This is a genomic window from Azohydromonas caseinilytica (assembly GCF_012927045.1).
GTDB classification, from domain to species: Bacteria; Pseudomonadota; Gammaproteobacteria; order Burkholderiales; family Burkholderiaceae_C; genus Azohydromonas; species Azohydromonas caseinilytica.
Window position 1 is genome coordinate 56854 of record NZ_JABBFW010000017.1, and the last position, 56966, is coordinate 113819.

Below are 56966 nucleotides of genomic sequence, written 5' to 3' on the forward strand. Positions count from 1 at the left end.
GTCGTCGAGGACGAAGGGCTGGGCTTCGACGTCCTCGGCGCGCGCCTGCAGCCCGAAGCTCACGGCCGTGTCGAGGGTGTCCCTGATGTGCAGGTAGTGCGCCCAGGTTTCGGCCCAGTCCTCCCAAGGGTGCGTGCTGGCGTAGCTGCTCACGAAGCGCCGGCGCCAGTCCGGCGGCGGGCCCTGCTCGTAGTTCATCTTCAGGGCCTGGGCATAGTTCAGCCGCTCGTCGCCGAACAGGGCGCGGCAGGGTGCATGCCAGGCGGTGCCGGCCACCAGCCGGTCCCAGTAGTAATGCCCGACCTCGTGGCGAAAGTGGCCGAGCAGCGTGCGGTAGGACTCCCCCATTTCTTCGCGGATTCGCTCCCGCACGGGGTCGTCGGCCTCTTCGAGGTTGATGGTGATGATGCCGCCGGCGTGCCCGGTCATGACGCGCGGCCTGCCGGGCACGGATCGCGGGAAGCTGTACGCCAGCCCGTGCTCCGGGTCCTCGTCGAGCCTGGAGGCCACCGGCAGCCCGAGCCCGATGAGCTGGGACACCAGGCGGCGCTTGGCCTTTTCCATGCGCCGCCACAGCACCTGGTTGTCGGCCTGCTCCAGGTCCGGAATGGCGAGGTTGAGCGCGCAGGCCTCGCACAGCCGCGCACGGCCCCGCGCGCCGTCGGCGTTGACGAGCCAGTTGCAGCCGGCCGCCGACGCGAAGTTGGCGCAGCGCCGGTACACGGCGGCGTGCGGGTCCGGGGTCCCGTGGCGCTGCCACGTGTCCTTCGCCGGACCCCGCTGCAGGGGAAGCAGCGTGCCGCTGGCGGCGACATAGCCCAGCGGCGTCTTGCAGCCCAGGCATTGGCTGTTGCGAAAGTAGAGCTGGCGGCCGCATTGGCAGCGATAGGCGCGAGGGGTCGCCGCAGCCTCAAGGGCCAGCGACCGTTCGGCCGGGATAGGAGCGGACACTGGCGGCTCCAGCGGGAAAGGTATGCAAGGGAGGCAAGCGGCACGCCCGCTGCCGCCGCACCGCCTGCGGCCGATGCGCCAGGCCCGCCCCGGGGCCACGCCAGCCCTGCGCAGCGCCCCGGATTCAGCGCGCGGCATAGCGCCGCATCAGGGGTTGCGCGGTCAACCCGTGGGCGACGATCGAGGCCGCCACGGTCCACAACGTCAGCGACACCAGCACCTGCGCGGTGGCGTCCTCGACGCCCTGGCGCAAGGCCCACACGAGATAGAACACCGACCCGATCCCGCGGATGCCGAACCAGCCCATCATCGCGCGCTGCCAGGTGCTCACGCCTTCGCCCACGGTGGCCACGAGTACCGACAGGGGACGCAGCACCAGCAGCAGCAGCGGCACGAACCACCAGAGCGCTGGCAACGGGGCGGCATACGGCAGCATGGCCCCCACCACCAGCACGACGATCATCTCCGCGATCCTCTCGACCTGTTCGTTGAAGTCCTCCACGGAGTGCCGCATGGTGGCGCTGGCATGGTGGGAGTGGGTCGCCAGCGTGCGATAGCCGTGGCCCTTGGCGTCGCTGGCGGCATCGAGTGCGCGGGTGTCGGCCCGTGGCCGCTCGCGCACGCGCTGCAGGGCCAGGCCGGCGGCGAACACGGCCAGGAAGCCGGAGGCGTCGCACCACTGGGCCACCCCATAGGAAGCGCCGATGAGGCCCAGCCCGAGAAAGACGTCCAGGCCGATGGCCTGCCCGTGGCGGCTGCGCAGGTAGACGACCAGGCGCCCGACGGCGGCACCCCATGCGGCACCGATGGCCGCGCCGCCCAGCGTGGCCCACAAGACCTCGACGGCCAGCCAGTGCACCAGATCGATCCCGCGCCCGCCGACGCCCATCAGGCCCAGGCCCAGGCCCAGCACCGCGAACGGGAAGGCGGCGCCGTCGTTCAACCCGCCTTCTCCGGCGAGGCTGAAGCCCAGGCGGTCCGGGTCCTCGCCGGGCTGCGATTGCACGCCCGAGGCCAGCACCGGGTCGGTCGGCGCCAGGATCGCGCCCAACAGGATGGCGGCCCCCGGCGACAGGCCCAGCGCCAGGATGCCCAGCGCCGCCACCAGCGCCACCATGGCCGTCATCGACAGGAACGCCAGTCGCATCGGCAGCCGCCAGCGGCGGTCGCGCAGCGGCACCCCGAGGCGCAGGCCGACCGCGAACAGCGAGATCAGCAACGCCGCTTCGCTCACCCGCTCCAGCGTGCCGGCGTAGCGCATCGGGTCGGGACGCAGCACGTCCAGGGCCGCGGGCCCCAGCAGCCAACCCAACGCCAGGTACACCATGGCGCCGGTCAGCGGCAAGCGCTCCAGCAGCGTGCCGACAAACACCATCGTCAGCAGCAGCACGCCGAGGAGCAGCAACCACTTGTCAAACGACATGCCCGGCCTTCCCGCAGCGATCGCCTGCTCGTGAGCGGGTCAGGACGCCTTGGCGCCAAGTGGGCGCGGCGGACAAGCCCGTGGCCACTCCGCACGGCGACACGCGCAGCCGCTCATGCAGCTTGCAGCCTCGCCAGGAATGGCCTTTCTCTGGCAGGAAAATAGCCGGAACGCATTCAACCAGTCTGCGCGAAGCATGGTTTCTTGCGACACGGAAAATTTCTGCGCAAAAGCCGCCGAATCGGTGCAGGGAAATTTGTCTGAGCCTGCCACTTCTTAAACTCTCGCCGGACTTCTACAAAAACCGATCATTGCGCCGGGACCCGCTCAAGCCTTCGTGAGATGTCCTTGCGAAAACGATTGAGCTCCTGCACGTTGGCAAAATCCTGTTCCATGAGCAAACTGAGGTTGTGCAGGATGCGCTTGACCACCTTGTCCTCCCAGACCGCATCGAACTGGATTTGCTGGTCGAGCCAGCGTTCCAGCCATTCCGGATCGGGCACCCGGCTCTGGACCGTGTCACGAGGGAACAGCTTTTCATTGACATGCAGATTGGTCGGGTGCAGCGCCTGCGCCGTGCGCCTTGCCGAAGCCATGAGCACACCGACCTTCGAGAAGGCGAGCCTGGCCGTGTCGCCGTGCTTCAGCAGCGCACGCTTCATGTAGCGCAGGTAGGCGCCGCCGTGGCGCGCCTCGTCCCTGGCCAGGGTTTCGTAGATCTTCTTGATGACCGGTTCGGTATGCCATTCGGCGGCACGCCGGTACCAGTGGTTGAGCCGGATCTCGCCGCAGAAATGCAGCATCAGCGTTTCGAGGGGCGGCGCCGGGTCGAATTCGAAGCGCACCTCATGCAATTCGGTCTCGCTGGGAACCAGGTCCGGCCGGAAGCGGCGCAAATACTCGATCAGCACCAGGGAATGCTTCTGCTCCTCGAAGAACCAGACGCTGATGAAGGCTGAAAAGTCGCTGTCCATGCGATTGTCACGCAGGAACATTTCGGTGGCCGGCAATGCCGCCCACTCGGTGACCGCATTCATCTTGATGGTCTGGGCCTGTTCATCGTCCAGCAGCGCAGCGTCAAAGCTTTCCCAGGGAATATCCGTTTCCATATCCCAGCGAACCGCTTCGAGTTGTTTGAAAAGCTCGGGATAAAGCATGGAGTTACTCCTTTCGATGGAATTCCATTCGGACCAACTCCAGCAATCCGGGCTCCCGCGGCAGAGCGCCCTTTACGTGCACGGCGCGCTCGTGCTCAAAATGGAAAACCCGCCTGCGGATTGCGCCGAAGGCAGGTTTCCAGCCATTTTCAAACGGGATATTTCAGAGGCCCACAAGGGGTCGTGCCCAAGCCCAAGACATTCATTCGCCTGCACGGCCGTAGGGCGGGAGGACCGTCAATCGCGAGTCGTCCACGGCGGCCCCGATCGCGAAGTGATAGAGCGACTGGAACGTCAAGTCGCCAAGACCCAGGACCTGGTGTACCGGGTCGTCAAAGAAGCAGCCGATGCCCGTCGCGCGCAGCCCGGCGGCTTCCGCCTCCAGGTAGAGCAGCTGGCCGATCAGCCCCGTCTCCCAGAAGAGCCGTCGATAGAACCACGCTCCGCAACGTCGCAGGCTGGGCTCGAAGCGCGTGACCATTCCGAGCGAGAACACGCCGTCGGCGGCGATCCGCTGGCCGCAGCAGAGCTGGGCCGCCAGGTCGCGCACGTCGGCCTGCTGCAGCAGGAACAGCGGCAGATCGTCCGTGCGGCCGGGCGGCACGCTCCAGGCGTATTCCTTGTAGGTCGCCCGCCGCAGCGGCTCCACGCCGGCGGGATCCCGCGCGAGCATGTAGAGCCCGGGCGCCAGGCCGTCCACCCGATGGACGAACAGGGCCAGGTCGATCGTCGGCGCCCAGGGCAGCGCATCCCAAGGCACCGGTCGGTGGCCCAGGTCGTGCTCGACCCGCGGCAGCGTGCGCGTGAGCATGGCGAAGAAACGGTCCGCCGGGATCGAGGTGGTGCCGTCGAAGGCGGTGGCGCTGCGGCGCTGGCGGATCACCTGCGCGGCGCTGGGAAGGCCTGGGCCGTTGCCCGCGTCAGCCGCCGCCTGCACCGTGCCGGTGTCGTGGCGCAGCTCGACGACGCTGCGTTCCTGCTGCGACTTCCAGCAGGCGGCTTCCACCTCTTCGATGCCCGCCCATCTCACCGGTTCGTCCTGGCTCAACCGGTTGGCTTTGCCGTGCCAGACACGCGGCGGCACGTCACGCGTGACCACACCGTCCAGGCACAGCGGCAACGAAATCGGCTCGGGCAGTGCCAGGCCCGTGCCGGCATCGGGCCAGATCACGACAAGGGCGTCGGGATGCTCGTGCTCTGCGCCTGCGAAATCCTCGTCCCGGTCGATGCCCAGCAGCGAGGCCACCGTGTCGTCGTCCTGCCCATTGAGCAGCAGCGTGCGCCAGCCCAGCATCCGGGCCGCGAACCGGAGGCTGCCGAGCGCATGCCCCACGTCGTGCTGGCAGTAGCGGAACGCCCGCTCGCCGTACTTCCACGCCTCGCGCCAGTGCACCGAGGACAGGCCGACAAGGAACGCACCGGGCGGAAAGCCCTGCAGCAGCGCCTTGACGCCGGCGCGCGGCCACTCGGCGCGCAGCTCCAGCGCATGCTCCCTGGGCGCGTAGTGGTAGAGGCCCGGCGCCCGCAAGACGCCTTCGATCCGGTCGATGAGCAGGTACGCCTCGGTCGGGTGCAGGTTGCCGCTCGACGGGTTGATACGCAGCGCCCAGCGCACCGTTCCGGCCTGCTTCCACGCCGAAATCGCGAGTGAACATTCGAGGAAGCGCGAAAGGCTGGCGGCAGTCGGCGCCGTGCGCGCGACGCCACCGCCCCGGAACAGGTCCTCGTAGGGCGGCGAGGCCGGGGCGTCGCCGGCCCGCAGGCGCGGCAACGCGACGAGCGCGGCGCCCTCGTAGCGCCGGAACGGATCGGGCTGGTTCGCCCAGTCGAGGCTGCCGGGCCCCGGCGCATAGCGGAAGAAGCGATGCTTGGTCTGCTGGTGGTAGCGCAGCACCCTGTCCAGGCTCCCGGGGGCCTGGGCCGTACCTGTACCTGTACCTGTACCCGTCTTCATTCCATCGCGCCTTCGACGGCGGCGGCCCGGCGGGAACGGGCGGTACGCACTCGCACCTGGTGCGTCAGGCCGTCGTCGAGCAGGGCCAGGGCCGACGTGTGCAGAACCTGTCCATCCAGCTCGATGGACGCCGGCTCGGTGTCGTCGTCCAGCAGGCCGATCTCGATCCGGTAGGTCGTCTCGCGATAGCGATAGTCCACGCCGAAGCCGGTCCAGTGCGCAGGCAGGCAGGGCTCGATGCCCAGCCGCGCGCCGTCCTCGTCCACGTGCAGCCGCAAGCCCAGCAGCGATTCGACGAGCAGCCGGTACATCCAGCCCGCCGACCCGGTGTACCAGGTCCAGCCGCCCCGCCCGGTGTGCGGCGCCACGCTGTAGACGTCGGCGGCGGCCACGTAGGGCTCAACCTTGTAGACGGCCACTTCCTCGGCCGTGCGGCCATGGTGCGGCGGCAGGATGAGCTCCGTCACCTGCCACGCCCGCGCCGGGTCGCCGAGCGCCGCGAAGGCCATCGCGGTCCACACGGCGGCGTGCGTGTACTGCCCGCCGTTCTCGCGCACACCCGGCACGTAGCCGGCGATGTAGCCCGGGTTCGGCCCCTGTCGGTCGAAGGGCGGATCGAGCAGCTGCACCAGCCGCGCCGCGGGCCGCACCAGCCGCGCCGCGACGGCGTCCATCGCCTGCCGCGTGCGCTCCGGGCTACCGATGCCCGAGAGCACCGCCCAGCTCTGCGCGATCGAGTCGATGCTGCACTCCACGTTGTCCTGCGAGCCCAGCGGCGTGCCGTCGTCAAACCAGGCGCGGCGGTACCACTGCCCGTCCCACGCCGACGCTTCCAGCCGCTCGCCGAGCCGGCGGCGCTCGTCCTCGCAACGTTGCGCCAAGGCCTCGTCGCCATGGCGGCGCGCGAGCGGCGCGAACTCGCGCAGCACCTCGCACAGGAAGAAGCCCAGCCACACGCTCTCGCCCCGCCCCTGGTGGCCGACCCGGTTCATGCCGTCGTTCCAGTCGCCGGCGCCCATCAGCGGCAGCCCGTGCGCACCGAAGCGCAGGCCGTGCACCAGCGCACGCGCCGCATGCTCGTACAGGGTGGCCGACTGGCTGGAGCGCGCGGGCAGGTCGTAGTAGGACTCGTCCTCGGCCGGCAGGGGCCGGCCCTCCAGGAAGGGCGCGCTCTCGCCCAGCACGTCCAGGTCGCCGGTGGCCTGCACGTAGCGGCACAGCGCCAGCGGCAGCCAGAGGTAGTCGTCGGAGATGTGCGTGCGCACGCCGTGGCCCGAGGGCGGGTGCCACCAGTGCTGCACGTCGCCTTCGACGAACTGCCGGCTCGCGCAGGTGAGCAGGTGCGCGCGCAGGACTCGCGGGCGCGCATGCACGAGCGCCATCGCGTCCTGCAGCTGGTCGCGGAACCCGAACGCGCCGCCCGACTGGTAGTAGCCGCTGCGCGCCAGGATGCGGCAGCCCAGCGTCTGGTAGACGAGCCAGCCGTTGGCCATCAGGTTCAGCGCCGGGTCGGGCGTGCGCACCTGCACCGCGCCGAGCAGCTGCCGCCAATAGGCCCGCACCTCGTCCAGCGCCTGGTGGACCGCGACGCTGCCGCGGAACCGGCGCACCAGCTGCGCGGCCTCGTCGGTGCTGCGGCCCATGCCGAGGCGGAAGGTGATCTCGCGCGACTCGCCCGGCGCCAGCTGTACGGGCACCTGGATCGCGGCGCAGGGGTCGAGCGCGACACCGGTGCGCCCGGACAGGTGGGCGTTGCGCAGGGCGGCGGGCCGGCGCAGCGAGCCGTTGCGGCCGATGAACTCGGTCCGGTCGCAGGTGACGGTGCCGGCCAGCCGGTCGCCCTCGTCCACGTCGAGGAATCCGACCCAGTCGCCGAAGTGATTGCTGTAGCGGTTGCGCGCACAGAGCGCGCCCGTGTCGGCGGCCACCTCGGTGTGGATGTGCGCACCCGTCCTGGCACGGCGGTCGCCCAGTACCCACTCGACGTAGGCGGTAGCCGACAGCAAGCGCACCCGGTCGCCGTCGTTGCGCAGCACCAGGCGCGAGAGCTTCACCGCCGCATCGACGGCGACGAACACCGTGAGCTCGCTGTGGATGCCCGCCTCGTCGTGCTCGAACACGCTGTAGCCGAAGCCGTGCCGCGCCAAGTGGGGCGGCACCGTGCCGTCCGGGGCGCCATCGCCCGGGAAGGGCAGCGCGGCCGGCTGCCACACCTGGCCGCTTTCCTCGTCGCGCAGGTACAGGGCCTCGCCGCCGTCGTCGGTGACGGGGTCGTTGTGCCAGGGCGTCAGGCGCAGCTCGTGCGCGTTCTCGCACCAGGTGTAGCTGCTGCCGGACTCGGAGACGACGGTGCCGAAGCGCGGGTTCGCGATCACGTTCACCCACGGCGCGGGCGGACGCTGGCCGGGCGGCGGGGCGATGACGTACTCGCGGCCGTCCGCCGAGAAGCCGCCGATGCCGTTGTCCAGCAGCAGGGCCGGCCGGGCCGGCCCGGCCCCCGGCACGGCCGGCGCCACCGGCCGCGTCGGCTGCAGCGCCTCGACGCGCCGCTCGGACACCCGCTTGCGGCCAACCTGGTCGGCCAACGAGCCCAGGCGGTCGGAGATGACGGCGCGGGCCACGGACTGCAGCAGCACCCGGTCCTCCAGTGCGATCTGGTCGGGATGGCGCACGAAGATGCCGCCGGGCCGGTCCACCACGTGCGACTCCACGCTGCCGGCGATGAGCGCCAGGATCTGCTCCTGTAGGCGCTGCCGGTAGACGTCGCGCTCCTCGTTCCAGATCACCAGGTCGACCGCCAGGCCCTTGAGCCGCCACCACGCGTGCGCCTGCACCAGCTGGCGCACGAGCTCGATGTTCGACGCCTCGCCCACCTGCAGCAGCACGATCGGCAGGTCCCCGGAGATCGCGTAGCCCCACAGGCCTGACTGCGCGCGCCGGTTGCGCAGCAGGACGGCCGTGGGCGCGCGCAGCGTGGGTTGCGCATAGACGATGGTGTTGGCCAGCCGCGCATAGAGCTGCGCGTCGGCCTCGCTGGCGTTGAGCTGCCGCAGGCTCACCTGGCTGTGGGTCCACGCCATGTCGAACACGCGGTCCGCCAGGCGCCGGTCCGCGTACTTGTGCACCAGCGCCAGGCAGGCGGCGCGGTCCTGCGCGGCGCCGTGAACCAGGTCGATGAGGGCCGTCTGCTCGGGCTCCAGCGAGACGACGCGGCGGGTGGCCATCACCGGGTCGAGCACCGCGCCGGCCGTGCCCGACAAGGGGCCGGCGCCGAGCAGCGCCGCCGGGGCATCGAGGTGCCGGCCGCGCCCGATGAAGCGCGCGCGGTCGGTCTCGTGCGACGGCGGCCCGGCCACCGCGCCATGCACGGCCACCAGGTGGCACGCCCACGGCGCAGGCTCCTCGGCGGCGCGCGGCCGGCGCGTGCAGATGATCGCCGCCGGGTCGTCCACGATCTCGGTCTGCACGAACAGCTTGCTGAACGCCGGATGCTGCGCATCGGCCGCCGCGGTGGCGAGCACCACCTCGGCGTAGCTCGTCACCTCGATGCGGCGGGGCACGCGGCTCAGGTTGGTCAGGCGCAGGCGACGCAGCTCGATGTCGTCCTCCGGCGAGACGACGATCTCGGTGTAGGCCTCGATGCCCTGGTCGCGGCGCCGGAATTCCGCGCGACCCTCGGTGAAGATGGCCTCGTAGTGCTCGGGCTGCCCACATGTGGGCTGGTGCGTGTTCGACCAGAACACGCCGGTGTCGAGGTCGCGCAGGTAGCAGAAGCTGCCCCATGCATCGGAAGTGGCGTCCTCATGCCAGCGCGTGACGGCCAGCTCCTTCCAGCGGCTGCAGCCACCGCCCGCGTTCGTGAGCATGACGTGGTAGCGGCCGTTGGACAGCAGCTGCACTTCGGGCCACGGCGTGTCGGGCGTCGCGATGAGCCGCAGCGGCGTCTCGTCACCCGGCAAGGCGGCGCGTTCGCCGGCCTGCTCGGCGGCGGCCACGTGGTGGAACGCGACCGCCTTGGGCACGCGCTCCTGCAGCAGCAGCAGCGTGGCGCGCAGCCGCGGGTCCGACTCGAAGCGCCGCTGCATCGGCCGGTCGAGCAGCACGTAGTCCAGCGCCAGCAGGCTCATGCCCTGGTGGTGCGCCATGTACGAACGCACGATCGCGCGCGCCTCGCCGCGCGGCAGGCGCGACGGCGTGTAGTCCACGGCTTCGAAGTAGCCGAAGGTACCCGCGAGTCCTTCGGCGGCCAGGCGGCGCAGGTTCAGCGCCGCGGCGGCCGGATCGACCATCAGCGCCATCACGCTCGCGTAGGGCGCCACCACCAGGTCCTCGGCCAGGCCGCGCTTGAGCCCCAGCCCGGGAACGCCGAACGCGCGGTACTGGTAGTTGAGATGCGCGTCGGTCAGGTTGTAGCCCGACTCCGAGACGCCCCAGGGCACGCCGCGCTGCTTGCCGTAGTGGATCTGCCGCTCGACGGCGCCGCGCACGGTCTGGTCGAGCAGCGTGTGCTCGTAGCTGGGCATGACCAGCATCGGCATCAGGTACTCGAACATCGACCCGCTCCACGACAGCAGCACCGGCCGGCCTCCCATGGGAGCGGCCTGGCGGCCCAGCGTGAACCAGCTCTGCTGCGGCAGCTGCGCCTGCGCGATCGCGACGAAGGCCGCCAGCCGGACCTCGGACGCGAGCAGGTCGTAGTGGCCCGCATCGCGGCGGCGCTCATCGACGTTGTAGCCAATGGCCAGCAGGTGGCGCGCCGGGTCGTAGAGGAAGCCTTGCTCCATCTCCGCCAGCGCGCCCGCGCGCTGCGCGAGCCCGCGCAGGGCATGGCCCTGCGCCTGCAGCGCCGCGGCATCCCATGCAGGCACGAGCCCGCCCGACGCGCCAGGCGCCAGCCGAGCCAGCTCGGCCAGCGCCGCCGCGCACTGCTGGACGAGCGCCTGCGCCCAGCGCCTGGCGTCGTCGGTGGCGCCGGCGGCGCGGTTGTCGAGCTCCGCCTGGATGTCCACCGCGCAGCGGTGCAAGGCGCCGAGCAGCTTGACGTCGCCGGCCGTGGCCGGCCCTGTCCCGGGCTCGCGGCGTTCGAGCAGCGTGGCGAAGCGGGGCAGCAGGCCGGTGCGGGCCTCGGCATCGGCGTCTTCGCGCAGGAGCGCCAGCGTGTCGGCGAGCCCGCTGAAGACGCGGTCGAAGCGCGGCTCTTCGTCAGCGAGGAGCAGCAGGCCGGCGCGCAGCGTGAGCAGATGCCCTGCCAGGTTGCCGCTGTCCACGCTGGAGACGTAGCGCGGGAGCAGCGGCTGCAGCGACCGGGTGTCGTACCAGTTGAGGAAGTGGCCGCGGTAGCGCTCCATGCGCTCCATGGTCCCGAGCGTGGCGGCGGTGCGCTCGATGAGCTGCTCCGTGGTGACGTGGCCGAAATCGTGCGCCGCGAGGTTGGCGAGCAGCGACAGGCCGATGTTGGTGGGCGAGGTGCGGTGCGCCAGGCGCGCCACGGGCTGCTCCTGCAGGTTGTCGGGCGGCAGGAAGTTGTCGTCCGCGGTGACGAAGGTGTCGAAGAAGGCCCAGGTGCGCCGGGCCAGGGCCCGCATCGCCGCCACCTGGGCGGCGTCGAGCACCGACTGCCGCCGTTCGAGCGGCCGGTTGAGCCCCCAGACGATGCCCGGCGAGACGAACCACAGGAGCAGCACCGCGGCAGCCGCCGGCAGCGCCTCGGCGCCCCAGGTGGCCAGGCCGGCCGCCACGGCAAGGGCCAGTGCCGGCGCCACTCCCATGCGGCGCGTCGTTTCCATGAAGTCCGTCGCCGCGGACCCCGCACGGTGGCGGGACGCATCGGACGACGGTTGCCATTCCAGCAGTCGCCGCTTCGACAGCCCCAGCCTCCACGCCGTCCGGAAGATGGCATCGAGGCTGACGAAGGCCTCGTAGGGCAGGCAGGCCAGCGTCAGCAGCGCCTGTCCCAGGCTGCGCAGGGTCTGCGGGACGATCGAGGCCAGGTGCTGCGGCATGCGCTGGTCCGCGGGCTTGCGCGCGAGGTCCGCGAGCAGGCCCATCAGCGGCGGCACGAAGATGACGGCCAGTGCCGCCGCCGTCCACAGCCAGGGCGGCTGCAGGACGGTCCAGCCCAGCACGAAGCCCAGCGTCAGCGCCGGCGGCACCAGGCTGCGCCGCAGGTTGTCCGCGATCTTCCAGCGCGACAGGCTCGACAGCGGGTTGCGCACCCAGCTCTGGCGCGCTTGAGCCGAATCGGCCGTTTCGTTCACGCGCAGGCGCAGGCGCGGCAGCAGCCAGCCGGCGATCTGCCAGTCGCCACGCATCCAGCGATGGCGGCGCTTCACGTCGGCGTCGTAGCGCGACGGCGACTCCTCGACCAGCTCCACGTCGCTGAGCAGCCCGCTGCGCGCATAGCAGCCTTCGAGCAGGTCGTGGCTGAGCACGAGGTTCTCGGGCAGCCGCCCGCCCAGCGCGCTCTCGAACGCATCGACGTCGTAGATGCCCTTGCCGATGAACGAGCCTTCGCCGAAGAGGTCCTGGTAGACGTCGCTCACCGCCCGCGTGTACGGGTCGATGCCGGAGTCGCCACCGTGCAACCGCCCGTAGCGCGTGCGGTTGGCGGCGGCCACGCTCACGCCCACCCGGGGCTGCAGGATGCCGTAGCCCTCGACCACACGCCGCGCCCCCGGCGCGCCGCCGAAACGGGGCCGGTTCAGCGGATGCGCCATGCTGGCGACGAGCTTCCAGGCCGAGTCGCGCGGCAGCTGCGTGTCGGTGTCCAGCGTGATGACGTAGCGCACGCCCGAGAGCCGTGCCGTGTCGCCGACGACCAGCGAGAAGTGCCCGGCCGAGCCGTCGCGCAGCAGCGCGTTGACCGCGGCCAGCTTGCCGCGCTTGCGCTCGTAGCCCATCCACGTCCGTTCCGCCGGATTCCACAGCCGGGGACGGTGGAACAGGAAGAAGCGGTCACCGGCATCGCTGTCGGTGTCGGTGTCGGGCTCGCCGTACTTGCGGTTCAGCGCCTCGATGCGCGAGCGCGCGCAGCGCAGCAGCCCTTCGTCGCCGTCGCGGTGCTCGGCCGGTGCGTCGTGGAAGTCCGTCAGCAGGCCGAAGCGCAGTTGCGCGTCGCGGTTGGCCAGGAAGCGCACTTCGAGCGCATCGGCAAGCTCGCCGATGCCCTCTTCGGTGTCGAGCAGCGTGGGCACCACGACCAGCGTGCGCGAGCCACGGGGAATGCCCAGCGAAAAATCCATGCGCGGCAGCGGCCTGGGGCGGGTGAACAGCGTCACGAGCCGGTTGACCAGCGAAACGGCCAGCTGGCTCGATGCGATCAGTACCGCCAGCCCCGCGGCGACGAGCCAGGCTCCCGGACGCACGCTCGTGAACAACTGCGTCCCACCGGCCGACGCCCACCACAGCAGCGCCGCGGGAAGCAGCACGCTGGCGACGGCGATGGTGCCGGCGTACCACGCCAGCGGATGGCGCGCGACGCGCCGGCGCGCGCGCTCCAGCGCCGCGGGCCGCGCGCCGACCTGGCGCTCCAGCCGCGGCCGGCCCGCGTCGACGAGGTAGTAGCCCACGTGCGTCTGGCAGCTGCGCTGCGGCTCGACGAGGTGATCGGCCCGCCCGGCCAACGCGACGGCCGCACGCGCGACCTCGACCTCGCTGGCGCCGCCGTCGCGCGCGATCCGCTCGACGGCATGGCGGTACGCGTCGCGCGTGGCGAAATCCATGCGGCCGTACACATCGGCCGGGTCCTGGCGCAGCGCGTGCTCGACGGCGGACAAGGCCTCGACGAACTCGGCCCAGTCGGTGGAGCCCAGCAGGCGCAGGCTGCCGATGCTGTTGCTCACCGAAACCTGGTCCATGGCCTGGTGTTGCGCTTCGAGCTGCACGAGCTGCTCGATGGTCTGGTGGCCCTCGGCCAGGCGCTGTTCCACCCAGCTCAAGGGCAGCGCCAGCGCGGCGCTGTGACCATGCAGCCGGCGGGCCAGCTCGGCCACGAAGGGGGCCGTCATCGGCGGGTCGGAGCGCGCCATGTCGGCCACGACGAGGATCAGGCCCTTGGGGTCCGTGTCGGCCGCGTCGGACATCCGGTCGGCCCACTGCGCCGCGAGATGGCTCTCGTCGCGGCTGCTGGCCACGCGCACGGCGATACGGCGCAGGTTCTCGATCAGGGCCAGCCTGAGCATGATCGGGATGGCCCAGAGCTCGCCCAGCAGCAGCGGCTTCACGCTCTGGTACGACGCGATGAAGCGCGTCAGCGTGCCGCGTGCCAGACGGCCCTCACCGTGCGCCACGGACTGGATGGCGAGGTCGTACGCACGCGGCAGTCCTGCGCTGGGGCCCATGCGCAGGCGCGGCAGCTCGCGGCTGTAGCCGGGCGGCAGATGCCGCTTGGCGATGCGGATCTCTTCCTCGATGAGGTGCAGGTTGTCGAGCAACCATTCGCCCGCCGGGGTCGTCCTGCGCTGCGGCCCTTCGGCCTGGGCCAGCAACGTGCACACACCGATCAGGGCACGCTCGTTGTCCGCCAGGCGCGGCAGCAGCTGATCGGGTGTGCGCATCAGCACCGATTCGTGGAGCGTCGCGAGGCGCCTGCCGTGCTGCTCCATCTGCTCGCCGGTGAACAACTCGGCGCGCAGCGGCGCCTCCTCGTCGGCGTCAGCGCCTACCCATCCCCGCCACCGGCGTCGTCCGCTCAACGAGCGGGCCGGCGAAAGGACCGCATGCAGCCAGGTCGTCGCCATCACAAGCTCTCCAAAGAACCGCCTTCAACGGCGTCGAGCGTCGGCCGACGGAAGGTCAGTGTAGGCACTCCGCATCGTCGCGCGCGGCTTGGCGCCGGATGGCCCTTGCGTGCGTCAGCGCACAGACGCGCATGGAGCGGGCACCGCAGCATGTTGGTTGAAGGCGCACCGGGTGCGTGGGCCTACCCATTCAAAGAAGGAGCAGGCATGTCCAAGCGACAACGCGGCAACAAGGAACCGAAGAAGCCCAAGCAGGAGCGTCCGCCGCCCGTGCCCGTGTCGGCTTCGTCCGGCGTGACGGCGGCGCTGCCCATGCGCCCCAAGCGCAAGTAGCCCGCGCGGCGCCCGGGCCCGGCGGCTGCTCGCGCAAAGGCTGCCAACCGTCCCGCAGCCGCCGACCGCCTCAAACGGCCCGATACGGTCCCCTGGGCAGCACGACCGTGAAGATCGTCCTGCCGTTGGCCGAGTCCACCTCGACCGAGCCGCCATGGGCCTGCGCCACCTGCCGCACGATGAACAGGCCCAGTCCCATGCTGGTGCCCTCGGGGCTGGCGGCGCTGCTTGCACCCCGCCGCAGCGGCTCGAAGAGCAGCTCGATGGTTTCCCTGGGGATCGTCGGCCCCGGGTTCTCCACGCACAGCCTCAGCCTGGCCTCCCGGCCGTTGACGGTCACCTTCACCGGCCCTCCCGGATCGCCGTACCGCGCGGCGTTGGCGAGCAGGTTGCTCACGATCTGCCTCATGCGCGAGGCATCCCAGCAGCCCCCGGTTGCGCCCTCCACCTCCAGCTCGATGCGGCAATTCGGCAGCGCCGCCTGCTGCACCTCGATCTCCTCCCGGCACACGGCCGCCAGGTCGATGGGCGCGGGCCGAATCGCGATGCCCACGTCGAGTGCCGTGCGGCTGTAGTCGAGCAGATCGTCGAGCAGCTGCTTCATGCGCTCGCCGCTGCGCAGCAGCCGGGCCGTGGGCTCGCTCACCGGCGTGCCGTCGCCCAGTGCGGCGATGAGCCGCGCCGACAGCAGCATCGCGTTGAGCGGGCCACGCAGGTCATGGCCCAGCACGGCCAGGAGCACGTCGCGCCAGCGCTCGACTTCCCGGGAGAAGAACTCGACCGATTCGGTGATGGCCTGGTCGATCGCCTCGTTGAACCGGGTGACGTCCGCCTCGGACTCGGGGCCCCGCTCATGGGCGTCGAACCAGCGCTGCAGAACGCCCGTGCGCAAGGCACGGTACTCGGCGACCATCTGCTGCATCGTGAACCCGCTCGTTGCACGGAGCACGGCATGGGTCTGCGCCGCCGTGTGCCCGGCGCCGGCGGGCGGGTGCGCCTGCCGCCGGGCCTTGGTCGCCTGCTGCTGCGGGCTCTGCACCGTCCTGAGGTCCTGCACGATGGCCTGCAGGATCTGCTCGGAATGGTCACGCAACGTCGCCTTGCTGGCACTGGCGGCCGCGGGCAGCAGCGAGGCGGCGAAGGATTCCCACGACGCCAGGATCACGGGCATGTGCTGCTCGATGAAGTCGGCAAGACGCATCACGGGCTTCAATGACGGCTCAGCCCGCGCGTTGCCGGGGCGAGCGGCGACCCATTGCTGCAGCATTGCGGCTCCATTCATTCGGTGTGGCGTGGATGACGGTGCGCACGGGGCCAGCACAGCGAGGGCGGACGCCCGAATCAAAGGTGGTGCCAGCTCGCCTCGGTGTCGGCGAACGGCGGCGCGTCGGTGCGGCGTGCAAGGCCGGGCGACACGCCCGTGCCCCGTGCTGCACGGGTCGCACCTGCCAGCGCCAGCCCCATGCGCCCGATGGCGCGCCGTGCCAGCGCCACCGCGCCGCTCTGTAACCCGGGCCCCCGGGCTTCCGGCGGGTTGGTGTCGTGCATGAGCTTCATGGCGAATCCCAAAAAAGGTGGTTGCCTACAGCTTGAATCCGGCCTGCACGCGCGGTCTGTGCACCAGCGCACAGATCGCGGCATCGCAACGGAGCATGGTGTCCACTCGGACAGTCCATGAAGGCGGACCATGAATGCCCTCACGCGGTTCAGCGTGTCGATCCTCGCGGGCCTGGAGGCCTTGCTCATGGTCTTCGGCCTTCCGGATTGGGCCGTGGCGTTGTGGGCCGTCGCCACGGCACCGGCGCAAGCCGCCCGTGCGGCCCTCCACGAACCGGCGCACTGACCCATGGCCGGCGCCTCTCTTCACCGGGCAGCCGGGCCATGAGCCGCACCGTGCGCATCCGCGGCATGGGGACATGGCTCATGCCGCTCTGGGAGAACAGCCGCATGAGCACTTCAATCGATCGTTCGGCGCCGGCCGCTGCCAGCCCCGAAGCTGCCGCCCAGGACGTCTTCACCTCCGAAGGCGGCCACGTGGACATCCGCAGCGAGCCCGTTGGAGAGACAGGCGACGCCGGGCAGGAAGAGCAGGCGCGCCTGATGGCGGCGCTGGGCATTCGCCACGAGGGGCGCCACTACCACTTTCGCGGCTACCGCTATGTCCGCCTGGAGGATGCCGTGGCTTATGCGCGCCTGGTGGGCACGCGAGCCTCGCGCATGCTGCCCGAGGACAACCTGCCCGACCGCTCCTTCGATGACGAGGCCAGGCCGCCCACAGGCTCGGAAACCGCCCTCATGCAATCCCTGGGCGTGTCCTTCGAGGACGGCCAGTACGTGTACGAGGGCTTCCACTACGACCGCCTGGCCGATGCGGTGGCCTATGCCCGGCTGCGCCACTCACGCGAGACCTGACGCGGCGCCGGGTCGGCTCACGCCCAGCAGCGTGTCGTAGACGAGCCGGTCGGCCGCATAGCAGCCGCAGGCGGCCGCCTCCAGGCCCGGCCGGTCCAGCACGTGGATCTCGCCGCGGTGATAGCGGATCAGCGCGCGCTGCTGCAGCTCGCGCGCGGCGTAGGTGATGCCCGCGCGCCGCACGCCCAGCATGTACGCCAGCAGCTCGTGCGTGAGGTGGAAGCTGTTGGCATGCGCGCGGTCCGCGCTCATCAGCAGCCAGCGGGCCAGCCGCGGGCTCACGAGGTGGAAATGCGTGCACGCGGCCGCCGTTGCCAGCTGCGCCAGCATGATGTGCACGTAGCGGTCCAGCGCCAGCTGGAGCGCCTTGCCCAGCGCCAGCTCGCGGCGGAACCGGCTTGCCTGCATGCGCCGCGCGGCCCCGCGGCCCTGCACCAGCGCATGCAGCGGCGTGGCGGCCGAGCCGATGCCCAGCGGCGCCCCGACCATGCCCTCGCGGCCCACCATGCCGACACCGAGCGCCCGGTGGCCATCGAGGGTCGTCACCAGCGCAACGAAGCCGTCGAGCGGAAAGTAGACGTGCCGCGCCGCTTCGCCGGGCTCGCACAGCCGGGTCCCGGGCTGCAGCTGCACCAGCTCGCACAGGGCCAGCAAGCGCACCCGCTCGCGCTGCGGAAGGCGCTCGATCAGCAGGTTCTCCACGTCGGCCATGCCGCGCTCCCTCGTGTGTGCCGCGATCCGGCCTTCCTCACCCCCGGTGCGCGCGCATGGCGTCCAGGCGGCTGCAGTCATAGGCGGGACGCAGGTACTCCGGCGCCACGCCGGCGGGCGAGGCCGCGTGGATACCCAGGGCATCCAGGCCCGGGAGCGTGCCGGTGGCGACGTTGTCCACCCTCATCGAGTCCAGGTTGTCGGCCGACATCAGCGGCTCGCCCGGCAGCAGCCGCATCACGGCCGCCTGCAGCCGGCCCAGGCCCGCCGGCAGCCCGAGCACCAGCCGCTCGTGGCCCGCGCAGCGCCCGGCCAGCTGCACCAGCTCGGCCAGCGAGTAGACCGCCGGCCCGGCGGCCTCGAAGGTGTGTCCCGCGGTGGCGCCGTCCTCCAGGCAACGCACCAGCGCCAGCGCCACGTCCTGCACCCACACCGGTTGGAAGCGGGCCTGCGCGCCCGCCAGCGGCACCAACGGCACCCAGCGCTGCAGCCGGGCGAACAGGTTCAGGAAGTGGTCCTCCTCGCCGAACATCACCGAGGGTCGGATGATGGTCACGTCCAGGCCGGGGGCCCGCAGCGCCGCCTCGCCCGCGGCCTTGGAGCGCAGGTAGTGCGAGGGCGCGTTCGCGGCGGCGCCCAGGGCGCTGACGTGCACGATGCGGCGCACGCCCGTCCGCTTGCAGGCGGCCGCCAGCTTGCGCGGCAGCTCGGCGTGGACGTGGCGAAAGCGGGCCTCGCTGCCGTGCAGGATGCCGACGAGGTTCACCACCGCGTCGCAGTCGCCCAGCCAGCGCGCGAGCTGCGCCTCGTCGTGCACGTCGCCTCCCTCCAGCTCGACCTGGGGCAGCGCCATCAGGGCACGCGCATGCGAGACATGGCGCGTGAGCACGCGCACGCAAGTCTCGGGATGCATCTCGGCCATGCGCGCGCACAGCGCCCGGCCGACGAAGCCGGTGCCCCCGAGCATCAGCACGCGTTGCATGGCGGGCTCCTCGGTTCGGCCGGGTTCGGCCAGGCCTGCCGCTGGGCCTCGGTGCGGGTGCTGCGGGCGCATCTCGCGACACTCGCGTGCTGGTGTGTCATGGCGGTTCCCTTGGTCACATCGTGTGCCTTGACGCTAAGCCCTGCGGGACGGCGCGTCGGTGCGATGGCGCACATGGCCGGCCCTTGGTGCGCTGGCGTACCGTCGTTCTGCGGCTTCCTATACTTGAAGCCAACCCGGTCCTGCCGACTGGAATGCGCAGCGGCGAGCCGTCGCTGGCCGGAGCCGTCCATGAGTCTTGACCTCGATCCCCGACAGAACCACCTGCTGGCGGCCTTGCCGCCGGACCACCTGGCACGCTGGCAATCGGCGCTGGAGCCGGTGGACATGCCGCTGGGCGCTGCGCTGTACGAGTCCGGTGTCGCAATGACCGACGTGTACTTTCCCTGCACGTCCATCGTGTCCCTGCTGTACGTGATGGAGGACGGCGCGTCGGCGGAGATCGCGGTCGTCGGCAATGAAGGCATCGTCGGCGTATCGGTCTTCATGGGCGGCGAAACGACCCCGAGCCGGGCCGTGGTCCAGAGCGCCGGGCGCGGCTTTCGGCTGCGCGGGCAGTGGCTCAAGCAGGAGTTCGAGCACTCGGCCCCGGTGCTGCACCTGCTGTTGCGCTACACCCAGGCGCTGATCACGCAGATGGCCCAGACCGCCGTGTGCAACCGCCACCATTCGCTGGACCAGCAGCTGTGCCGCTGGCTGCTGCTGAGCCTGGACCGGCTGCAGGGGGCGGAGCTGGCGATGACGCAGGAACTGATCGCCAACATGCTGGGCGTGCGCCGCGAGGGCGTGACCGAGGCCGCGGGAGCGCTGCAGCGCGAGGGCCTGATCCGCTACCGGCGCGGCCGCATCACGGTGCTGGACCGGGCCGGCCTGGAGCGCCGGACTTGCGAGTGCTATGCCGTGGTCCGCAAGGAGTACGACCGGCTGCTGCCTGCCATCACGGCGCAATAGCACCCTGCCGGGCCGGCCTCCGCCAGGAGGCCCTGCTTGACCTTTGGGTGCGGCGGCGCACAGACGAGATGGGCGCGAACGGACATGGTGGCCGCATTCGCACCAGGGCGCCTGCGTCGAGCACCGCACCGCGTGCCTGCAGCACCGTGCCATCCCCGCCGGGTTCGGCACAGGGGTCCGCGCTCCGCTGGTGAAGGGCAAAGAGGCAGGCTGATGGATTTTTCCGAGTTGTTCACCGAAAGCGTGCGACAGGTCCGGCCCCTGGCTCGCGCGAGGGGCCTGGTGTCCTTCTTCGACTACCGCGGCCCCAACATCGACCTCGCCATCGACGGCGATCTCATGCGCTCGGCCATGCACCGCCTGCTGCTCACGCTGACGGAGTCGATGGAGCAGGGATTCGTCACGCTCAGCGCCGAAGCGGCCGTTGCCGGCACCGGCCGCTGGCTCGTCACGGCGACCGCCGCGGGCACTGGACTCCTGGCGCCGGACGACGCCTTGGCTCGCGTGCTGCATCGGCACGGCATGGGTGGCGTCGATGTGGCCGGGCCGGACATGCACCTGGCCTGGCGGGAGTCGTTGGCGACTCAGCCGGCCGCCGACGTGGCGCTGAGCCTGCACAAGGTTCAGGGCAAGGGGCTTGCGATCACGTGGCAGGCCGCATTGAGCGCCCGCTTGATCGACGAGCCCGCGCCCGCGCAGGCGGACGGCGCCAGGGCCTGGCTGGTCACGGACACGCCCGGCGGGCTCGATTCGGTCGATTACAGGCTCAGGCGCCAAGGCTGGCACGTGACCCTGCTGCGGTCGCTGCACGAAGCACAGGCCCTGCTCGATGCGGCGCCACCGGCCGGCCCGCCGATGCTGCTGCTGGTGGCCGAGTCGGCGCGCACGACACTGGCGGGCCTGGAACGGCTCACGCAGCTTTCGCCGGCGACCTGGAGGCTGCTGGCCGTGGTCAACGGCTCCCCAGCCCTGCAGGCCCGCGGCTCGACCCAGGTGGACGTGCGCGTGCTGCCCTTGAGCCGGGCGGAGATCGATGCGCTTGCCCGTCATGTCGATCCGTGCTGGTCGACGGCCCTGTCGCGCCAGACCTCCCCGGTGCCTCGCTACGGCCAGGCCATGCGCCGTGTCCTGGCAGTGGACGACCATCCCGTCAACCAGTTGGTCATGCGCGGCCTGTTGGAATTGCTCGGCTGCGAGGTGGAGCTTGCGGCGGACGGCCTGCAGGCCATCGACTGCTGCCGCACGCGGCCACCGGACCTGGTACTGATGGACGTGCACATGCCCCGGCTCGACGGCCTGGAAGCGACACGGCAATTGCGCTCGCTGCAGCGCCAAGGCATGGTGCCGCCCTTTCCCATCGTGGCCGCCACCGCTATGCACTCGGTGCAGGGGCGGCAGGACTGCCTGGCCGCGGGCATGGATGGCTACCTGGAAAAGCCACTGGACGTGCAGGCGCTCAACGCCGAGATACACCGTGTCCTGCCCATGCAGCCGTTGCACCGGGATGGTCACCTGCCGCCTTGACGTCGGTCCAGCCGGGCAGGCGTGTGGCACCTCGGATGTTCAATGCCTAGTACATGTGCACCCGGCGCAACCGGGCGAAGGCCACGGCATCTGCAAGACGGCTGTAGCGTGAGCCTTCGAACAGGTAGCGCCCGTCGTCGAACGACACGCCGAGTGACGCCATGAGAGCCCGGTCCAAATCGCCTGGCGGCTGCACACCGCCGCTGCTTGCCCGGCGCGTCAGCCTGGTTCCATCCGATGTATAGAGCGCGCGCCTGGCAACCAGGCGCGCATAGGTGATGGCATCCTGCAAGCGGACGGAGCAGTAGTTGCCGAAGCAATACCTGCAACCGTCAAGACAGATCCCATACGCCAGCATCAGCTGCTCCTGCTCGGAGCCGGCAGGCCCACGGCCGGCGTCGCCAGTGGCCTGCACGGGGCCGGCTTTCTCGACGCCGGCATCACCGGAGATGGGATCGGAGCTGTTGTGGCTCGTTGTTGACCTGTCGACCGAATTGCTCATTTCGCTTTCCTTGGATTTCAAGCGTTCGGGCCAGGGACCGCCGCCTGCAGAGGCGACGAAGCGCAACGGCGTGACGGCCTGCATGGCGGGCTTACGCGGACACGATCCGTCGTAGCCGCTGCCGGGTCTGTGCACTGACGCACGCATCGGCCCGTTTCGAAGCAGCGATGCATTGCGGCCACGCCCGCCCGGCACACCCGCGCACATCCCAAAGGGCTGAGGAAGATGCCGCAAGCGCCAGCGTCATCCGCGCCACTGCCGTACCCTGCACCGCATGCGACGCACCCTTGCACACCTGCTGGCACGCTGGGCCCTCGCGGTCTTGGCGACGGTCGCGACGGCTTTGCCGTCGCTGGCGCAAGACCTCACGGTGGCCATCGACAGCAGCTTCGGCGAAGCCATGGCCGCCGTGGCGCGCGACTTCGAGGCGGGCCGCAGGGGTGTCCGCGTGCTCCTGGAGGCCGGCTCCTCGGGCGAGCTGCTGGAGCGGATATCCCAAGGCCTGGTGGCCGACGTGCTGGCCGGGGTCGACGTGCCCACGATGGAGCGGGGCGAGCAGCGGCGGCTGCTGCTGCCCGAGCCGCGCAGCAGCTTCGCCACCAACACACTGGTGCTGGTGGTGCCCGCATCGCGGCAGGTGCCGGTGCAGCGGGTGTCGGACCTGGCCCGGCCCGAAATCGTGCGCATCGCCATGGGCCGCCCCACCAGCATGCCGGCCGGGCGTTACGCCCGCGAGGCGATCAACGCGCAGCGCCTGTGGTCTTCACTGCAACGCAAGGTGGTGATCGTGGACGACGTGCGCGACGTGGTGAGCCTGGTGGCCGGCGCCGATGCGCAGGCCGGATTCGTCTACGCCTCGGACGCGGCCGCGGCGGCAGGCCGCGTGCGCGTGGTGGAGACACTCTCGACCGCCACGCCCATCCACCATGCGGCTACCGTCGTGGCCGCCAGCACGAACCCCGTGCTGGCGCGCGAGTTCGTCGCCTACCTTCACGGCGACGCGGCACGTGCCGTGTTCAGGCGCTTCGGCTTTGGAGAGCCATGAGCAGCAAGCAGTAGCGTGCGCAAGGGTGCCCTTGTGCAGCCGAGCCGGCGGCGGCGATCTGCGTGCGGTGCCGCGCGCCGATGATCGTGTCCTCGTCGGCATCGAATCACCATCGTCCCACGGGTTGAAGTCCACGTATCCCGCGCCAACCCCGGTGTACTTGCGAAGGCGTTCCGATCCTTCAGCAGCGATACCACGTCCAGTTGCCGCCAACACGAGACGGGCTCGGGGTTGGAATCGGGATAAGGCCAAGCTGAACAAGAACAGTTGTCCCCATGCCAGGCACCAAACGCTGCAGCCTGCTCCCGCAGGCGCTTCAACCCGGTATGCCCTTGCCATTGATCCGCTCGAAAGCCTCGCTCAACGCTTCCAGCGACAGCGGTTTGCCCAGATGCGCGTCAAAGCCCGCCGCCCGGGCGCGCTGCGCGTCGGCCTCGCCGGCGAATCCGGTCACGGCAATGGCGGGCCAGCGCGCGCTGCGGGGCCGGCGGCGCAGCTCCGCGATCAGCTGCAAGCCATCCATGCCCGGCATGGCGATGTCGGAGACCAGGAGGTCGAAGTCATTCTCCGCGGCCTCTTGCAGCGCGACGGCGGCGCTCACCGCCGGCGTGACCCGTGCGCCCTGAAGCTCCAGCAGCATTTGCAGCGACTCCAGCGTGTCCGGGTTGTCCTCGACCAGGAGCACGCATCGGCCTGACAGCGGGCTGGCACTGGCGGGCTGTGCTGCTTCGCTGTCCAGGCTGCATTCGTGCAGCGGCATCCACACCGAGAAGGTGGCGCCCCGGCCCGGGCCGGGCGACTGCGCCTGGACCCGTCCACCGTGCAGCTCGGCCAGCTGCTTGACCAACGCCAGCCCGATGCCCAGGCCGCCCTCGCACCGGGTCGTAGGCGCGCCGTCACCCTGCACGAACATGTCGAACACCCGTTCCAGCAGCGACGGCTCGATGCCACACCCGGTGTCGCTCACCTCCAGCCGCGCGCAGGCCTCGTCGCGCACAAGCCGCACCGCGACACGGCCGCCGGGCGGCGTGAACTTCAGCGCGTTGCTCACCAGGTTCCAGACGATCTGCTGCAGGCGCACGCTGTCGGCATGAAGCACCAGGTCCTCGACTTCGACGGCCATCTCGACCTGCCGGGCCCGCGCCTCGGGGCGCAGCGCTTCCACGATGCTTTCGATGTCGGTGCGGCCCTGCACCGCGGTGCGGGTGAGCGAGAGCTTGCCGGTGTTGATGCGCGAGAGGTCGAGCAGGTCGTCGATGATCTGCGATTGCGCGTGCACGGTGCGGCGGATGGTGTCGATGGCCCGTGAAGCCGGCGGCCTGGCCAATGCCGGCACCGAGCGGCTGAGCAGCTCGGTGCTCATCAGGATCAGGTTGAGCGGGTTTTTCAGCTCGTGCGACAGGATGGCCAGGAATTCGCTGCGCAGGGCCGTGGCGGCTTCGAGCTGGCTGCCCACCTGCTGCTTGGCCTGCAGCACCTGCTCGCGCTGCTTGTCCAGCAGCCGGCGCTCGGTGAAATCGCGCGCGATCTTGGCAAAGCCCTGAGTGCTGCCGTCGTGAAAGGCCGTGGTGACGCCGCTGCAGAAGAAGCGGCTGCCGTCCTTGCGCCAGTGCCAGCGCTCGTCCTCGCTGCGCCCGGTGTCGCGCGCACGCCCGCGCTCCTGTCCGGGCACGCCAGCTTCCACATCCTCGGGCGTGAAGGTCATGTCCAGCGACTGCCCCAGGGCCTCGGCTTCGCTCCAACCGAACAGCCGCTCGGCGCCGTGGTTCCAGGTCGTGATGCGGCCTTCAGCATCGCAGGTCAGGATGGCGAAGTCCCGGGTGCTCTCGGCCACCAGGCGCAGCCGCTCCTCACGCGCGCGAAGCTGTTCCTGCGCCTGGCGCCGCTCGCTCACGTCGATGAAATTGAGCACCACGCCCTCGATGCGGTCCTCGTTGGTGCGGTACGGCGAGATGCGCATCAGGTACCAGTGCCCATCCCGACTGCGCACCTCCTGCGCCAGGGGCTGCAGCCTCTCGAACACCCGGACCATGTCCTCACGCAGGGTGTCGTACTCCAGGCAGTGCGTGATGTCGAGCAGCGAGCGGCCAACGTCGTTGGCCAGGAGGCTGAAAATTCCGCTCGCCTGAGGCGTGAATCGCTTGATGCGCAGGGCACGGTCCACGAACACGGTGGCGATGTCGATGGAAGCGATGAGGTTGCTCAGGTCGTCGTTGACCCGGGTGAGCTCATCGACCTTGCGCTTGAGCTCGAAGTTGACCGTGATGAGCTCCTCGTTGGCGGACTGCAGCTCCTCCTTGCTGGTCTCGACATCTTCGGCCACGCAGCGCAGCGCCTCGTTGAGCGACTGCAGCTCCTCGTTGGCCGCGCGCAGCTGCTCGTCGGAGGTGGCGCAGACGCCCAGGCTGCCCTGCAGCCGCGCCTGCAGGCGGCGCAGCTCCTCCTCCAGCACGGGGCGTGTGGGATCCCGGGCGGCGGCGTCCGAGCCCGGCGTCAGTGCCAGGCTGTCGTCGAACTCGTCGAAGGTCACCAGGAAGGTCTTTCCCTTGAAGCCCTCGCCGGTGCCCGGGCGCACGCTGATGTGCAGCAGCACCTCGGCCTGGTCCAGCCGCAGGCGCACCGGCGCCGCCGCCACGCGGTGGCCGGTGTGCGCGGCATGCAGCAGCGCCGGACGCAGCACCGGCACCAGCTCGGGCCGCACCATCTCCAGCAGCAGTTGCGACGGCACGTCATTGGCGCAACACAGGTAGCACGCGGTGCCCGTGCCGGTGTGCAGGACCTTGTACTGCGCGTCCACCAGCACGCTCGCCGGTGCTTGCTCGTACAGCACGCGCTCGTGCAAGTGCGCCAGCGGCGCGACCGGATGCGCCTGCACGGGCGCCGGTGGTGAGATCACCCGCAGGGCGTCGGGCAGCAGCGGCAGCAACTCGCGCCGAGCCCGCTGTGCCGGGTTGGGGTTGGCTTTATAGACCAGCTGCTTCTTGTCAATGGGCGTGAACAGCTGCGGCAGCGCATCGGCCGACTCGGCGCTGCCCAGGAACAGCACCCCGCCGGGATTGAGCGCGAAGTGGAAGATCTCCAGCACGCGCTGCTGCGCCTCGCGCTCCAGATAGATGAGCAGGTTGCGGCAGCTGATGACGTCCAGGCGGGAAAAGGGCGGGTCGCGCAGCACGTTGTGCAGCGCGAACGTGACCTGCTCGCGCAGCTCCTTCCTGACCCGGTAGGCATCCCCTTCCTTCTGGAAGTACTGCCGCAGCCGCATGGACGGCACGTCGGCGGCGATGCCTTGCGGATAGACCGCCGCGCGGGCCACGGCCAGCGCGCGCTCGTCGATGTCGGAGGCAAAGACCTGGAGGCCCCCGGGCAGGCTCTGCGGCGCGTGGTCGCCCAGCAGCATGGCCAGTGAATAGGCCTCCTCGCCCGTGGCGCAGCCCACGCTCCAGACCCGCAGCCGGCTCGGCGCCGGCCGGCGCGAGAGCAGCCCGTTCACCAGCTCGCGCTCCAGCGCCTCGAAGGCGACGCGGTCGCGGAAAAAACTGGTGACGCTGATGAGCATGTCCTGCAGCAGCGCCCCGGTTTCCTCGGGATGGCCCTCCAGGTAGTCGCGGTAGGCGCCCAGGCTGGGCTGGCGCGTGACCTGCATGCGCCGCTCCAGGCGGCGCAGCACGGTGCCGCGCTTGTAGTGCTGGAAGCTGTGGCCGGTGCGCGAGTGCAGCAGCGCCATCACCGCCTGCAACGCCGCTTCGGCCTGGGCCGAGGTCTGCCCGGCCGCGGGCTTCGTGGCCGGTAAACCTGCAGCGCGGGCGCCGGGCAACTCGATGCAGCGGGCGTTCTGCGTCAGCGCGATGAGCTTGTCGGCCATCTCGGCCGCGGGCAGCACGAAGTCCACGCGCTGCGTCGTGATTGCCGCCAGGGGCATGCCGTCGAACTCGGCATCCTGCGGCGCCTGCGCCAGGGTCACACCGCCCGCGGCCCTCACGTCTCTGAGCCCCATGGCGCCATCGCTGCCCATGCCGGAGAGCACGACAGCGATGGCACGTGCACCCTGGGCCTGTGCCAGGCTGCGGAAGAAGCTATCGATGGAAAACGGCGGGCTGCCCTGGCGCTCCAGCACCTGGACATCGAGGTGGCCGTCATCCAGGGACAGTTGCATCCCCGGCGCGATGACGTAGACCTGGTCCTGCTCGAGGCGCAGACGCTGCGTGACCTGCTGCACGGGCATGCGCGTGCTGCGCTGCAGGATCGCCGCGGCGCTGCTCTCGTGCTCGGGCGAAAGGTGCAGCACGACGACAAAGGCCATGCCCGGGGCGCCGGGCATGTGCTCGAACAGGCGCAGCGTGGCCGCCAGGCCACCAGCCGAGCCGCCGATACCCACCACGGGAAACGGCAGGACGGCCTTGCGCGGCGCTGGCTTCCCGGCGTCGAGTGAATCTTGGTGTGCAGGTGCAAAAGACATGGCGCGCTCCATGGCGGGATTCACCAACACCTGGTTCTTCGGAACCGGACAAATCCAGCAGGTGCGCCTTCCGGCTCGGAAATCAGCCGTACAGGCTTGTCGCGTTGGCCTGTCAAACCGGACGCCGATGGCTCGGCCCTGCGTAAGCGGCAAGTCCTGTGCCGCACGACCCAGACGGATAACGGCACGCCCGGGTGGCACGCGGGACGACGCCGGCATCCCGCGCGACGGCACGGGAATCTCCCGGGCGGCCCTGCCGCTCCAACCCACTGAGGTTGCGGTCGGGGTCGGGCAACTGGACGCCGCTCGCGGGACGGGTCAGTCCCGGGCGGGTCGAGGGCCGGTCAGCGTCAGCAGGATGTCGGCATACCAGGCGCAGTTCAGCCCCAGCGCCTCGTCCAGCGCCTGGTCGCGGCTGGCCATGTCCATGCGTGACGAGTGCACGCCCAGCAGCTTCCACGGCAGGGCCTGGTTGGCTGCAGTGGCGGTGGTGTCGCGCATGAGCACCGGCGCGCCACTGGTGCCGCGGTGGGTGCGCGCGTCCGTCAGGAAATAGCCCTGGCCCTGAAAGCGCAGCCCATAGGAGGAGGCGATCACGGCCTGGCGCACCACCGGCAGGTGATGCAACAGATCATGGAAGCCCAAGGGGAAGCCGACGACCAGCAGCGCAGCGCCGACTTCGATGTCGTCGTGTGCCGCGGGCAGATGCGCCGGCGTGTAGGCTTGCAGCACGCATTGCCCGGGCAGCGCGGTGCGGTCGATCTCCAGGACGGCGACATCGATCTCGCCACCGCTGTCGATGCCGTCGCGCCACACGCTCTTGCCCTCCCGGTACAGCAGCATGGACAGCCCGGTGGAGACGGCAAGGTTGTCCGCGTCGGTGTGCAGCTCGATCTCGATGCGGTCGGGAAAGTGCCGGCTGGGCTCGTCAAGGAGCACGTGCCGGCTCGTCACCAGGTACAGCCGGCCATCGCGCTCGAAGAAGAAGCCGCTGGCCCCGGTCAGCGCTCGCTGCCCGTCGAAGGTGCTGATGCGGGCCGCCGAGAGCAGGATGGGTTCGGGCGGTTTCGTGGTGCCGTGGGTCATGGACGCGCTCCTCGTGGGCGGCGGCAACAGCCGTTGTGGCAGAGGCCGGATGCTTCAAGCGCTGCAGGCGCAACGTCCCCTGCGTGAGCTCGAATGCCTTCGCTGCTTCAGCTGATGTCGTAGTGCGCGCGCAGCCGGTCCACGATGACCCGAAACTCTTCCTGGCACTGCGGCCAGAAGACGAAGCCGGAGCGGAATCCGCTGATGTTCCAGTTGCGCCCTCGCCCGTCACGCTCATGGAGCCAAGGCGATCCGACGCACAGATCAAAGGCGGCGTCTTGCTCCAGGGCCGCCCGCAGGATCGGCACCAGACGCAGCCGCTGCTCGACCTCCGTGCGCAGCGCCTGGGCGGGGAGTTGGGGCTTGGTCATCGCTTGCCTTACGCGCGGCGTCGGGGGAGGGACTCGAAATGCCGGCAGATGTTTTCGCCGGTGATCGTCAGGCGCAGCGTGCCGCCCCTCCATTCCAGCCAGTCCAGCGCCAGATAGTCATCGATGTAGCCGGCGGGAATGTCACAAGCGAGTCGGCGCTTGAGCAGGCTTGCCGTCAGTTGCAGGCCATCGCGCAACGCCTCTCGGCGCGACGGAGGTCGTTCATGGGAATTCGTCGTCATGGTTGGTGCTCCTGAAGCGTCGAGGTGCCACAGCGGCTTGCCAGCAGCCTGGCGTAGGCCACGGCATCGCACAGGCGCTCGTACCGATAGTTCTGGAAGGTGTAGATGCCGGCGTCGAAGCCGATGTCCCAGGTGTCCATCAGCTTGCGGTCCTCACTGGACGGCATGGTTGGTGGTTCATCGGCGAGCAGGCTGCGTTCCCGGATCGCTTCGCCACGAGGTTCAACCCGGTCCAACTTCGCGTAGGCCACGGCATCGGCGAGCCGGTCATAGCGGTAGCCCCGGTACTCGTAGCGCCAACCGATGCGGCGGATGCCGAGCTCCCTTCTGAGCGGCTCCTCCTGCGATGCCAGGTGCGCGCCGTGCAGGTCCGTGGCACCGGGGGCTTCCAGCGGTGCCGGTCCAGGTTGCAGCGGCGCCGATGCGGCATGCGTTTGCGCTGGGTGCCGACTCTCACCGGCCGGACTGCTCATGGCGGTCAGACAAGGGGCATGGATGCTGCCCCGCGGTGATGGGCAGCCCCTGCCGTTCGACAGGGCCGCCGCCTCGGCCGTTGACGGCATGCCGTGTGGGCCACGCAGCCGCTGGACGATGGCGCGCAGTTGCGCGTCGATCCGCGTGGTCCCCGCCCTGCTGCGTTCATGGTCCTCCAGGTCCCACTCATGGCCCTGATGGTCACGGTCATGCGTTGTGGACGACGTGAGGCCCTGTACGAGACCAGGCCGCTTGTGCTTGGCCGTGAAATTGCGTAGGCCTGGCAGCCACCGCAGCGAGCGCCCTGCCATCGTCTTGAGCAGATCCGCGCTGAGTTTTTCCTGGCGCTGGCGCGCAAACTCCGGGCCCTGTTGAAAATACCCTTCAAAACCCCTTTGCTAGGCGTCGTGCCAACGCGACCAGGCGCCAAGCGACTCGCCCGAGGCCTGGGGCATGTTGTCCTTGAGAAGAAAGGGGTTGGAGCGCCAGTGCTGTCCACGGGCTGCCGCCTGTGCGCCTTCGCGCTCCAGCGCCGATTCGCGAAGGATGTCCATGGCCTTTGCCTTGCGCGGCCCGCTGGACCGTGAGAGGGGGGTCGATCGTGACGATCGAAATGACGCGTGGCTTCGGCCAGGAATGACCCTTGCAAACCCAGGCGGGCGGTGAATGCCTCAAGTCAGGGTACTCCTGCCCCCCTGCCGGCACACTATCCCCCGGGCCTGTAGTGAGATTGCCGCCCAGGCAAGGCGACCCCTGGACGTGTACGCGAGCAGCAGTGCATCAGACCAATCGCATCTGGCGCGCCGGGCCCGACTGCTCGTCGAGCAGTGCTTGTGCGAAGCGGTCGATGCCAAAATGCATCGTGCCCCGGAAGTTGATGTGCCCGAAGTGGGCTGGACCCATCCGGCGCAGCCAGTCGTCCTCGATGCGCACGCTGCCGCTGCGCAGCCGTTCCACAGTTTCGTGCATCTTGCCCGTGTTGTAGGCGAGGACGATGTTGGTCAGGAGCGCATGCGACCCGGAGATCGTCTGCATCTCGTCAGGGCGCCGGCCGCGTTCGGTCGCCACCTTGCCGCTGTAGACAGCGCGCTGCAACTGGTGGACGGATTCGCCACGGTCCAGCAGGGTGTGAATTTCGCGCCGGAAGTCGTCCACCGCCAGATAGTCGCACAGGTAGATCGAGCGCAGCAGCCGCCCCAGATGGTCGGCCGCGCGGTGGACCGGATCGCCTCGCGCCGCGGAGCCGAAACGCTGAAGCGCCAGCGCCGCCGACACCCGGCCGGTGCGGATGGACGCGGCCAAGCGCAGCAGTCCATCCCAGCCGCGGTCGATGGCACGCAGCGATACCCGTCTGTCGGTTGCGCGCTCAAGCTCTTCAGGAATCGAAAAGGGCTTGGGAAGGAACAGTTTTCTTTGCGACAGGTCGCGCAGTCGTGGGCACAGGTCGAACCCAAGGAGCTTCGAGAGGCTCATCCCGACGGCAGTGAAGCCATGCGTGTCGACCGCCAGCAGAGACAACCTGATGCGGTCCTCAGTGCGGTTGTACTGCTCCACACCTTCGATGGCCACGCCCGCCTGGCGCTCGTTGAGCACGATGGGCTGGTCGTAGACGATGCCCCACCGGTCGCGCAGGTGGGTGTAGATGCCAGCGGCGTAGGTGCGCCGGCGTGGATCGACGCGCGCGTTCCACAGCTGCCGCGAAGCGTCGAGCGCCATCATGTCGGCAGACGCCTTGTCGCCATCGCCCCAGAGCGCGGCCAGCGGGATGCCGCTCTGGTACTGCACCACCCGTTCGTTGGCCCGGCGCAGCCGCTTGGCAGATTCCATGGACCGCATGGCCGCCAGGACCTGGGCGTATTCCAGCCCCGGGATCATGAGCGCGACGTCGCTGGCATCGAGCTCTGTGCCATGGGCCAGCAGCGCGCCGTACAGGGCCAGCAGTTCCTGCTGCGAACGGGCCCGGTGTCCCAGCAGCACGTCGCTGAAGTTAGTCGCCGCATCCACCTCCAAGATGACGTCGGGGAACTGCACGCTGCCGATACTGCGGTAGATGGCATCCCGGGTGCGTGCCGGCTCGCGGTCGTTGGGCATCGCAGCCAGCGCGCTCAGGTGCAGCATGCCGTCCTTGCCCACCTCGACCTTGCCGCGGCGGCAGGCGCCCACGACGCCCCACATGCCGGCGATGAGGGTCGTCAACACCGGCTGCAAGAACTCGAAGGCCGTCTCCGGGACGCCAAGCTGGGCGATGTACTCCTTGCGATGCAGCGCCCACTGCTGCGGCGAGATGAGCATCTGGTCGCGCTCGCGAAAGCTCAGCGAGTGGTCCACCCAGACCGAGCCGCGGCGCACGCTCTTGCGCAGCGCCATCATGGTGCTGGCCTCGAAGGCGCGCCAGGCCGCCTTGGGATCGGTGCCATGGACGAGCGGATTCCACGCCGGGCCCACGTCGGGCAGCGCGGAGCCTGGGGGCAGACTACCGACACTGCGCTGCTGCAGCTCCCGCCAAGCCTGCCATTGGAGAAAGCCGGCGTCCTTGGCCTGGCCCTGGAAGTCCAGGTCCTCCAGAACCGCCAGGCAGGCATGCACCCGCTGCGCGTCCTGCGCCAGCGCCGCCCGCACGCGAGAAGCGAACGATCGCCCTGCATCGGCACTGGCGTCGATGCCGGCGAGCAGGCGCTGCGCCTCCAGCACGCGCTGCTGCCAGTCCTTCGTTTCGTCGTGGAGCACACCCTTGAGCTGCACGGCCTGCTTCAGCAGGTCCACCGCCTCGTGGCCTTGCTGGGCTTGGGCGCGCTCGGCCGCGGCGCGCAGCAGCTGCTGACTGCGCCGCCCGGCCTGCTGCAAGGCCGTGTCGGTGAGCTCCAGTAGCATCACGCGCAGAAAGCACACGAGCTCGACCAACTGGAGTCGAGTACGGATTTCGCGGGACTTGACCGGGCGGCGCACCCGAATTTGGCGCGCGTAGGCCTGCTGCCTGGCCAGCACCACGTCCGAAAGGTCCCACTCGTGCGTGCCCAGCGACTTCAGATAGCGGACTTTCTCCAGAGTCTGCGCCAGCGTCGTGGGGCTGTGCTTCTTTGGCGCCGTCTTCAGCCATTCAAGGTGCGTGGCGTCCCCCGGCGGCCGCAGCGTGTGGACTGCGTGGATCAGCTGCTTGCCGCGAACGCCGGGCAGAGCCCTCGACACGCAGGCCACAATCTGGTCCTCGACCTGAGAAAACGCAGCACGGGCCCAGTCCAGCAGCCGAAACGACGACGGGATCAGGATGCGGCGCGCGAACAGCCACTGCTTGGCCGCCTCGATGAGGTCATCGGTGTGCGCCGCATCCTGCGCCTGGAGCTTCAGCGCGACCGTCAGCTCGTCTTCGTCCGCCGGGGTGATCTCGGACAGGCCAAGGTAGTCCTTGGCCCAGCGTTGGTGGGCGGTATGCGTCTGGCGCCGCCGGTAGATCGCCCTCAGGCTGGCGATGGACGGCGCCGAGACGCCGACCGCCTCGGCCGCGTAGCGCAGCAGGTTGCGCGGGATGACCGTGAAGCCATCGAGCGTCCGACCGGCGACCCGCATGAACAACACCATCAGCGCCGCCGCCAGCCGGTGCTCGTCGCGGAACTGCTCCTGCAGTGACCTGATGTCGTCTTTGGAGAGCTGGAAGAAATGGGCGAGATCGAAGTCGCTCAGCCGGGCTGGCAGGCTGCTGTGTCCGACGAAGCGGTAAGCGAACGCTGACATGGCCGCCTCGGTGCAGCGAAGGGGGTGTCGACTCTACGCAGCAAACGGCCGCCGGCGCTACCGGACTGCCCTCGATGCGGGTACGGACCCAGGGGGACTGCCTGCCGCTGGGCAAAGCGCACCAAAATTTCGAAAAAGTACGAGACCCCCGAGCTGCGCGTGATGACGCGCGGGCGCGGCCTCGGTGTTGCTGCGATGGATTGGCCGCCAGCTGATTCGCTCAACGCCTGTGACCTCGACGAGATCATCGACAGTGCGCCAGCGCACTGAATCCTGCACCGCTTGCATCCTTGGAAATTGAGCATCAGTCGCTCAAAATACAAGGATGATAAAACGCAACTTGCAGGCATTGGCCCAGCGGCGCCTGGAGCTGTCCCCAGCCGTGGCATTGCTGGGCCCACGCCAGGTCGGCAAGACCACCCTGGCGCGCGAGCTCGCCGCCAACCGGCCCGGTGCACTGGTGCTGGACATGGAGCTCGCCTCGGACCGCGCGGCGCTGGCGCAGCCGCAGCTGTTCCTGGCCGCGCATCGTGACCGGTTCGTGGTCATTGACGAGGTGCAGTTCGCGCCGGGTTTGTTCTCGGCGCTGCGTCCCGAGATCGACGCCGACCGGCGGCCCGGGCGCTTCCTGCTGCTGGGCTCGGCGTCGGGGGAGTTGCTGCGGCAGACGAGCGAATCGCTGGCGGGCCGGATCGCGTACCTGGAACTGGCGCCGTTGGCCGTGGCCGAGGTGCTGGACGCCGCAGCGCCAGACCTTGGCGCACTGCAATCGCTGTGGCTGCGAGGCGGCTTCCCGCTGAGCCACCTCGCCGCAGACGACGAGGCCGCTTACGTGTGGCGCCAGGACTTCATCCGCACCTTCCTGCAGCGCGACCTGCCCGGGATGGGCGTGCGCGTGCCTGCGGAAACCCTGCGGCGATTCTGGACGATGCTCGCGCATGTCCAGGGCCAGCTCTTCAACGCGTCGCAGCTCGGCGTGGCCCTGGGCGGCGCCGCGCACACCACCGTGGCGCGCTACCTCGACTTGCTGGTGGACACGCTGATGGTGCGGCGCCTGGAGCCCTTTCTGGCCAACGTCGGCAAGCGCCTGGTGAAGTCTCCCAAGGTCTACCTGCGCGACAGCGGCATCCTGCACGCCCTGCTGGGCTTGGCGACAGTGCGCGACCTGCAGGGGCACCCCATCGCCGGCGCCTCGTGGGAAGGGTTCGTGGTCGAACAGGTGGCCACTCAGCTGCCCGCGGATGCACAACTGGGCTTCTACCGCACGGCTGCAGGCGCCGAGATCGACCTGGTGATCGAGCACCGGGGGCGACGCACCGGCGTCGAGATCAAATTCTCGTCGGCGCCCAAGCCCAGCCGGGGCTTCTGGCAAGCCATCGACGACCTGCAGCTCGAACGTGCCTTTGTCCTGGCACCGGTGCCCCGGCGTTACCCACTGTCCGAGAAGGTGGACGTGCTGCCGGTATGGGATGTGGCGCAGGCACTGCCCAATGCCGGTTGACGCGGCTTGGCGCGTATGCAGGCTTGCCCGTCCGTTGAACGGACCTGCTGCGCCAGAGCGGCGTACGCATCGAACACGGCCGGCTGCGCCGCAGGGGACCGGCCCCGCGTTGGGCACATCGCCCTTCGCGGCACCATGCGCTTTGGCATCGAGCACTTTGCACAGGCGCGGCTCGCCGACCAGGCCGGCTCGATGTGCCAGCCGCAGCTTCGCATGACGACTTCAAAGCTCCCTGTTGAGCTGCCACTGCACTGGTTTGCTGAAGACGACTGGCGCGGAACCATCATTCACGCCGCGGACAAGCACGGCCACGTCCTGGCCTCCGTCACTGTCAACGAGGAGGTGCGCGGCTATTTGCTGGGCGTGCGGCGGGTGCCCGCGTTTCACGGCAAGGCACAGCGCTACATGCGCCGAAACTGGCGCGTCCGGCTTTACAGGGACGCCTTGGCCGCACTGATGTCAGCTTGGCGCGGCTGATGGTCGTGGCTGTCTGAGACCGGCAGGGCCTCAAGGCGTGCGTGGCCTTCGGCCTGCCGGGCGAGCAGCGCCTTGGCGGCGAGGCGGCGGAGCGCCGCTATGCGCTGCGCATGGTCAAGCAGCGCCTGCACCAGGCGTCGCTCGCCGCAGCGCAGCCGTGACCGACCAGATCGGAACCGGCTGTCCAAGCGATCCCGCGAACTCGAGGCAGCTGCATGAAAATGGTTGCTTCAACGACCGTATCCGGCCAGGAGGCCTCGCCAAGGAGCGGCCGCTGTAAGCGCAATCTACGCTCCGTAGGTGCCGGGTGAGACTTCGATCCGATTTCCGCCTGTATCCTCAATCTTGCCTGTCGGCGCGGCGCGGATGAACAATGTAGAGGCCGGTGAACCACGAACCGGCTCACACACGGAACTCCATGAAGCTGGCGGCTTGTGTTCACTTTCACGGCGACGAGGCCTTGGCCGCTGCCGTAGCTTTCGACGAATGGGATGCGCCCGAAGCAGCCCGAACGTTCATGTCCCGCGTTGCCCATGTGGACAAACCACCGCGCGGAAAGCCTGACCTTCGCGAGCTGCCGTGTCTGCTGCAGTTGCTGCAGGAACACGCGCTGAAACCCGATGTCATCGTGATCGACGGGCCGGTCCACCTCGACGCGGCGGAAACGCCTGGACTGGGCCAAGGCCTGTACGACGCTCTCGGTGGTCAAACTGCCATCATCGGCATCTCGACGAAATCGATGCCCGGCATGCCGGCGCAGTTCGAGGTGTATCGGGAAGAGGAGGCGCGGCCTCTTGTCGTCACCTGCGTCGGCATCGACCTCGGTGCGGCGAAGGTGCGAGTTCGCAACATGCACGGCAAACGGCGCATCCCGACCTTGTTGAAGCTGGTGGCGAGAATTGCGCGCAACGGACTGCCTTAGGCTGAACCCGGACACTCAATCCCGAAAGTCCAATGTCAGCAGCCGCCGCAACCTGTCGTTCAATGGCTTGCACCTCGAATGTCGGCTGAGCCCGCAAAGCGGGCCATTGATCTTGCCGCGCCAGGCGATGCAGCCTGGACAGGCCGGTGCAATCTCCATCCAATGGCGTTCGGTCCTCGACGTCGGCGGCCAACGCGGGGCGAACGGTGGACGGGATTGGCGTGCGAGTATTCCCGCATGAACACTCCACCTACGTTTCGCCGCGCGGCCTGCGTGCACTGTTTGCGCCCGCAGGTGACCTGCCTGTGCGCACTGGCGCGGCCGACTGTTCATCGCACCGAGGTGTTGGTGCTCCAGCACCCGCAGGAACAGCGCCAGGCGAAAAACAGCGTGGCGCTCCTGCGTCTGTCCCTGGCGCACTGCGAGGTGGTCGTCGGCGAGCGCTTTGCGCCCGAGATGTTGAAAGCACTGCTGCATCGCCCCGGGCGGGACACACGGCTGCTCTATCCGAACGTGCCGGCCGCGCCCGCACCGCCGGCCCCGGAGACGGCAGGGGCGCCCCTGCGGCTTGTGGTGCTCGACGCGACGTGGCGCAAGAGCCTGCGGATGCTGCTTGAGCACCCGGCCTTGGTGGCGCTGCCGCGGCTGTCGCTGGACGCCCCGGCGCCGACCCGCTACCGCGCGATTCGCGCGGCGCGCCGGGCCGACCAGGTTTCCACGCTTGAAGCCACCGTGCAGGCGCTGGCGATGCTGGAGGGTCCGCCCTTCGACGCCGCGCCGCTCCTTGACGCCTTTGGCCGCTTCGTCGCTGGCGTGCAGGCCCGGCAGCGGCCTCAGGCGTTATTGGGTCAAGCGCAGTCCGCCGCCGGCTCTTGGAGTCTCCAGCCACTACTCAGCGAGGCAGAGCCGTGTTCCCTACGTTGACCCTGTCCGAACGGCATTGATCACAACCAGATAGATGGTGATGACCCCGTCGACCACGACCACCTGACCGGCCGCCACACCATTGGCGTCTATCCGCTGCTGCAGGACGACAGCGGCCACTTCCCGGCCGTGGACTTCAATGAAGCCGAGTGGCGCGAGGACGCCCGCGCCGTCGAGGGCTCCTGCCGGGCGCTGGGCGTGCCAGCGGCGCTGGAGATCCGGCGCTCGGGGCGAGGCGCGTGCGCGTGGGTGTTCCTTGCCGGCAAGGTCACCGCGCCGCGCCTGGCCTCCTATCACGGCCACGCATGTCACGGCGTCACTCCGGGGGCCGTCCCAGGCCCCAGACCCAGGGCCTGATGACGACGCTCTCGTAGACACCTTCGCGCATGTAGGGGTCGCCGTCGACGAACCGCTGCACCGCCTCCAGCGTTGCCGCCTGCACGATCAGCAGCGTCCCGTTCATGTGCTGATCCTGGGCGCCCAGCGTCGGCCCGCCATGCAGCACGCGGATGCCGTGTTCGCTGGCCCTGCGAAGACGCTGCCGGTGCTCTTCGCGCACGCGCGTGCGACGCTCAAGCGCCCCGGGCCGGTCGGTCGCCCACACGGCGAAGTACCCCTGCTCCGTCTGTGCCATGGTCAGCTCTCCCGAGGCGCCATCACGAAGCGGAAGTCCAGCCGCCTCGCCCCCTGGACCTCCTTCTTGTCGAACCGCGCCACCAGCGAGTCGCGCACGCCAAAGACGACGTCCGAGTCCAGGTACGGGTCTGCGTCCCGGAACACGTGCGTGATGAGGGTCTGGTAGCCCGGCGCCTTGACCATGAAATGCACGTGGGCAGGGCGCCAAGGGTGACGGCCGGTGGCCACCAGCATCCGGCCCACCGGGCCGTCCGTGGGGATTGGATAGGCCGTCGGCACGATGCTGCGAAAGCGCAGGCGTCCTTCCGCGTCGGTCCTCATCACCGCGCGCGCGCGGCGCTGCTGGCCCAGCGCGGGAATCTGCACGTCGTACAGCCCTTGCTCGTCGGCCTGCCACACATCCACCTCGGCATCGGGAATGGGCGTGCCATCGAGCGCGCACACGCACACGTCCACGTCCAGCGGCTCGCCCGGCGCGCCGCCCGCAATGTCATCGCCTTGCTCCATCCGTGGTGCGTCCTCGACATGGAAGGGGCCGAACACCGTGGCCTGCGTCGCGCCCGCGGGACGTGCGTGGTTCAGGGCCACCGTGAGCATGGACAGCCCCAGCGTGTCGGACAGGAGGACGAACTCCTGGCGCTTGTCGTCGCACTTCTGTCCCACGGCCGTGAGGAAATCGATGCCCTGCATGAGCTCGGCCTCGGTGAGCCGGACCTCGCGGGCAAAGTCGTGCAGGTGGCGCACCAGGGCGGCGAGCACTTCCTTGAGCCGGGCGTCCTTGCAGCCTTCGAGGCTGCCGAGCACGGCCTGCGTGATGCTGAATTCGTCGATGTTGCGCATCGCTTTCGTGAGTGGCTGGGCGCTGCGGCCTGGGGGCAGCGCCCAGCGGTGGTGATCGCGCCGGCCGTCAGGGTGCGGGCGCGCTGCCGTCCCAGGCACGCTGCAGCAGCGCACGCAAGGCGGTGCGCTCCAGGGGCCGCGGGTTCGGGTAGGGCGCGGAGACAGCCAGGTCGGCCACGCGGTCCAGGCCATCGGCGGGCATGCCGATGGCCTTGAGCGCGGTCGGCGCACCCAGCTCGGCCGCGAGCTGTTGCAGCCCCAGCGGCGCGTCATCGACCCGCAGCGCACGCGCAATGGCCGCCATCGCCTGCGGCGCCTTCGGGGCGTTGTAGGCCATGGCATGCGGCAGCACGACGGTGTGCACCTCGGCGTGCGGCAGGTTGAAGCTGCCGCCCAGCGTGTGGCAGAGCTTGTGGTGCAGGCCCATGGCGCCGTTGCCCAGCACGACGCCGCATAACCACGCCCCATAGAGGGCATCGCTGCGTGCCTGCAGGTCACAAGGGTCACGGTGCAGCGCCGGCAGGGCTTGCGCCAGGGCGCGGATGCCCTCCTCGGCCATCAGGCTCAGGATCGGGTTGCCGTCATGGGCGTACAGGCCCTCGGCCGCATGCGCGATGGCATTGAGGCCGCTGGTGACGCTCAAGTCCACCGGCAACGACAGCGTCAGCCGCGGGTCGTAGATCACGGTGCGCGGCAGCACGCGGGCATCGCGCCCGGTCTTCTTCAGGCCGCCCTCGGTGATGCCGTAGATCGGCGTCATCTCGCTGCCGGCATAGGTGGTGGGCACCGCGATGATGGGCAGGCCGCTGTCCAGCGCGATGGCCTTGCCCAGCCCGGTGGTGGAGCCGCCACCGATGGCCACGGCGCAGTCCGCGCCCAGGCGCCGCGCCTCCTCGCGGGCCTCGCGGGCCGTCTCGATGGGCACGTGCATCACCGCCCGGGCGAACACGCCGGCGCTGCGCGCGCCCAGCAGCTCGGCCACGCGCTGGGCCTGATCCTGCTGTTCGGGCGTGGACAGCACCAGTGCCTTGGCGGCTCCCAGGCGCTCGACTTCAGCGGGCAGCTGCTGCAACGTGCCCGGACCAAAGACGACCCGGGGCAAGCTGGCTTGGAACGTGAATGGCGTCATGGTCTCTCCTGCCTCAACCGCGCCGGTACCAGGGCGGGATCTGGGCATCGACGTTGACCCAGACGCTCTTGACCGTGGTGTATTCGCGCATCGCGTCGAAGCCCATCTCGCGGCCGTAGCCGCTGGCGCCGTTGCCGCCGAAGGGCGAGCCCGGGTTCACGCGCTTGTAGCTGTTGATCCACACCATGCCGGCGTGGATGTCGCGCGCGAGCTTGTGGGCGCGCTGCAGGTTGGAGGTCCACAGTCCGCTGCCCAGGCCGTACTCGGTGCCGTTGGCGATGGCCAGGGCCTCGGCGTCGTCCTTGAAGGTCAGCACCGTCACGACCGGCCCGAACACTTCCTCCTGCGCGATACGGTCGCGGTAGCTGCGCGCGCGCACGATGGTCGGCTCGACATAGCAGCCCTGAGCCAATGACGCATCGGTGGGCGGCTTGCCGCCGCAGAGCACTTCGCCGCCTTCGTCACGGGCGATGTCGACGTAGCCGAGCACGCGCTCGCGCTGCTGCGCGCTGGTGAGCGGTCCCATCTCGGTACTGGGGTCGAGCTGGTTGCCCACGCGGATGGAGCGTGCCAGCGGCAAGAACTTCTCCAGGAACTCGTCGGCGATGCGCTCGTGCAGCACCAGCCGCGTGCCGGCAATGCAGGCCTGGCCCTGGTTGTGGAAGATGGCCCAGGCGCTGCCGTTGACGGCCGCCATGAGGTTGGCATCGTCGAAGACGATGTTGGGTCCCTTGCCGCCAAGCTCCAGCTGCACCTTCTTCAAGTTGGAGGCGGAAGCTTCCACGATGCGCCGACCCGTGGCCGTGCTGCCGGTGAAGGCCACCTTGCCGATGGCCGGGTGCTCGGCGATGTACTGGCCCGCTACCGACCCCAGGCCCGGGACGATGTTGACCACGCCGTCGGGCATGCCCGCCTCGGCCATGAGCTCGGCGATCTTGAGCGTGCTCAGCGGCGTGAGTTCGGCCGGCTTCAAGACCACGCAGTTGCCCGCTGCCAGCGCCGGGCCCATCTTCCAGGCCGTGAACATGAGCGGAAAGTTCCAGGGAACGACCTGGCCCACCACGCCAATGGGCTCCCGCAGCGTGTAGTTGAGGAAGCCCTCTTCCACGGGAATGGTCTCGCCCTGGAACTTGTCGGCCATGCCACCGAAGTAGCGAAAGCACGCCGCCGTGCGCGGCACGTCGAGCGTCCTGGAGTCGCGCAGCGGATGGCCGGTGTCCAGCGATTCCAGCCGCGCGAGCTCGTCGGCGTTGGCCTCGATCAGCTCGGCAAGCCGCAGCAGGATGCGCCCCCGATCGGCAGCGGCCATGCGGCTCCAGGCCGGGAAGGCCCGCTGCGCCGCCGCCACGGCCAGGTCCACGTCCTCGCGGCCGGCCATCGCGACCTCGGCGATGACGCTGAGGTCGTGGGGGTTGTGCGTGGGCAGCGTCTGGCTCAAGAGGGCGTCGACGAACTTGCCGTCGATGAAGAGTTGGTGGCGAATGGGCGTGCGCAGGCCCGCCGCGGCCTGGATGTCCGCGAGGTTCATCGAAAACTCCTTGGAGCGCCGCCTCAAGCGGGCGGCACGGTGGTCAGTAGGCCGGGAGCCGCGCCTCGCGGCGCGGCGCAGCAGCGGTCAGAACTTGACCGGCACCTCTGGGCTCTCGCCCTTCTGGATCTCGTACACGAGCGAGGGCGAGCCGTTCTCCCACACCAGCAGCATCGAGCGCTTGGGGCTGTAGCCCTGGTGGCGGCAGTAGGCGGGCATCGCGGCCATGTCGCCGGCCTTCATGATCACGCGCGCCAGGGGCTTGCCGGTGTTCTTGTCGGCGCAGTCCCAGTGGATCTCGTCGCACATCTGGAAGAACCACTCGACGCGATCGTTGCCGTGCATGATCGGCAGGATGTGCTCCTCGGTGGTGGGGCACATGTAGCTGTGCTTGACGACCGAGGTGAAGCTCGGGTTCCACGTCACCTGCGAGCGGCTCAGGAAGCCAAAGAGGTTGAAGGCATGCACCTCGTCCTCGAAGCCGGGCTCCGGATGCAGCTCCGGCTGCTCCTGCGGCACGTCGGCGAAGGCCCGGTTCACCGGGGCGCCGCGCTCGTCGCTGCGCAGGTCCAGGTCGCCCTTGAGGCCGACACAGCGTGTGGCCAGTTCGCGAGCGCGCGTGATCTTCTCGCGGTTGTCGCCATGCTTGCGCCCGTAGGGCGAGCCCGTTTCCTGCGGCGCGGCGAAGGGATCGAAGCCCTCGTTGGTCCAGTCGTCGAGCATGGCCTCGAACGTGGCGCGGATCTCGTCGGTGGGCAAGTTCTCCAGGCGGTCCACGCCGGCTTCCTTCATCGTGCCGTTGAAGCTGCCGGCGAACAGGTCCACGGTCTTGTAGTGGTTGTGCGTGCCCACCACGCTGTCGAAGCTCACGGTGCCGTAGAAGAAGCCCCAGGCCACGTCGCGCATGAGCGCGCGCAGGAAGTTGCCCACGTCCATCGTGTGGCTCATGGGCTTGCCGTCGCGGGTGGTCCAGCCGATATGGGCGAAGTACTCGTCGCGGCGGAAAGTGAAGCCACCCAGCGCGAAGCGCTGGTAGCCGTGCGTGGCATCGGCGGCGGAAACCTGGGCGGAATCGGTGACTGCGTTCATGGAAATTCTCCGGCGTGTAGAGGTGCTTCAGGCGGTCTGGCAGATCTCGGCCCAGCGCTCGACGCTGAGGTCACCCTTGCAGGTCTGCAGGATCACGGCGCCGGGATGGGCGCTGCGGAACTGGTACGCGGTGTTCTTGGGCAGCAGCGCCTGGTGCCCGCGCTTGAGCCGCATCCAGCCCATCTTGGCGCCCTGCGGCGGGCCTTCGACGAGCACGGCGCCGTTCTTGCCGGCGTCGGGGACCGTCTGCGCCGGGGTCAACTTGACGAGATGGACTTCGACGTCGCCGTCCATCACTAGGGCGAACTCGTCGTGCGCGCAGGTGTACCAGGGGGAGTGGCCTTCGGCGCGCAGGCACTCCAGCACGTAGATCTGGTTCTGACCGAACACCACCCGCTCGTAAGGCTTGCTGTTGCTGGCGATGTCAAAGCAGTTGGAGAACGCGTAGTTCCTGACATCGTCGGCAATCGCCTGCACGCCGCCCTTCTCGTAGTTCGAGAGCGACCCGAAACGGGTCTGGTATTCGACTGCACTCATGTCTCGCTCCTGTTGGTGAGGTGGATCAGTGCAGCGAAGTCTAGGAATGGCTCATCGGTGGCGGTAGCCGACAGTTGTCAACCGGATCGTTCTGGTTTCCAGAACAATCGACCGGGTTTCTCCTTAGTCTTCCAGCAAGTCTGAAGGGATCAGCCCACGCTCGATGAGCGCCTTGTCCCAGGGCGGCTCGCCCCTGCCAAAGCCGCTTTTCCCAAGCTCTCGATGAACTGCCGCAGCACCCGCGTCGTGACGACTGACTTGGACAGGCGCCGCAGCCGGGCTGCTTGCGCGAAGCTCTGTGTCTGGGCGGCGCGCACGAAGGCGTCGATGCACGGAAAACGGTCCATGCATCAGTGCAGGAAGCCCTGCGATGCGCAATGCCTGCCGATGGCAGGCGCGATATCAGGCCCGTGCGGCTCGGGCCCTTGAGACAGGAGGGCCCCTGTCAGGCCCCGCGTTGCGCAGGGCACTCCCTGAACACCCGCGCCGTGCAGTTGCGACAGGCCTCGGAGTCCAGGCGCTGGGTGATGTTGGCGATGGCGCGGCGCTTGTCGGGGAAGATGTGGCCCTCACCCAGTTCCTCTAGGAAGCCGTCGCGCCGCCACTGGTCCAGCACGCACGGGCGCGGCCGGTGGAAATACAGGTCGCCGCCCATGGCGCGGCGCGCGCGCAGTTCCTGGCGCCAGAGCTCGGCACCGGCCACGTCAACGAAGTTCATGCTCTTGGCCATCACCAGCAGGTGCTTTTGCGGCCGCGGCCGGTCGCGCAGCGCCTGCAACTGGTCGGCCACATGCGCGGTGGCGCCGAAGTACACGGAACCCTCCATGCGCAAGAGCTTGAGCTGCGGACACTCCGGCAGCACGCCGGGCGTGTGCGCCACCACGACGAAGGGCCGGTGCGCATCGGCACGGTCGCGATTGAAACCCATGGTGCGCATGGCCGGACGCGAGGTGCGGTGCAGGTACAGGCCCAGTGAGAGCGCGCTGCCGATGAGCACGGCGATCTCCAGCCGCAGCGTCAGCGTGGCAGCCAGCGTGACCAAGGCGACGCACAGCTCCTGGCGGCTGGCGGCGCCCAAGCGCCGCCAGCGCGGCAGGTCCAGCAGCGTCCAGCTCACCAGCACCAGCAACCCCGCGATGGCGGCATAGGGGATGCGCGCGAGCACCGGTGCCGTGAGCGCCACCAGCGGGACCAGCATCAGCGCGGAGAGCAACGCCGCCAGCCGCGTGCGCGCGCCCGCTTCCAGGTTGGGCATGGAGCGGTTCAGGGACCCGCAGGAGACGTAGCAGGAGAAGAAGCCGCCGATGAGGTTCGAGAGGCCCTGGCCCAGGAACTCGCGGTTGGCGTCGATGCGCTGGAGCGAGCGCGCCGCCACTGCCTTGGCGATGGCAATGGACTGCGCCAGCGCCACCACGGTCAGGGCCGCCGCGATGCCCAGCAGCTGCAGCAACTGCTCCAGGGTGACGCCGGGCACGTGCCAGGGCGGCAAGGGCGAGGGCAGGGGCCCCAGCAGCCGCACCTGCCACGCCGCTGCCGCCCAACGCTCCAGCCCCCACGCCAGCAGCGTGCCGGCGCCCAGCGCGATCAGCATGAACGGCGAGCCGCGGCGCCAGCGCCGCAAGCCCGCGGCCACGCCCAGCGTCGCGGCGGCCACCAGCAGCGCGCCGGGCTGCGGCGCTTGGCTGAAGGCCGCGCGCAGCACACCGGCGGCACTGGAGCCGGGCGGCAGCGCCAGGCCCAGCGCATCCTTCAGGACGTGCACCGCGATCAGCATCGAGGCGCCGGCGGTGAAGCCCAGCAGCGCGGTGGGCGAGATGAAGTTGGCAATCGCCCCCAGCCGCAGCGCCCCGGTGGCGAACTGCAGCACCCCCACCAGCACCGTCACGGCCAGCGCCAGCTCGATGTAGGCGGGGCTGCCCACGGCGGCCAGTGGCGCCAGCATCGCGAACAGCGCCAGCGAGTTGGCATTGGTGGGGCCGGAGACGACGTGGCGGCTGGAGCCCGCCAGCGCCGCGACGATGCACGGCACCACGGCCGAGTACAGCCCGTACTGCGGCGGCAGCCCGGCCAGCGTGGCGAAGGCGATGCCCTGCGGCAGCACCAGGATGGCGCCCAGCAGTCCGGCCAGCACATCGGCGCGCAGGCCCTCGGGCAAGGAGGGCCTGCGCTCGCGCCATCCCTGCGGTGCCAGCGGCCGCACGGCGCTCACGCTCAATCCAGCTGCAGGTGGACCTTGGTGAGCACAGCGCCCCACTTGTCGAAGTCGGCCTGCATCTGCCGGGCAGCCTCTGCGGGCTTGGAGCCCACAGGCTCCAGATCCGCTGTCGCCAGCTTGGCCTGCAGATCCGGCTTGGCCAATGCCTTGGCCACCTCCTGCTGCAGCCGCTCGATGGCAACCTGGGGCATGCCCTTGGGAGCCGCCAGCAGCTCGAAGAAGGTGGCGTCGTAACCGGGCACGCCGGCCTCGGCCATCGTCGGCACGTTGGGCAAGGAAGCCGTGCGCTGGGAGCCCGACACGGCCAGCGCGACGAGCTTGCCGTTGCGCACATGCGGGCCCACCACCGGCGTGGCCAGGAAACCGCAAGGAACGGCCCCGCCGAGCACATCCTGCACGGCCGGTCCGGGGCCGCGGTACGGCACATGGTTGAGCTGTGCGCTGGTGGCATTGACCAGCATCTCCATGGCCAGGTGACCCGGCACCCCGGGGCCTCCCGAGGCGTAGCTCAAGGACTTCTGTTTGGCCTGGGTCCGGAAGTCGGCCATCGACTTGATGCCTGCCGACGGGTGGCACACCAGCATCTGGTTGAAGCGCACCAGGTAGCTCACGGGCACCAGATCCTGCGTGGGCTTGAACGCCAGCTTCTTGTAGAGGTGCGGGTTGACGGTGAGCATGGTGTCGGGCCCGACCAGGAAGGTGTGGCCATCGGTGGACCGCGCCACTTCCTGAGCGCCGATGTTCCCGCCCGCGCCGGGCTTGTTGTCGACGATCACGGTCTGCCCCAGCGCCTGTTGCAGCTCGGGCTGCAGCAGCCGGGCGATCACGTCGCCGGGTGCGCCGGGCGGGAAGGCCACCAGCAACTTCACCGGCTTGGTCGGCCAGGTCGCCGACGGGCTGCTGGCCTGGGCCTGCAGGTTCATCGAAATGGCGGCCGTGGACAGGGCCAGCAGCGTCGCGAATCGGGGCTTCATGCGTTGTCTCCTTGGGTCATGGGGCGAGGGGCGTCACCAGGCGCCGATCTGGATGCCGGCCTGCACCTCGCGCCGATTCCATTGCTCGATGTCGTCGTAGGTGATGCTGGGAAAGCGCTTGCGCTGGCGCAGCCAGTCGAAGAGGCGCCCTGCCATCTGCTCGCGCACCTGGGCATGGGCCGGGTCCTGACCGAGGTCGGTGAACTCGTCCGGGTCCGCCTGCAGGTCGAACAGCTGCGGGGCCACGCCCTCGTAGTGCACGTATTTCCAACGATGGGTACGGACCATCGTCATCAGGCAACCATCGACCGGACGGCCCAGCGGCAGCCGCACGGGATCGCGGAAGGCATAGCTGTTCTCGCTGAACACCGCGTCGCGCCAGGGCCCGGCACCCTGGCCGTGCAGCAGCGGCTGCAGCGAGGCGCCTTCGAGCCATTCGGTGGGCTGCGGCAGGTCCAGCGCGTCCAGGAAGGTGGGTATGAGGTCGATCGACTCGACCAGCTCGTGCACCACCCGGCCCCGGACGGCATCGGCCTCGGGACGCGGATCGACCACGATGAGCGGCACCTTGACCACCGCGTCGTGGAACAGCTCCTTCTCGCCCAGCCAATGGTCGCCCAGGTAGTCGCCATGGTCGCTGGTGAACACGATCAGCGTCTCCTGGTCGATGCCCTTGGCGCGCAGGAACTCGAACAGCAGCCCGAGCTGGTCGTCGAGCTGCTTGATGAGGCCCATGTAGGTCGGGATCACGCGCTCGCGCACTTCGGGCTGGCTGAAGCTGCGGCTGGGATCGGTGTCCATGTAGCCGCGCACCACGGGATGCGGATCGTCGCGCTCGGCCTGGCTGCGCCGGGCCGGCACCACGTCGGCGGGCGAGTACATGGCGTGGTAGGGCGCCGGCGCCACGTAGGGCCAGTGCGGCTTGATGTACGAGAGGTGCAGCACCCAGGGGCGGTCGCCCTGCTCCTCGATGAACTGCATGGCCCGGCGCGTCATGTAGGGCGTCTCGCTGTGCTCCTCGGCCACACGGGCGGGCCGGTCGGCCCAGCGCATCTCCCACCCGGACAGCACATGGCCCTTGTCGTCCTCGCCCGAGTTGGCCCAGTCGTGCCATGGGTTGTCGCCGGGGTAGCCGTGCGCGCGCAGGTAGTCGCAGTAGCGGTTGCCCTCGACCTTGAAGCCGGCGGGCAAGATGCCATCGTCGCGCTCGTAGGGCTCGAAGCCGCCCTCCATGGCCAGCAGGCCCGCACCCTGCGTGGTGTCGATGCCCAGCCGCCTGGCGCCTTCCACATCGGGCTCGACATGCGTCTTGCCCACCACGGCACAGCGCACGCCATGCGGGCGCACATGGTCGCCAAGCGTCTTCTGTCCCACGGACAGCGGCACGAAGTTCCAGGCCGAGCCGTGCGTGGAGACATAGCGTCCGGTGTAGGTGGACATGCGCGACGCACCGCACACCGGGCCCTGCACGAATGCGTTGGCAAAGCGGACACCCCGGCGGGCCAGCGCGTCGATGTGCGGCGTCTTCAGGGTGGGATGGCCATAGCAGGACAGATAGTCCCAGCGCAACTGGTCGGCCATGATGAACAGCACATTGCGCAGCGGACGGGGCGTGGTGGACATGGGTGGGTCTCCTTGGGGCGGCGTTCTTCCAGCCGCCCGGACGGCGGCCTGGTGCCAGGACTTGGCTTCTAGAGGTCAGGGGCAACGGCTGGTCGGTCTGCCGGCATGGCTGGTGGCGACGCCGGTGCGCTGGCGCGATGTGACGTGTTTGCTGCGCGGGCAAGCAGACGCCGCTGCCATCCAGCCCTACCGGGCCGCGAGATCAGCCGCGGCGATGTCGCGGCGCACTGTTAGGTTCCGGCGCACACGCCGCGCCCGCTGTCTGCTCCGGCGCGGAGGCCGTCATGGCGCCTGGTACTCGGCAGAATCCATGTTGTTCCCCGTCATGAAGCGAATCGATGGGGAGCAGTCTAGGCAGCGCCCGTCCGCGCCAGAAGCCGGCAAGCGGCAACCAGATCGTTCTGAATCATTGAACAATCGCGCGGGTTTTCCCGAGCGCAAGGCGGGTGCGCGGGAGCGGTGCCCGGCACGCGCCGCATGCAGTGCCGGTGCGCTCCAGGCCAGTTTGGCACGGCCGGCTTGGAGCCGGTGCCCCCAAGCCCGCTGGTCACTCCTCCAGCAGGTCCGGGGCGAGCAGGCCGGCTTCGATCAGGGGCTTGTCCCAGGGAGGCTCGTCACCGGCGAAGCGGGCGACCAGGCTCTCGATGAACAGGCGAGGCTTGAAGGCGCCACGCTGGGTGCGCGCATAGACGGCCGAGAGCCAAAACGAGGACAGCACGAACTCCGGCAGCACGATCTGCAGCCGGCCACCGCGAATGCCCTCCGCGGCCACGAGCGTGGGCAGGCACACGATGCCGGCGTGCTCGTAGGCGTAGTCGCGCAGCAGGTGCACCGAGCTGCTCATCAGGTGGGGCTTGAGCTCCAGCGTGACGGCCTCTTCCCCGGCCTTGTGGAAGGTCCAGCGGTCACGCGTCGCATGCCCGGAGAAAAGTCCGAGCCGGTGGCCTGCCAGGTCGCGCGGGTGCTCAGGCATGCCGTGCTGCTGCAGGTACTCGGGGGAAGCGCAGAAGGTGCGGCGGACCGGGAACACCCGTCGAGAGATCAGCTCGTCCGACACGGGCTTGAAGATCTGCAGCGCCACGTCGAAACCCTGCTTGACCGGATCGATGACCGCGTCGTCGAGCACCACGTCGAGCCGGATCTCCGGGTATCGATCCTGGAACTGGCGCAGCAGGCTGGCGGAATGCCCCAGCATGAAGCCGATGGCTGCGTGCACTCTCAGGGTCCCGGACGGCGTGCCTCGAACCTCGCGCATCTGGTCCACGATCTCGTTGGTGCGGGCCACCAGTTCGCTGCAATCCCGGTAAAAAGCCTGGCCCATCTCCGACAAGCGAACCGCACGCGTGGTGCGATGGAACAGGGCATCACCCAGCATTTCCTCGAGCTGCTGCACCCGCGTGGTGACTGCGGACTTCGACAATCTGAGCTGCCGCGCCGCCTCTGCAAAGCTCTGCGTCTCAGCCACGCGCACGAATGCTTCTATGCACAGGAATCGGTCCATGGCTGCGTCTTCATCCCAAACTCGAATTTGAGGGAAAGTAAGGATCAATCGCTTCCGTGCCGTCAAGCATGGCCCGGGAGCGGGTTGTGGAACTGCCGTCCATCGACTGATCGGTACTTTGTTATTTACGGGAATAGCGGTCGATTCCAAGGCCAGCTGCGACAACGGATGGCACGAGCGAAGGCCATGCTGCCCGTTGGTGCCGCGGCCGGCACAGGCTCCTCGGGCGGGGCTTTGTTACCGGTGCGCAAGCTCGAGCGGCACGTCGGACACGGTTGCCGTCATGTCCGCAAGGACGCGCAGGTTTCCGTCGATCTCGACCTGCGCGCCTCGCCCACGAACGCGTCCGGCCCGGCCTGGACACAGGCATGGATGCCACACAGGAACGCCGCGTCTGCGGGCTCGATGGCGAGCCGAACGCATGGTGTGGCATCACGCCTGCGCACCATCTCGCAGTGGCCCGCCGACGTCACGGGTGCTGCATGCGCCGGCGCGAGGCCAGCCGCGGCCTCATCGGGCGCCTGGACAAGGGCGGCGATGGAGGGATGCGACAGGCGCCTGCAAGTGCGGCCTGGACGGCTGCGCCGCGTGCGCCCCCGTGGCATGTCGTGCGAGGCTCGCGGGCGCGGGACGCACTTCCGCTCGCGGCGACCTGCGCGCCACGGACTCCCAATGCACGAAAGCGGCCTGGCGGCCGCTTCGTTTTTTCCTAAGTCCTTGTCGCGCAAGGATTCGTACTTTCCTATTCCGGCTTTCAGGTGCCGTTCGCCTCCTTGAGCGCCTCGGCTGCCATCTCCTGCAGCAGCGCGTCGATGCGCTCGACGACCCGTTCCATGTCCACGCCGTCGGCAGCGAAGTCCACCCGGAGCGAGCTGCCCACGGCTCGGCGCTCGGCGAACTTGAAGCGCCCGGCCAGGATGCGCTTGGCGCTGGCCGTGGGCTTCGGCGCACGGGGCTTGGCGCGCGCGAAGGCTGCGGCCTGCTGCTGCTTGATCTCGCCGCGGACCACGAGGCGCACGGCCTCGACGACCTGCGCGTCGCGCTCGCCGCCCGACAACCGTGCCAGTTCCTTGACCAGCTTCACGCCGATGCGCTGCGGCTGGGTGCGGATCTCCTCCAGGGCCTTCTTCGGCAGCCGGGAGAAGGCGAACAGGTCGCTCACCACCTGGTCGGAGACACCAGCCAGGCGCGCCAGCTCCGACTGCGACATGCCGGTCGCTTCCTGCTCGCGCCTGAATCCCTGCCAGCGCTCGTAGTCGGAGAGTTCCTGGGCGATGAGGTTGGCGAAGAAGGCGGCGCGCTCGACCTGCTCGTCGGGCAGCTGCAGCACCGTCACGGGAATGGTGCTGCGCCCCATGTCGCGGTACGCCTGCAGCCGGTTCTCGCCGCTGACGACCTCGTAGCGTCCGTCGGGCTTGGGCCGCACGGCGATTGGATGCACCAACGGGTTGACGCGCAGGTTCTCGCGCAGCTCGGCGTAGGCCTCGGGCGTGAGCTGGCGCCGGCGCCCGGGCACGCTGTCGAGCAGTTCCAGCGCCAGCTCGGTGGGCGCGCGGCGATCAAGCTCAGCCTGTAGGGCGGCGGCACGGGCCTCGGCGTCCTCCACGCGCTTGACGGCCCCGGAGAGCAGTGCCTTGCTGGGGGCCGTGCCACCGATGAACTCCGGCTTGGTAGCCACCGGCGCGGGTGCCGGCGCGGCGACAGCCGCCGAGGCCAGGCTGGCCTTGAGGTGCTTGAAGCTCATTGCTCGATCCTCCAGACGGTCGCCTGCGTCAGGCTGTCGATGATGCGGGCCACCTCGTCGCTGGCGTCGCGCAGCTTGGCGTAGGTGCGGGCGCTGCCCTCGTACTTGGTCATGTCGTAGAGCGTGCCGAACTGCAGCCCGCCCAGGCTGGCCACCGGGCTGCGCGGGATCTCCACGGGCAGGATGTAGGGCCCGTAGGTCTGGATGATGCGGTCGCGCACCAGCGAGCTCGCGACGTTGGTGGCGTCGGTCTTGTTGAGCAGCACGCGCATCCAGGCGAAGCGCTTGTCCACGCCGAAGCCCTCGCGCAGCGTCATCAGCAGGTCCTGCAGCAGCCCCCAGTACGCCACCGACGAAGCGTAGTCCAGGTTCTCCGGCGGCAGCGGCATGAGCAGCCCGTCCGCGGCCATGGCGGCGTTCACAGCCATGTAGCTCAGGCTCGGCGCGGTGTCGATGAGGATGTAGTCGTAGGCCGGCGCGAGCGGCTGCAGCGCCGTGTGCAGCAACGCCCACCACTCGGAGTCCGCGCGCGCGGCCAGCTGCGGCAGAGCCGCCTCAGCGGCGAACAGGTCCGGCGTGGCCGGCACGATGTCCAGCCCGTCCCAGTAGCTCGGCCGCACGGCGTGCGTGAGGTCTTTGGGCGACGAGTCCCCACCGGTGAAGATGGACAGCGCCGTGTCCTTTTCCTCCACGTCCGCGCCAGGCAGCCACCCGGCGAGCGTGGTGGCCGAGCCTTGCGGGTCCAGGTCCACGACCAACACGCGCCGGCCCATGAGCGTGAGGGCCTGCGCCAAGTGCATGGTGGTGGTTGTCTTGCCGCTGCCGCCCTTGAAGTTCACGGTGGCGATCGTCGCCGCGCTCTTGCCCTTGGGGCGAGCAGGCAGCGTGGTGAGTGCCCCGATCCAGGCCCGCGTCTCGGCCAGCGTGTAGGCGCGCCGCCCGCCCGCTGCCGGCACCCCCTGGGGCAGTCCGCGCTCGGGCCGCGTGCGCAGATAGTTCTGGTGCTTGGCGTCGATGCCGCACAGCGCGGCCACCTGGCCGCCGTTGAAGACCGGCGGGACCTTGCGCGGCTGCGGTTCGAACATGCGCTGGCGCAGGTCGCCCAGGAAGTGGCGCGCGCTGCTGTTGAGCCCGTGCAGTGATTGCAGGTCGAACGCCTGTGGCTGGATGTCTGGCATGGCCCCCCGATTCGTGCTTGATGCGCGATTCTGCGTCTCTCGTTCTAATTCACGCAAATGCAGCGACTGCCGGTCTGTTGTTCTCGCGCAAATGCGTCCCGGGACGCCACGGCGTTCCATGCCGCCCATGGCACGGCTGGCATGGTCCGCTACCACGCTCCCTTCTGGTGCGACCCATGTCTTCGGTGGAAGCGATCCGCACCAGCGCGCAACCGGTTTCCATACGCAGGTCGCCAGTGATCCCGTACGCGCTTGGTCTCGCGGGAGTCGGCAGCCCTGCGCACACGGCCATGTGTCAACCGTCCGTCGTAGCGGCATGCCGGGATAAGCGCACACGCGGGACGGCAGGAGGGGCGGCGCACCCTTGCGCCGGTTCAAGCGGCCCCGGCGCCGCGGCTTCGGCATGCCAAAGCCGTGGCACGAGCGCAGCGGCGCGTTCGCATTGCCTCAGGCGCTGTCGTCGTTCCAGGTACCGGTGAAGGCACGGGTGGTGACGTCCTTGTGCAACGCGTCCATGTGCCCGTATGGCGGGCACCGGTAGAAGGTGACGTTTCTGTGCCCGTCGCCTGTCGGGGCTGCTCTGCGCCATCGTAAGGTGACGTTTTTGTGCTGGTGTGCTTTCAGGCGGTGTCGTCGCCGCCAACAAACGCTGTGCGCTGAAGCACAAGAACGTCACCTTTCGCGGTGCACGGTCCGACGAGGGATTCGAGCCATCGCGACGCGAATCGCTCTGCAGACCATCGCGCGGTAGCCCCCTTCTTCTCCTCTGACCAGCAGCTTGCTTGCAAGCATTAAAGAACTTGAAAGCAAGCAAGCATTAGGGAGCCGAAAAGGCCTTTTTCTTCAACGACTTGCGCTTGGAAAGGTGACGCCTTTGTGCTGCTGCCCCAGGCAAGGTGACATCCTTGTGCCCAAGGTGACGTCCTTGTGCTCCGCAAAGTGACGTTTCTGTGCGCGATGGTGTACGGATTTGTGCTGGAAAGGTGACGGATTTGTGCAAGGTGACGTCCTTGTGCGTTTGTTGCCAAGCGCGTGTGAGCGTAGCTGGTCCAGCGCCGTGTCCGTGGCGAGGGTGACGTTTCTGTGCGGCCGGGTCTGGGCCCGCGAAGGTGACGCGCTTGTGCAGCGCGCCGGACGGCACGGGATACAAGAACGAGGTCGGCAAGGGCACCGTCCGATGCACGAAGGTGACGCCTGGTTTGACGGGCGTCACCTTTGCGAATAGCCTCCTGGCTTCACGCCGTACCGAACCTGCAGAGCCGTCCCGTGCCCAAGCCTCCTCAGCGTCTTGCCGCCAGCGAGCAGTACGCGCTGGAGCTGTTCCAGGAAACCGTCGGCCGCAAGGGGACTGCCGCGACCATCGCGGATGCCGACAAGGACATCACCTTCAAAAAGAACAATGTCTTCATTGACGTGGGCGAGTTGAGCCTGCTGGGGCGGCGCAGCCTCAACGTCATGGACTTCCTTGCGTCCGGCGCGCCACCCGAGGTGACGGACTTCGACTGCGACCTGGCGCTGTTCCGTTTCCTGCTCAACTATGACAGCCGAAACTACAAGCACATGCGCGAGGCGCTGCGCGAAACGCAGAAGTCCACCGTGCTGGTCGAGGTCGAGCATGCCAGCGCGCGCAGCGGCTCCGAGCTCAAGGACTTCGTCTCCATCTCGCTCGTGAACATGGTGGCGGTCGCCGGCGGGCGCGTCTTCTTCCAGTTCCACCCGGCGATCCGCCGCCTGCAGAAGGACCAGCGCGGCTACACGTTCCTGTCGCTGCGGACCACGTCCGCCTTCTCTTCGCAGTACGCGCATGCGCTGTACGAGCGGCTGCGCTCCGTGGCCTTCAAGGGCTCGCCCACGGAGTGGCTGACCGTCGACGAGGCCCGGCGGTGGGCGGGTGCCAGCGGCGACAAGTACGCCGACGAGTTCAAGGCCTTCAAGCGGCGCGTGCTCGAGATCGCCAAAACCCAGATCAACGAGCTCTCGGACCTGCGCGTGGAGTACGAGACGCGGTCCTCGCCGGGGTCGAAGAAGGTGACCCACATCCGGTTCGCCTTCCGCGAGCAGGAAGGCAAGGGCATGCAGTCCTTCCACGAGTCCGAGGCGCGCAAGGAGCTCTACAACACCTTGCGCGGCGAGTTCGGGCTGGGAACGCGTGACATCGAGGAGATCGCGCGCAGGCCCCAGGACTTCACCCAGGATCGTATAGAGGCCGCCATCGCCTTCGTGCGCCATCGCATCAAGAAGGGAGGCAAGAAGGTGCACGCCCCCGGCAAGCTGCTGCTCAAGGCGCTGGAGGAGGGGTGGACGATCCCGACGGCCGAGCTTGAGGACGCGCGGCCGGCGCTGGCCACGGACGCAGCGCGTGCTGCCGGAGCCGCCAACGCGGTGGCCGCTTCCGCGCCAGCCGAACCGGATGCGGCCACGGCCGCCCTGCAGCGGGAGTACGAGGAGGGCGGGAAGCGAGGTTTCCAGGCCTTCCTCGAGCTCGATTCGGCGGCCCAGGCGAGCCTGCTGGCCTCGTTCGCGCGCACGGCGCCTTTCCGGGTTCTGCAGGTGCAGCTCAAGCGTGCCAAGGGGCCGGTCACCGAAGGCGAGCTGCGCTCGACCGATCGACTGCGCTTCGCCTTCGGCCAGCACGTCCTGGCCGCACAGAAAAAGGTCGCCAGGAGCGGGCGGACCGACTCCAAGCCGCAGGCAAGGCTTTTCGACAGGTGATGTGCTGCGCCTGTGACATGGCCGCATGTCTCAGGGGCGTGTGGCATCGCGACCAGACGCCGACGAGACGAAGGCGTCCCACTGCACCGACATGACCGCGCTGGCCGAGCCGGTGAGGCGCCAACTGGACGCTGTTTTCGAAATGCTCTTCAGGTGAAGGGCATGGCGACCGCCAGGCCCGCCGACGAGAAGGCGGCGTAAGCACCTTCCATCGATGCCCCGTCCCCGCCGCCGCGCTGCAAGCTCGAAGTCCTCTACCAGGAGGTGCTCGGGCAGGTCGGCCCGCGGGTGGGCAAGCTGAAGAAGGCTTCGAGCCGCCTGGTGCACGCTGCAGAAGAGGGCGAGGAGACAAGCAGGAGGGTCGACGCTGCCCGCCAGGCGGTCCTCATCAACCTGCGCCGGGCGCCGGGCGCTGGACGAGGACATGGGCGCGGCCGTGATAGAGCGCGCGGCGGCGGACGCACGGGCCTCGGCCCAGGTGGTTGAGCGCGAGGCGCACCGCATGGTGCTGCTGGTGCTGTGCCTGGGCAGCGCCGAAGGTGTCATTGGCGGCGTGCTGGCACTGGGTTGAAAGTTTCTGGTCCCCTGATTGCGCCCGGGCCGCCGACGAGCCGGCCGGTTGACGTTCAGACGTTGCTCCAGTCGCCGTCGTCGTCCTTCATATACTGCGGCAGGCCGCCGCCGCACGGGCAGCAGTCGGGGTCCAGGCCGTCAGGGCAGCAGCCTTCCCTGGCAGCATCGCCCTCTCCGGGCGCACAGTAGTCGCCGCACTCGCGCGCGATGCGCAGGGCCTCCTCGTGGTGTTTCTCAGGCAGCCGCTCAAGGGCGCCGTCAACCCTGCCACTGTAGCGGCTGCTGTAGAGCAGGTCCGAGCCGCCGCAGCCAGTGGCGGCCGCCTTGGAGAAGGTTTCGCACCGTGTGGGCCACTGGTCGGCGTCAAAGCCGGTCGGCGCGCCAGCGGTTACCGATTGCTCCTGCATTTCACAGCGGCGTACCCAGGCGTTCTCGTATTCCTGCGCCAGCTCCGGGAAGACCGCCAATGCCAGCGGTTGATCGTGTTGAGCACGGATTTTGTGGCACGGGAAAATAAGGCTGCGGAATGGATGGCAGCCATGTAAATCTCTTGAGTGGATGATGTAAATATAATCACATCTACCGCATATTCAAGCCAAACGGCGCGACAAATAGGTGAATAACGTTTTGCTTAATTATTTTATCGAACGTGGACGCGGGCACGGTCGCAGCGCCGAAGTGAATATGTCATACGGACCACAAGTAGTTCCTGGAAAACAAAAAGAACCGTTCGGGCTGAGCTTGTCGAATCCCTACGGCGACAACCAAGCGCCTGCCCTTCGACAGGCTCAGGGCGAACGGGAATGAGTGCAGTCCGGAAATCAAGACTGGAGTCCTGCAGAGGGTATCCGCGGTCCTGGTTTGCTGGTATTTATGACAGCCAGCCTTGTAGGCTTCCCATCAGCCGGTTGGGCCTTGTTGTCCATGACTTCGACCCGGCCAGCAGGTATTGAGCCACCTCGGGCAGACTGGCGGACTACTGGTGCATATAAGGGTATTTCTCGCCGGGTCTCAAATCGATCAGGTGCTGGACGGGCACATCCACCAGCAGCCGCCACTGGTGGACCACGTTGCTGCCTGGTGGATATTTGGCATCATGCATGGCGGGGTTGAAGGCCTGTCCGTCCGGATAGTGCGCCGTGAGTTCGTGGTCGATTTCCAGAGTCATGGGCAGGCGTTTGAAACGGTAGACACGGCAGCCACCGGCCAGGAAACCATGGGGCAGCCCCAGGACGGCTTCGATGGCGATGGGCGTCTTGCCCAGCAGCGACTTTTCCAGGCAGACATAGCCTTTCAATGTCGCGGTCAATGGGCGCTCAGCCGGCACTACCTTGACGATGCGGTTGGGCCCGCCAACGGACCACAGGTCTACCCGGACTGCTTCGCGCATTTCATGCTGCCACTGCGATTGACGCGCCATTGCAAGTTCCCAAAGTTCGGACCCGCAAGGTTGCGGAGCGCGGCGCGGCTGTACCACTGCGGCGACGTCCCGCACCGGAGCAGTCCGGTTCAGTCCGTTGGTCAAAATCAACAACCGGAGGCCGGTGAGCGCCTGGGAAGGCCATGGAAGAGAGGCAGAAGCTCTACTGCCCGACGAGGCTCCCCAAACGGTGAGCTGATGCAGCTTACACCTCGTGTCAACGCCAAGTTGAAATGTCGCATTGCCAGCCAAGTAGAGATGTCGCACTGAGGTTTCTATAGGCCAGGAGGCACGCGGGTCGAATGGTTTTCGCTGCCGCCGCAAACCTGCTCGATGGCGGCA

The 56966-nt window shown here is 69.0% G+C and carries 45 protein-coding genes (1 of these 45 running past the window's edge); 13 read left to right on the forward strand and 32 right to left on the reverse strand.

Features of this window, described 5'->3' with window-relative positions:
* The 5 genes from HHL10_RS20405 to HHL10_RS20425 form a co-directional block, all read right to left on the reverse strand.
* Nucleotides 1–951: the 5' portion of a zinc-binding metallopeptidase family protein gene (locus tag HHL10_RS20405; protein ID WP_310734638.1), read on the reverse strand. It extends 300 nt beyond the left edge of the window; the window shows 951 of its 1251 coding nt (coding positions 1–951); its start codon is at nucleotides 949–951; the stop codon falls past the left edge of the window.
* 124 nt (nucleotides 952–1075) lie between these two features.
* Nucleotides 1076–2374 (reverse strand): cation:proton antiporter, encoded by a 1299-nt coding sequence (locus tag HHL10_RS20410; RefSeq protein WP_169162243.1) that lies wholly within the window; start codon nucleotides 2372–2374, stop codon nucleotides 1076–1078.
* A 308-nt stretch (nucleotides 2375–2682) separates the two neighbouring features.
* Complete coding sequence (locus HHL10_RS20415; protein WP_169162244.1) at nucleotides 2683–3531, reverse strand: ferritin family protein; 849 nt, start codon at nucleotides 3529–3531, stop codon at nucleotides 2683–2685.
* Between the two features lie 202 nt (nucleotides 3532–3733).
* On the reverse strand, nucleotides 3734–5425 hold the full coding sequence (locus HHL10_RS20420; protein ID WP_310734639.1) for a SagB/ThcOx family dehydrogenase: 1692 nt from the start codon (nucleotides 5423–5425) through the stop codon (nucleotides 3734–3736).
* A gap of 56 nt (nucleotides 5426–5481) precedes the next feature.
* Nucleotides 5482–14223 carry a glycoside hydrolase family 94 protein gene (locus HHL10_RS20425; protein ID WP_169162246.1) on the reverse strand — a complete coding sequence of 2914 codons (8742 nt, stop codon included), beginning with the start codon at nucleotides 14221–14223 and terminating at the stop codon, nucleotides 5482–5484.
* A gap of 207 nt (nucleotides 14224–14430) precedes the next feature.
* Here HHL10_RS20425 and HHL10_RS31050 point away from each other — a divergent pair, with 207 nt between their 5' ends.
* Nucleotides 14431–14556 carry a hypothetical protein gene (locus tag HHL10_RS31050; protein ID WP_259373272.1) on the forward strand — a complete coding sequence of 42 codons (126 nt, stop codon included), beginning with the start codon at nucleotides 14431–14433 and terminating at the stop codon, nucleotides 14554–14556.
* A 70-nt stretch (nucleotides 14557–14626) separates the two neighbouring features.
* On the opposite strand, the gene HHL10_RS20430 is transcribed toward HHL10_RS31050, so the two are convergent.
* Nucleotides 14627–15757, reverse strand: coding sequence for a sensor histidine kinase (locus HHL10_RS20430; RefSeq protein WP_169162247.1), 1131 nt, complete (start codon nucleotides 15755–15757; stop codon nucleotides 14627–14629).
* A 140-nt stretch (nucleotides 15758–15897) separates the two neighbouring features.
* Entirely contained in the window at nucleotides 15898–16113 is a 216-nt protein-coding gene (locus HHL10_RS20435; protein ID WP_169162248.1) for a hypothetical protein, read from the reverse strand.
* 130 nt (nucleotides 16114–16243) lie between these two features.
* Here HHL10_RS20435 and HHL10_RS20440 point away from each other — a divergent pair, with 130 nt between their 5' ends.
* Together HHL10_RS20440 and HHL10_RS20445 are read left to right on the forward strand one after the other, a co-directional pair.
* Entirely contained in the window at nucleotides 16244–16399 is a 156-nt protein-coding gene (locus HHL10_RS20440; RefSeq protein WP_169162249.1) for a hypothetical protein, read from the forward strand.
* 104 nt (nucleotides 16400–16503) lie between these two features.
* Complete coding sequence (locus tag HHL10_RS20445; protein WP_169162250.1) at nucleotides 16504–16968, forward strand: hypothetical protein; 465 nt, start codon at nucleotides 16504–16506, stop codon at nucleotides 16966–16968.
* On the opposite strand, the gene HHL10_RS20450 is transcribed toward HHL10_RS20445, so the two are convergent.
* Nucleotides 16954–17679, reverse strand: coding sequence for a Crp/Fnr family transcriptional regulator (locus HHL10_RS20450; RefSeq protein ID WP_169162251.1), 726 nt, complete (start codon nucleotides 17677–17679; stop codon nucleotides 16954–16956). The two genes, HHL10_RS20445 and HHL10_RS20450, sit on opposite strands and share 15 nt — an antisense overlap.
* 37 nt (nucleotides 17680–17716) lie before the next feature.
* On the reverse strand, nucleotides 17717–18661 hold the full coding sequence (locus tag HHL10_RS20455; protein ID WP_169162252.1) for a complex I NDUFA9 subunit family protein: 945 nt from the start codon (nucleotides 18659–18661) through the stop codon (nucleotides 17717–17719).
* Between the two features lie 291 nt (nucleotides 18662–18952).
* Here HHL10_RS20455 and HHL10_RS20460 point away from each other — a divergent pair, with 291 nt between their 5' ends.
* Entirely contained in the window at nucleotides 18953–19672 is a 720-nt protein-coding gene (locus tag HHL10_RS20460; RefSeq protein ID WP_169162253.1) for a Crp/Fnr family transcriptional regulator, read from the forward strand.
* A 213-nt stretch (nucleotides 19673–19885) separates the two neighbouring features.
* The gene (locus HHL10_RS20465; RefSeq protein ID WP_169162254.1) at nucleotides 19886–21196 is read left to right on the forward strand and encodes a response regulator; all 1311 of its coding nucleotides are present in this window, start codon (nucleotides 19886–19888) and stop codon (nucleotides 21194–21196) included.
* 46 nt (nucleotides 21197–21242) lie between these two features.
* Here the strand turns inward: HHL10_RS20465 and HHL10_RS20470 are convergent, their stop codons facing one another.
* The gene (locus HHL10_RS20470) at nucleotides 21243–21782 is read right to left on the reverse strand and encodes a hypothetical protein (protein WP_169162255.1); all 540 of its coding nucleotides are present in this window, start codon (nucleotides 21780–21782) and stop codon (nucleotides 21243–21245) included.
* A 190-nt stretch (nucleotides 21783–21972) separates the two neighbouring features.
* Here HHL10_RS20470 and modA point away from each other — a divergent pair, with 190 nt between their 5' ends.
* Nucleotides 21973–22743 (forward strand): molybdate ABC transporter substrate-binding protein, encoded by a 771-nt coding sequence (modA, locus tag HHL10_RS20475; protein ID WP_169162256.1) that lies wholly within the window; start codon nucleotides 21973–21975, stop codon nucleotides 22741–22743.
* Between the two features lie 316 nt (nucleotides 22744–23059).
* Here modA and HHL10_RS20480 read toward each other — a convergent pair whose 3' ends face one another.
* The 7 genes from HHL10_RS20480 to HHL10_RS20510 all read right to left on the reverse strand — a co-directional run bounded on the left by HHL10_RS20480 (nucleotide 23060) and on the right by HHL10_RS20510 (nucleotide 33101).
* A complete protein-coding gene (locus HHL10_RS20480) occupies nucleotides 23060–27199 on the reverse strand; it encodes a CheR family methyltransferase (protein WP_169162257.1) in 4140 nt (1379 codons plus the stop codon).
* 318 nt (nucleotides 27200–27517) lie between these two features.
* Nucleotides 27518–28285, reverse strand: coding sequence for a S1 family peptidase (locus HHL10_RS20485; protein WP_169162258.1), 768 nt, complete (start codon nucleotides 28283–28285; stop codon nucleotides 27518–27520).
* A 107-nt stretch (nucleotides 28286–28392) separates the two neighbouring features.
* On the reverse strand, nucleotides 28393–28656 hold the full coding sequence (locus HHL10_RS20490) for a hypothetical protein (RefSeq protein WP_169162259.1): 264 nt from the start codon (nucleotides 28654–28656) through the stop codon (nucleotides 28393–28395).
* Between the two features lie 8 nt (nucleotides 28657–28664).
* Entirely contained in the window at nucleotides 28665–28898 is a 234-nt protein-coding gene (locus HHL10_RS20495) for a hypothetical protein (RefSeq protein WP_169162260.1), read from the reverse strand.
* A complete protein-coding gene (locus tag HHL10_RS20500) occupies nucleotides 28895–29371 on the reverse strand; it encodes a hypothetical protein (RefSeq protein WP_169162261.1) in 477 nt (158 codons plus the stop codon). The genes HHL10_RS20495 and HHL10_RS20500 overlap by 4 nt, the downstream gene beginning before the upstream one ends.
* A 399-nt stretch (nucleotides 29372–29770) precedes the next feature.
* A complete protein-coding gene (locus HHL10_RS20505) occupies nucleotides 29771–29926 on the reverse strand; it encodes a CrpP-related protein (RefSeq protein WP_169162262.1) in 156 nt (51 codons plus the stop codon).
* Nucleotides 29927–30152: 226 nt separating this feature from the next.
* Nucleotides 30153–33101, reverse strand: a complete 2949-nt coding sequence (locus HHL10_RS20510) for a Tn3 family transposase (protein WP_169162263.1) — start codon at nucleotides 33099–33101, stop codon at nucleotides 30153–30155.
* A 325-nt stretch (nucleotides 33102–33426) separates the two neighbouring features.
* Between HHL10_RS20510 and HHL10_RS20515 the strand changes: the two genes are divergently transcribed.
* The 5 genes from HHL10_RS20515 (at nucleotide 33427) to HHL10_RS31400 (ending at nucleotide 37282) form a co-directional block, all read left to right on the forward strand.
* A complete protein-coding gene (locus HHL10_RS20515) occupies nucleotides 33427–34602 on the forward strand; it encodes an ATP-binding protein (protein ID WP_169162264.1) in 1176 nt (391 codons plus the stop codon).
* 135 nt (nucleotides 34603–34737) lie between these two features.
* Nucleotides 34738–35079, forward strand: a complete 342-nt coding sequence (locus tag HHL10_RS20520; RefSeq protein WP_169162265.1) for a hypothetical protein — start codon at nucleotides 34738–34740, stop codon at nucleotides 35077–35079.
* 418 nt (nucleotides 35080–35497) lie between these two features.
* On the forward strand, nucleotides 35498–36001 hold the full coding sequence (locus HHL10_RS20525) for an endonuclease V (protein WP_169162266.1): 504 nt from the start codon (nucleotides 35498–35500) through the stop codon (nucleotides 35999–36001).
* Between the two features lie 237 nt (nucleotides 36002–36238).
* The gene (locus HHL10_RS20530; protein WP_169162267.1) at nucleotides 36239–36925 is read left to right on the forward strand and encodes a tRNA-uridine aminocarboxypropyltransferase; all 687 of its coding nucleotides are present in this window, start codon (nucleotides 36239–36241) and stop codon (nucleotides 36923–36925) included.
* A gap of 99 nt (nucleotides 36926–37024) precedes the next feature.
* Complete coding sequence (locus HHL10_RS31400; protein ID WP_375138969.1) at nucleotides 37025–37282, forward strand: TOTE conflict system archaeo-eukaryotic primase domain-containing protein; 258 nt, start codon at nucleotides 37025–37027, stop codon at nucleotides 37280–37282.
* Here HHL10_RS31400 and HHL10_RS20540 read toward each other — a convergent pair.
* The 13 genes from HHL10_RS20540 to HHL10_RS20600 form a co-directional block, all read right to left on the reverse strand.
* Nucleotides 37242–37559 carry a YciI family protein gene (locus HHL10_RS20540; RefSeq protein ID WP_169162269.1) on the reverse strand — a complete coding sequence of 106 codons (318 nt, stop codon included), beginning with the start codon at nucleotides 37557–37559 and terminating at the stop codon, nucleotides 37242–37244. The genes HHL10_RS31400 and HHL10_RS20540 overlap by 41 nt on opposite strands.
* A gap of 2 nt (nucleotides 37560–37561) precedes the next feature.
* Entirely contained in the window at nucleotides 37562–38401 is an 840-nt protein-coding gene (locus HHL10_RS20545; RefSeq protein ID WP_169162270.1) for an intradiol ring-cleavage dioxygenase, read from the reverse strand.
* A 67-nt stretch (nucleotides 38402–38468) separates the two neighbouring features.
* Nucleotides 38469–39530, reverse strand: a complete 1062-nt coding sequence (locus HHL10_RS20550; protein ID WP_169162271.1) for a maleylacetate reductase — start codon at nucleotides 39528–39530, stop codon at nucleotides 38469–38471.
* Between the two features lie 13 nt (nucleotides 39531–39543).
* A complete protein-coding gene (locus tag HHL10_RS20555; RefSeq protein WP_169162288.1) occupies nucleotides 39544–41013 on the reverse strand; it encodes an aldehyde dehydrogenase family protein in 1470 nt (489 codons plus the stop codon).
* Between the two features lie 132 nt (nucleotides 41014–41145).
* Nucleotides 41146–42147, reverse strand: a complete 1002-nt coding sequence (locus HHL10_RS20560) for a hydroxyquinol 1,2-dioxygenase (protein ID WP_169162272.1) — start codon at nucleotides 42145–42147, stop codon at nucleotides 41146–41148.
* A 27-nt stretch (nucleotides 42148–42174) separates the two neighbouring features.
* The gene (locus HHL10_RS20565) at nucleotides 42175–42684 is read right to left on the reverse strand and encodes a cupin domain-containing protein (RefSeq protein WP_169162273.1); all 510 of its coding nucleotides are present in this window, start codon (nucleotides 42682–42684) and stop codon (nucleotides 42175–42177) included.
* A 149-nt stretch (nucleotides 42685–42833) separates the two neighbouring features.
* Nucleotides 42834–43031, reverse strand: a complete 198-nt coding sequence (locus HHL10_RS20570) for a hypothetical protein (protein ID WP_169162274.1) — start codon at nucleotides 43029–43031, stop codon at nucleotides 42834–42836.
* Nucleotides 43032–43129: 98 nt separating this feature from the next.
* On the reverse strand, nucleotides 43130–44884 hold the full coding sequence (locus tag HHL10_RS20575; RefSeq protein WP_310734640.1) for a SulP family inorganic anion transporter: 1755 nt from the start codon (nucleotides 44882–44884) through the stop codon (nucleotides 43130–43132).
* Nucleotides 44885–44895: 11 nt separating this feature from the next.
* Nucleotides 44896–45873, reverse strand: a complete 978-nt coding sequence (locus HHL10_RS20580) for a Bug family tripartite tricarboxylate transporter substrate binding protein (protein WP_169162275.1) — start codon at nucleotides 45871–45873, stop codon at nucleotides 44896–44898.
* Between the two features lie 33 nt (nucleotides 45874–45906).
* Nucleotides 45907–47496 carry an alkaline phosphatase family protein gene (locus tag HHL10_RS20585; RefSeq protein WP_169162276.1) on the reverse strand — a complete coding sequence of 530 codons (1590 nt, stop codon included), beginning with the start codon at nucleotides 47494–47496 and terminating at the stop codon, nucleotides 45907–45909.
* 547 nt (nucleotides 47497–48043) lie between these two features.
* Nucleotides 48044–48997: a LysR family transcriptional regulator gene (locus HHL10_RS20590; protein ID WP_169162277.1), complete on the reverse strand. Its 954-nt coding sequence runs from the start codon at nucleotides 48995–48997 to the stop codon at nucleotides 48044–48046.
* 754 nt (nucleotides 48998–49751) lie between these two features.
* Nucleotides 49752–50741: a ParB/RepB/Spo0J family partition protein gene (locus tag HHL10_RS20595; RefSeq protein WP_169162278.1), complete on the reverse strand. Its 990-nt coding sequence runs from the start codon at nucleotides 50739–50741 to the stop codon at nucleotides 49752–49754.
* Nucleotides 50738–51919 carry a ParA family protein gene (locus HHL10_RS20600; RefSeq protein ID WP_169162279.1) on the reverse strand — a complete coding sequence of 394 codons (1182 nt, stop codon included), beginning with the start codon at nucleotides 51917–51919 and terminating at the stop codon, nucleotides 50738–50740. Before HHL10_RS20600 ends, HHL10_RS20595 begins: the two co-directional genes overlap by 4 nt.
* Before the next feature lie 1266 nt (nucleotides 51920–53185).
* Here HHL10_RS20600 and HHL10_RS20605 point away from each other — a divergent pair.
* A complete protein-coding gene (locus HHL10_RS20605) occupies nucleotides 53186–54631 on the forward strand; it encodes a replication initiation protein (protein WP_169162280.1) in 1446 nt (481 codons plus the stop codon).
* A gap of 424 nt (nucleotides 54632–55055) precedes the next feature.
* On the forward strand, nucleotides 55056–55202 hold the full coding sequence (locus HHL10_RS20610) for a hypothetical protein (RefSeq protein ID WP_169162281.1): 147 nt from the start codon (nucleotides 55056–55058) through the stop codon (nucleotides 55200–55202).
* A gap of 55 nt (nucleotides 55203–55257) precedes the next feature.
* Here HHL10_RS20610 and HHL10_RS20615 read toward each other — a convergent pair whose 3' ends face one another.
* On the reverse strand, nucleotides 55258–55671 hold the full coding sequence (locus HHL10_RS20615; protein WP_169162282.1) for a hypothetical protein: 414 nt from the start codon (nucleotides 55669–55671) through the stop codon (nucleotides 55258–55260).
* A gap of 509 nt (nucleotides 55672–56180) precedes the next feature.
* Nucleotides 56181–56624, reverse strand: coding sequence for a hypothetical protein (locus HHL10_RS20620; protein WP_169162283.1), 444 nt, complete (start codon nucleotides 56622–56624; stop codon nucleotides 56181–56183).
* Nucleotides 56625–56966: the final 342 nt, after the last annotated feature.

Excerpts from the sequence above, each read along its gene's own strand:
- HHL10_RS20410 (WP_169162243.1), bottom strand. The coding sequence starts at position 2,374 with ATGTCGTTTGACAAGTGGTTGCTGCTCCTCGGCGTGCTGCTGCTGACG.
- HHL10_RS20415 (WP_169162244.1), bottom strand. The coding sequence starts at position 3,531 with ATGCTTTATCCCGAGCTTTTCAAACAACTCGAAGCGGTTCGCTGGGAT.
- HHL10_RS20425 (WP_169162246.1), bottom strand. The coding sequence starts at position 14,223 with ATGGCGACGACCTGGCTGCATGCGGTCCTTTCGCCGGCCCGCTCGTTG.
- HHL10_RS31050 (WP_259373272.1), top strand. The coding sequence starts at position 14,431 with ATGTCCAAGCGACAACGCGGCAACAAGGAACCGAAGAAGCCCAAGCAG.
- HHL10_RS20430 (WP_169162247.1), bottom strand. The coding sequence starts at position 15,757 with ATGCGTCTTGCCGACTTCATCGAGCAGCACATGCCCGTGATCCTGGCG.
- HHL10_RS20435 (WP_169162248.1), bottom strand. The coding sequence starts at position 16,113 with ATGAAGCTCATGCACGACACCAACCCGCCGGAAGCCCGGGGGCCCGGG.
- HHL10_RS20440 (WP_169162249.1), top strand. The coding sequence starts at position 16,244 with ATGAATGCCCTCACGCGGTTCAGCGTGTCGATCCTCGCGGGCCTGGAG.
- HHL10_RS20445 (WP_169162250.1), top strand. The coding sequence starts at position 16,504 with ATGAGCACTTCAATCGATCGTTCGGCGCCGGCCGCTGCCAGCCCCGAA.
- HHL10_RS20450 (WP_169162251.1), bottom strand. The coding sequence starts at position 17,679 with ATGGCCGACGTGGAGAACCTGCTGATCGAGCGCCTTCCGCAGCGCGAG.
- HHL10_RS20455 (WP_169162252.1), bottom strand. The coding sequence starts at position 18,661 with ATGCAACGCGTGCTGATGCTCGGGGGCACCGGCTTCGTCGGCCGGGCG.
- HHL10_RS20460 (WP_169162253.1), top strand. The coding sequence starts at position 18,953 with ATGAGTCTTGACCTCGATCCCCGACAGAACCACCTGCTGGCGGCCTTG.
- HHL10_RS20465 (WP_169162254.1), top strand. The coding sequence starts at position 19,886 with ATGGATTTTTCCGAGTTGTTCACCGAAAGCGTGCGACAGGTCCGGCCC.
- HHL10_RS20470 (WP_169162255.1), bottom strand. The coding sequence starts at position 21,782 with ATGCAGGCCGTCACGCCGTTGCGCTTCGTCGCCTCTGCAGGCGGCGGT.
- modA (WP_169162256.1), top strand. The coding sequence starts at position 21,973 with ATGCGACGCACCCTTGCACACCTGCTGGCACGCTGGGCCCTCGCGGTC.
- HHL10_RS20480 (WP_169162257.1), bottom strand. The coding sequence starts at position 27,199 with ATGTCTTTTGCACCTGCACACCAAGATTCACTCGACGCCGGGAAGCCA.
- HHL10_RS20485 (WP_169162258.1), bottom strand. The coding sequence starts at position 28,285 with ATGACCCACGGCACCACGAAACCGCCCGAACCCATCCTGCTCTCGGCG.
- HHL10_RS20490 (WP_169162259.1), bottom strand. The coding sequence starts at position 28,656 with ATGACCAAGCCCCAACTCCCCGCCCAGGCGCTGCGCACGGAGGTCGAG.
- HHL10_RS20495 (WP_169162260.1), bottom strand. The coding sequence starts at position 28,898 with ATGACGACGAATTCCCATGAACGACCTCCGTCGCGCCGAGAGGCGTTG.
- HHL10_RS20500 (WP_169162261.1), bottom strand. The coding sequence starts at position 29,371 with ATGAGCAGTCCGGCCGGTGAGAGTCGGCACCCAGCGCAAACGCATGCC.
- HHL10_RS20505 (WP_169162262.1), bottom strand. The coding sequence starts at position 29,926 with ATGGACATCCTTCGCGAATCGGCGCTGGAGCGCGAAGGCGCACAGGCG.
- HHL10_RS20510 (WP_169162263.1), bottom strand. The coding sequence starts at position 33,101 with ATGTCAGCGTTCGCTTACCGCTTCGTCGGACACAGCAGCCTGCCAGCC.
- HHL10_RS20515 (WP_169162264.1), top strand. The coding sequence starts at position 33,427 with ATGATAAAACGCAACTTGCAGGCATTGGCCCAGCGGCGCCTGGAGCTG.
- HHL10_RS20520 (WP_169162265.1), top strand. The coding sequence starts at position 34,738 with ATGCGCTTTGGCATCGAGCACTTTGCACAGGCGCGGCTCGCCGACCAG.
- HHL10_RS20525 (WP_169162266.1), top strand. The coding sequence starts at position 35,498 with ATGAAGCTGGCGGCTTGTGTTCACTTTCACGGCGACGAGGCCTTGGCC.
- HHL10_RS20530 (WP_169162267.1), top strand. The coding sequence starts at position 36,239 with ATGAACACTCCACCTACGTTTCGCCGCGCGGCCTGCGTGCACTGTTTG.
- HHL10_RS20540 (WP_169162269.1), bottom strand. The coding sequence starts at position 37,559 with ATGGCACAGACGGAGCAGGGGTACTTCGCCGTGTGGGCGACCGACCGG.
- HHL10_RS20545 (WP_169162270.1), bottom strand. The coding sequence starts at position 38,401 with ATGCGCAACATCGACGAATTCAGCATCACGCAGGCCGTGCTCGGCAGC.
- HHL10_RS20550 (WP_169162271.1), bottom strand. The coding sequence starts at position 39,530 with ATGACGCCATTCACGTTCCAAGCCAGCTTGCCCCGGGTCGTCTTTGGT.
- HHL10_RS20560 (WP_169162272.1), bottom strand. The coding sequence starts at position 42,147 with ATGAACGCAGTCACCGATTCCGCCCAGGTTTCCGCCGCCGATGCCACG.
- HHL10_RS20565 (WP_169162273.1), bottom strand. The coding sequence starts at position 42,684 with ATGAGTGCAGTCGAATACCAGACCCGTTTCGGGTCGCTCTCGAACTAC.
- HHL10_RS20570 (WP_169162274.1), bottom strand. The coding sequence starts at position 43,031 with ATGGACCGTTTTCCGTGCATCGACGCCTTCGTGCGCGCCGCCCAGACA.
- HHL10_RS20580 (WP_169162275.1), bottom strand. The coding sequence starts at position 45,873 with ATGAAGCCCCGATTCGCGACGCTGCTGGCCCTGTCCACGGCCGCCATT.
- HHL10_RS20585 (WP_169162276.1), bottom strand. The coding sequence starts at position 47,496 with ATGTCCACCACGCCCCGTCCGCTGCGCAATGTGCTGTTCATCATGGCC.
- HHL10_RS20590 (WP_169162277.1), bottom strand. The coding sequence starts at position 48,997 with ATGGACCGATTCCTGTGCATAGAAGCATTCGTGCGCGTGGCTGAGACG.
- HHL10_RS20595 (WP_169162278.1), bottom strand. The coding sequence starts at position 50,741 with ATGAGCTTCAAGCACCTCAAGGCCAGCCTGGCCTCGGCGGCTGTCGCC.
- HHL10_RS20600 (WP_169162279.1), bottom strand. The coding sequence starts at position 51,919 with ATGCCAGACATCCAGCCACAGGCGTTCGACCTGCAATCACTGCACGGG.
- HHL10_RS20610 (WP_169162281.1), top strand. The coding sequence starts at position 55,056 with ATGGGCGCGGCCGTGATAGAGCGCGCGGCGGCGGACGCACGGGCCTCG.
- HHL10_RS20620 (WP_169162283.1), bottom strand. The coding sequence starts at position 56,624 with ATGGCGCGTCAATCGCAGTGGCAGCATGAAATGCGCGAAGCAGTCCGG.